53 protein-coding genes (2 of these 53 cut by a window edge) are annotated in these 54,540 nt (G+C 70.4%); 21 read left to right on the forward strand and 32 right to left on the reverse strand.

Going from position 1 to position 54,540, the window contains the following annotated elements; genetic code table 11:
- A protein-coding gene (locus tag MRBLWH11_RS08280) for a gamma-aminobutyraldehyde dehydrogenase (RefSeq protein WP_116633948.1) crosses the window boundary here: on the forward strand, positions 1-931 show its 3' portion. It extends 521 nt beyond the left edge of the window; the window shows 931 of its 1,452 coding nt (coding positions 522-1,452); its start codon lies beyond the left edge, outside the window; it ends in the stop codon at positions 929-931.
- A gap of 49 nt (positions 932-980) precedes the next feature.
- Here the strand turns inward: MRBLWH11_RS08280 and MRBLWH11_RS08285 are convergent, their stop codons facing one another.
- Together MRBLWH11_RS08285 and MRBLWH11_RS08290 are read right to left on the reverse strand one after the other, a co-directional pair.
- Positions 981-1,814, reverse strand: coding sequence for a M23 family metallopeptidase (locus MRBLWH11_RS08285; RefSeq protein ID WP_341947499.1), 834 nt, complete (start codon positions 1,812-1,814; stop codon positions 981-983).
- A 299-nt stretch (positions 1,815-2,113) separates the two neighbouring features.
- Positions 2,114-2,641, reverse strand: coding sequence for a GNAT family N-acetyltransferase (locus MRBLWH11_RS08290; RefSeq protein WP_341947500.1), 528 nt, complete (start codon positions 2,639-2,641; stop codon positions 2,114-2,116).
- Positions 2,642-2,794: 153 nt separating this feature from the next.
- Here MRBLWH11_RS08290 and MRBLWH11_RS08295 point away from each other — a divergent pair, with 153 nt between their 5' ends.
- Positions 2,795-4,276 (forward strand): DUF222 domain-containing protein, encoded by a 1,482-nt coding sequence (locus tag MRBLWH11_RS08295; protein WP_341947501.1) that lies wholly within the window; start codon positions 2,795-2,797, stop codon positions 4,274-4,276.
- A gap of 11 nt (positions 4,277-4,287) precedes the next feature.
- Here MRBLWH11_RS08295 and MRBLWH11_RS08300 read toward each other — a convergent pair whose 3' ends face one another.
- Positions 4,288-4,902, reverse strand: a complete 615-nt coding sequence (locus tag MRBLWH11_RS08300) for a hypothetical protein (RefSeq protein ID WP_341947502.1) — start codon at positions 4,900-4,902, stop codon at positions 4,288-4,290.
- 90 nt (positions 4,903-4,992) lie between these two features.
- Between MRBLWH11_RS08300 and MRBLWH11_RS08305 the strand changes: the two genes are divergently transcribed.
- From MRBLWH11_RS08305 to MRBLWH11_RS08315, 3 genes are read left to right on the forward strand one after another with little or no spacing between them, the layout of a single operon-like run.
- Positions 4,993-6,129 carry an ROK family protein gene (locus MRBLWH11_RS08305; RefSeq protein WP_341947503.1) on the forward strand — a complete coding sequence of 379 codons (1,137 nt, stop codon included), beginning with the start codon at positions 4,993-4,995 and terminating at the stop codon, positions 6,127-6,129.
- Between the two features lie 21 nt (positions 6,130-6,150).
- Entirely contained in the window at positions 6,151-7,080 is a 930-nt protein-coding gene (locus tag MRBLWH11_RS08310) for a polysaccharide deacetylase family protein (RefSeq protein WP_341947504.1), read from the forward strand.
- Positions 7,077-8,414, forward strand: a complete 1,338-nt coding sequence (locus MRBLWH11_RS08315) for an MFS transporter (protein ID WP_341947505.1) — start codon at positions 7,077-7,079, stop codon at positions 8,412-8,414. The genes MRBLWH11_RS08310 and MRBLWH11_RS08315 overlap by 4 nt, the downstream gene beginning before the upstream one ends.
- Before the next feature lie 56 nt (positions 8,415-8,470).
- Here MRBLWH11_RS08315 and galE read toward each other — a convergent pair whose 3' ends face one another.
- Genes galE through galT form a run of 3 tightly spaced genes read right to left on the reverse strand, consistent with a single transcriptional unit; the run spans position 8,471 to position 11,959 of the window.
- On the reverse strand, positions 8,471-9,451 hold the full coding sequence (galE, locus tag MRBLWH11_RS08320) for a UDP-glucose 4-epimerase GalE (RefSeq protein ID WP_116633956.1): 981 nt from the start codon (positions 9,449-9,451) through the stop codon (positions 8,471-8,473).
- A 49-nt stretch (positions 9,452-9,500) separates the two neighbouring features.
- Positions 9,501-10,745 (reverse strand): galactokinase, encoded by a 1,245-nt coding sequence (galK, locus tag MRBLWH11_RS08325; RefSeq protein WP_341947506.1) that lies wholly within the window; start codon positions 10,743-10,745, stop codon positions 9,501-9,503.
- A complete protein-coding gene (galT, locus tag MRBLWH11_RS08330; protein WP_341947507.1) occupies positions 10,742-11,959 on the reverse strand; it encodes a galactose-1-phosphate uridylyltransferase in 1,218 nt (405 codons plus the stop codon). Before galT ends, galK begins: the two co-directional genes overlap by 4 nt.
- Before the next feature lie 137 nt (positions 11,960-12,096).
- Between galT and MRBLWH11_RS08335 the strand changes: the two genes are divergently transcribed.
- Positions 12,097-13,080, forward strand: a complete 984-nt coding sequence (locus MRBLWH11_RS08335; protein ID WP_341947817.1) for a LacI family DNA-binding transcriptional regulator — start codon at positions 12,097-12,099, stop codon at positions 13,078-13,080.
- A 19-nt stretch (positions 13,081-13,099) separates the two neighbouring features.
- Here the strand turns inward: MRBLWH11_RS08335 and MRBLWH11_RS08340 are convergent, their stop codons facing one another.
- The 9 genes from MRBLWH11_RS08340 to MRBLWH11_RS08380 all read right to left on the reverse strand — a co-directional run bounded on the left by MRBLWH11_RS08340 (position 13,100) and on the right by MRBLWH11_RS08380 (position 21,336).
- Positions 13,100-13,450, reverse strand: a complete 351-nt coding sequence (locus tag MRBLWH11_RS08340; RefSeq protein WP_341947508.1) for a DUF202 domain-containing protein — start codon at positions 13,448-13,450, stop codon at positions 13,100-13,102.
- Complete coding sequence (locus tag MRBLWH11_RS08345) at positions 13,447-13,806, reverse strand: DUF202 domain-containing protein (RefSeq protein ID WP_116633960.1); 360 nt, start codon at positions 13,804-13,806, stop codon at positions 13,447-13,449. The genes MRBLWH11_RS08340 and MRBLWH11_RS08345 overlap by 4 nt, the downstream gene beginning before the upstream one ends.
- On the reverse strand, positions 13,803-14,798 hold the full coding sequence (locus MRBLWH11_RS08350) for a formylglycine-generating enzyme family protein (protein ID WP_341947509.1): 996 nt from the start codon (positions 14,796-14,798) through the stop codon (positions 13,803-13,805). Before MRBLWH11_RS08350 ends, MRBLWH11_RS08345 begins: the two co-directional genes overlap by 4 nt.
- Before the next feature lie 37 nt (positions 14,799-14,835).
- Positions 14,836-15,747: a gfo/Idh/MocA family oxidoreductase gene (locus tag MRBLWH11_RS08355; RefSeq protein WP_341947510.1), complete on the reverse strand. Its 912-nt coding sequence runs from the start codon at positions 15,745-15,747 to the stop codon at positions 14,836-14,838.
- Positions 15,744-16,640 carry a carbohydrate ABC transporter permease gene (locus tag MRBLWH11_RS08360; protein WP_341947511.1) on the reverse strand — a complete coding sequence of 299 codons (897 nt, stop codon included), beginning with the start codon at positions 16,638-16,640 and terminating at the stop codon, positions 15,744-15,746. Before MRBLWH11_RS08360 ends, MRBLWH11_RS08355 begins: the two co-directional genes overlap by 4 nt.
- Complete coding sequence (locus tag MRBLWH11_RS08365; protein ID WP_116635435.1) at positions 16,637-17,563, reverse strand: sugar ABC transporter permease; 927 nt, start codon at positions 17,561-17,563, stop codon at positions 16,637-16,639. The genes MRBLWH11_RS08360 and MRBLWH11_RS08365 overlap by 4 nt, the downstream gene beginning before the upstream one ends.
- A 63-nt stretch (positions 17,564-17,626) precedes the next feature.
- A complete protein-coding gene (locus MRBLWH11_RS08370; RefSeq protein WP_341947512.1) occupies positions 17,627-18,904 on the reverse strand; it encodes an extracellular solute-binding protein in 1,278 nt (425 codons plus the stop codon).
- 27 nt (positions 18,905-18,931) lie between these two features.
- Positions 18,932-20,302: a sulfatase gene (locus MRBLWH11_RS08375; RefSeq protein WP_341947513.1), complete on the reverse strand. Its 1,371-nt coding sequence runs from the start codon at positions 20,300-20,302 to the stop codon at positions 18,932-18,934.
- 2 nt (positions 20,303-20,304) lie between these two features.
- Complete coding sequence (locus MRBLWH11_RS08380; protein WP_341947514.1) at positions 20,305-21,336, reverse strand: hydroxyacid dehydrogenase; 1,032 nt, start codon at positions 21,334-21,336, stop codon at positions 20,305-20,307.
- Between the two features lie 85 nt (positions 21,337-21,421).
- On the opposite strand from MRBLWH11_RS08380, the gene MRBLWH11_RS08385 reads away from it, so the two are divergent.
- Positions 21,422-22,594 (forward strand): ROK family protein, encoded by a 1,173-nt coding sequence (locus MRBLWH11_RS08385; RefSeq protein ID WP_341947515.1) that lies wholly within the window; start codon positions 21,422-21,424, stop codon positions 22,592-22,594.
- A 26-nt stretch (positions 22,595-22,620) separates the two neighbouring features.
- Here the strand turns inward: MRBLWH11_RS08385 and MRBLWH11_RS08390 are convergent, their stop codons facing one another.
- On the reverse strand, positions 22,621-23,160 hold the full coding sequence (locus MRBLWH11_RS08390) for a DUF6036 family nucleotidyltransferase (RefSeq protein WP_341947516.1): 540 nt from the start codon (positions 23,158-23,160) through the stop codon (positions 22,621-22,623).
- Positions 23,157-23,666, reverse strand: a complete 510-nt coding sequence (locus MRBLWH11_RS08395) for a helix-turn-helix domain-containing protein (RefSeq protein WP_341947517.1) — start codon at positions 23,664-23,666, stop codon at positions 23,157-23,159. The genes MRBLWH11_RS08390 and MRBLWH11_RS08395 overlap by 4 nt, the downstream gene beginning before the upstream one ends.
- Positions 23,667-23,859: 193 nt before the next feature.
- Between MRBLWH11_RS08395 and MRBLWH11_RS08400 the strand changes: the two genes are divergently transcribed.
- From MRBLWH11_RS08400 to MRBLWH11_RS08430, 7 genes are all read left to right on the forward strand, one after another.
- A complete protein-coding gene (locus tag MRBLWH11_RS08400) occupies positions 23,860-24,996 on the forward strand; it encodes a cobalamin-independent methionine synthase II family protein (RefSeq protein WP_341947518.1) in 1,137 nt (378 codons plus the stop codon).
- A gap of 98 nt (positions 24,997-25,094) precedes the next feature.
- Positions 25,095-26,258 (forward strand): Gfo/Idh/MocA family oxidoreductase, encoded by a 1,164-nt coding sequence (locus MRBLWH11_RS08405; RefSeq protein ID WP_116635443.1) that lies wholly within the window; start codon positions 25,095-25,097, stop codon positions 26,256-26,258.
- Between the two features lie 4 nt (positions 26,259-26,262).
- Positions 26,263-27,468 (forward strand): dihydrodipicolinate synthase family protein, encoded by a 1,206-nt coding sequence (locus tag MRBLWH11_RS08410; RefSeq protein WP_341947519.1) that lies wholly within the window; start codon positions 26,263-26,265, stop codon positions 27,466-27,468.
- Entirely contained in the window at positions 27,465-28,331 is an 867-nt protein-coding gene (locus MRBLWH11_RS08415; protein ID WP_341947520.1) for a sugar phosphate isomerase/epimerase family protein, read from the forward strand. The genes MRBLWH11_RS08410 and MRBLWH11_RS08415 overlap by 4 nt, the downstream gene beginning before the upstream one ends.
- A gap of 12 nt (positions 28,332-28,343) precedes the next feature.
- The gene (locus MRBLWH11_RS08420) at positions 28,344-29,108 is read left to right on the forward strand and encodes a sugar phosphate isomerase/epimerase (RefSeq protein WP_341947521.1); all 765 of its coding nucleotides are present in this window, start codon (positions 28,344-28,346) and stop codon (positions 29,106-29,108) included.
- Positions 29,109-29,136: 28 nt separating this feature from the next.
- Complete coding sequence (locus tag MRBLWH11_RS08425; RefSeq protein ID WP_341947522.1) at positions 29,137-30,207, forward strand: LacI family DNA-binding transcriptional regulator; 1,071 nt, start codon at positions 29,137-29,139, stop codon at positions 30,205-30,207.
- Positions 30,204-31,307, forward strand: coding sequence for a glycerate kinase (locus MRBLWH11_RS08430; protein ID WP_341947523.1), 1,104 nt, complete (start codon positions 30,204-30,206; stop codon positions 31,305-31,307). The genes MRBLWH11_RS08425 and MRBLWH11_RS08430 overlap by 4 nt, the downstream gene beginning before the upstream one ends.
- On the opposite strand, the gene pgm is transcribed toward MRBLWH11_RS08430, so the two are convergent.
- Complete coding sequence (gene pgm, locus MRBLWH11_RS08435) at positions 31,304-32,953, reverse strand: phosphoglucomutase (alpha-D-glucose-1,6-bisphosphate-dependent) (RefSeq protein ID WP_341947524.1); 1,650 nt, start codon at positions 32,951-32,953, stop codon at positions 31,304-31,306. The two genes, MRBLWH11_RS08430 and pgm, sit on opposite strands and share 4 nt — an antisense overlap.
- Before the next feature lie 85 nt (positions 32,954-33,038).
- Between pgm and MRBLWH11_RS08440 the strand changes: the two genes are divergently transcribed.
- Complete coding sequence (locus MRBLWH11_RS08440; RefSeq protein WP_341947525.1) at positions 33,039-33,911, forward strand: AraC family transcriptional regulator; 873 nt, start codon at positions 33,039-33,041, stop codon at positions 33,909-33,911.
- Here the strand turns inward: MRBLWH11_RS08440 and MRBLWH11_RS08445 are convergent.
- Entirely contained in the window at positions 33,896-34,441 is a 546-nt protein-coding gene (locus tag MRBLWH11_RS08445) for a DUF4287 domain-containing protein (RefSeq protein WP_341947526.1), read from the reverse strand. The two genes, MRBLWH11_RS08440 and MRBLWH11_RS08445, sit on opposite strands and share 16 nt — an antisense overlap.
- Positions 34,442-34,510: 69 nt before the next feature.
- On the opposite strand from MRBLWH11_RS08445, the gene pheA reads away from it, so the two are divergent.
- Positions 34,511-35,461: a prephenate dehydratase gene (pheA, locus tag MRBLWH11_RS08450; protein WP_341947527.1), complete on the forward strand. Its 951-nt coding sequence runs from the start codon at positions 34,511-34,513 to the stop codon at positions 35,459-35,461.
- Between the two features lie 25 nt (positions 35,462-35,486).
- Here pheA and MRBLWH11_RS08455 read toward each other — a convergent pair whose 3' ends face one another.
- The 9 genes from MRBLWH11_RS08455 to MRBLWH11_RS08495 all read right to left on the reverse strand — a co-directional run bounded on the left by MRBLWH11_RS08455 (position 35,487) and on the right by MRBLWH11_RS08495 (position 44,889).
- Positions 35,487-35,696 carry a methyltransferase gene (locus tag MRBLWH11_RS08455; RefSeq protein WP_116635448.1) on the reverse strand — a complete coding sequence of 70 codons (210 nt, stop codon included), beginning with the start codon at positions 35,694-35,696 and terminating at the stop codon, positions 35,487-35,489.
- 110 nt (positions 35,697-35,806) lie between these two features.
- Positions 35,807-37,873: a molybdopterin oxidoreductase family protein gene (locus tag MRBLWH11_RS08460; protein WP_341947528.1), complete on the reverse strand. Its 2,067-nt coding sequence runs from the start codon at positions 37,871-37,873 to the stop codon at positions 35,807-35,809.
- The gene (locus tag MRBLWH11_RS08465) at positions 37,870-39,426 is read right to left on the reverse strand and encodes an FAD-dependent oxidoreductase (protein ID WP_341947529.1); all 1,557 of its coding nucleotides are present in this window, start codon (positions 39,424-39,426) and stop codon (positions 37,870-37,872) included. Before MRBLWH11_RS08465 ends, MRBLWH11_RS08460 begins: the two co-directional genes overlap by 4 nt.
- A gap of 2 nt (positions 39,427-39,428) precedes the next feature.
- Positions 39,429-40,817, reverse strand: a complete 1,389-nt coding sequence (locus MRBLWH11_RS08470; protein WP_116635449.1) for an MFS transporter — start codon at positions 40,815-40,817, stop codon at positions 39,429-39,431.
- A gap of 146 nt (positions 40,818-40,963) precedes the next feature.
- Entirely contained in the window at positions 40,964-41,248 is a 285-nt protein-coding gene (locus MRBLWH11_RS08475) for a DUF6457 domain-containing protein (RefSeq protein ID WP_341947530.1), read from the reverse strand.
- The gene (locus tag MRBLWH11_RS08480) at positions 41,245-41,910 is read right to left on the reverse strand and encodes a molybdenum cofactor guanylyltransferase (RefSeq protein WP_341947531.1); all 666 of its coding nucleotides are present in this window, start codon (positions 41,908-41,910) and stop codon (positions 41,245-41,247) included. Before MRBLWH11_RS08480 ends, MRBLWH11_RS08475 begins: the two co-directional genes overlap by 4 nt.
- The gene (glp, locus tag MRBLWH11_RS08485; RefSeq protein WP_341947532.1) at positions 41,907-43,172 is read right to left on the reverse strand and encodes a gephyrin-like molybdotransferase Glp; all 1,266 of its coding nucleotides are present in this window, start codon (positions 43,170-43,172) and stop codon (positions 41,907-41,909) included. Before glp ends, MRBLWH11_RS08480 begins: the two co-directional genes overlap by 4 nt.
- Positions 43,173-43,296: 124 nt before the next feature.
- A complete protein-coding gene (locus tag MRBLWH11_RS08490; RefSeq protein ID WP_341947533.1) occupies positions 43,297-44,337 on the reverse strand; it encodes an LLM class flavin-dependent oxidoreductase in 1,041 nt (346 codons plus the stop codon).
- A 42-nt stretch (positions 44,338-44,379) separates the two neighbouring features.
- Positions 44,380-44,889, reverse strand: coding sequence for a MarR family transcriptional regulator (locus MRBLWH11_RS08495; RefSeq protein ID WP_116635453.1), 510 nt, complete (start codon positions 44,887-44,889; stop codon positions 44,380-44,382).
- A gap of 78 nt (positions 44,890-44,967) precedes the next feature.
- Here MRBLWH11_RS08495 and MRBLWH11_RS08500 point away from each other — a divergent pair, with 78 nt between their 5' ends.
- Together MRBLWH11_RS08500 and MRBLWH11_RS08505 are read left to right on the forward strand one after the other, a co-directional pair.
- Positions 44,968-46,146: an NAD(P)/FAD-dependent oxidoreductase gene (locus tag MRBLWH11_RS08500; RefSeq protein ID WP_341947534.1), complete on the forward strand. Its 1,179-nt coding sequence runs from the start codon at positions 44,968-44,970 to the stop codon at positions 46,144-46,146.
- Between the two features lie 44 nt (positions 46,147-46,190).
- Complete coding sequence (locus MRBLWH11_RS08505; protein WP_341947535.1) at positions 46,191-47,921, forward strand: cation:proton antiporter; 1,731 nt, start codon at positions 46,191-46,193, stop codon at positions 47,919-47,921.
- A gap of 104 nt (positions 47,922-48,025) precedes the next feature.
- On the opposite strand, the gene MRBLWH11_RS08510 is transcribed toward MRBLWH11_RS08505, so the two are convergent.
- On the reverse strand, positions 48,026-49,450 hold the full coding sequence (locus MRBLWH11_RS08510; RefSeq protein WP_207769960.1) for a dicarboxylate/amino acid:cation symporter: 1,425 nt from the start codon (positions 49,448-49,450) through the stop codon (positions 48,026-48,028).
- Positions 49,451-49,601: 151 nt separating this feature from the next.
- Positions 49,602-49,943, reverse strand: a complete 342-nt coding sequence (locus tag MRBLWH11_RS08515) for a hypothetical protein (protein ID WP_341947536.1) — start codon at positions 49,941-49,943, stop codon at positions 49,602-49,604.
- 96 nt (positions 49,944-50,039) lie between these two features.
- Between MRBLWH11_RS08515 and MRBLWH11_RS08520 the strand changes: the two genes are divergently transcribed.
- Positions 50,040-50,420, forward strand: a complete 381-nt coding sequence (locus MRBLWH11_RS08520) for a YbjQ family protein (RefSeq protein WP_341947538.1) — start codon at positions 50,040-50,042, stop codon at positions 50,418-50,420.
- Positions 50,421-50,477: 57 nt separating this feature from the next.
- Here MRBLWH11_RS08520 and MRBLWH11_RS08525 read toward each other — a convergent pair whose 3' ends face one another.
- Together MRBLWH11_RS08525 and MRBLWH11_RS08530 are read right to left on the reverse strand one after the other, a co-directional pair.
- Positions 50,478-50,714: a helix-turn-helix domain-containing protein gene (locus MRBLWH11_RS08525; protein WP_116635458.1), complete on the reverse strand. Its 237-nt coding sequence runs from the start codon at positions 50,712-50,714 to the stop codon at positions 50,478-50,480.
- Entirely contained in the window at positions 50,711-51,343 is a 633-nt protein-coding gene (locus MRBLWH11_RS08530) for a hypothetical protein (RefSeq protein ID WP_341947539.1), read from the reverse strand. Before MRBLWH11_RS08530 ends, MRBLWH11_RS08525 begins: the two co-directional genes overlap by 4 nt.
- A gap of 266 nt (positions 51,344-51,609) precedes the next feature.
- Here MRBLWH11_RS08530 and MRBLWH11_RS08535 point away from each other — a divergent pair, with 266 nt between their 5' ends.
- Entirely contained in the window at positions 51,610-54,138 is a 2,529-nt protein-coding gene (locus MRBLWH11_RS08535) for an ATP-dependent Clp protease ATP-binding subunit (protein ID WP_341947540.1), read from the forward strand.
- 217 nt (positions 54,139-54,355) lie between these two features.
- Positions 54,356-54,540 carry the beginning of an amino-acid N-acetyltransferase gene (locus MRBLWH11_RS08540; RefSeq protein ID WP_116635461.1) on the forward strand. The gene runs 316 nt beyond the window's last position, so 185 of the gene's 501 nt are visible here — the first part of the coding sequence; its start codon is at positions 54,356-54,358; its stop codon lies beyond the right edge, outside the window.

The following is a 54,540-nucleotide window of genomic DNA, read 5'->3' on the forward strand; positions in this document are numbered from 1 at the left end:
CGCCGGCAACACGGTCGTGCTCAAGCCCGCCGAGTCGACCCCGCTCACGACGCTGCTGCTGGCAGAGATCGTCGCGCTGCACACACCCGCCGGCGTCCTCAACGTCGTGCTGGGCGACCGCGACACGGGCGTGGCACTGGTGGAGCATCCGACTCCGCAGATGGTCGCGATCACGGGGTCGGTGCGCGCGGGCATGGCGGTGGCACGATCGGCCGCGAACGACGTCAAGCGCGTCCACCTCGAGCTCGGCGGCAAGGCTCCCGCGATCGTGTTCCCGGACGCGTCGATCGAGAAGGCCGCTGCGGGGATCGTGAATGCGGCGTTCTTCAACGCCGGTCAGGACTGTACGGCGGCCACCAGGGTGCTCGTGCACTCGTCGATCCATGACGAGCTCGTGGCGGCGCTCGTCGAGCGGACCCGGACGGATGCGCGGACGGGCGGGCCGCGCGAAGAGGGCGTGCTGTACGGGCCGTTGAGCAGCGCCGCGCAGCTCGCGCAGGTGTCGGGGTTCGTCGAGCGGCTTCCCGCGCACGCGACGATCGAGACCGGAGGCCGTCGTCAGGGCGATCACGGGTACTTCTTCGAGGCGACGATCGTGTCGGGGCTGCGGCAGGACGACGAGGCCGTGCAGGGCGAGATCTTCGGTCCCGTGCTCACGGTGCAGGCCTTCGAATCGGAGGAGGAGGCGCTGGAGATGGCGAACGACGTGCCTTACGCGCTGGCCTCCTCGGTGTGGACGACCGATCACGCGCGGGCGATGCGGTTCTCGCGCGACCTCGACTTCGGCTGCGTGTGGATCAACACCCACATCCCGTTCGTGTCGGACATGCCGCACGGCGGATTCAAGCACTCCGGGTACGGCAAGGATCTCTCGCAGTACGGTTTCGACGACTACACGCGCATCAAGCACGTGATGACGGCGCTGGACTGATGCCCTGCGCGGGGTCGGCTGAACGCTGGTCCCCGCGCGGGTGTCCGGGTTACGTCACGTTCTCCGTGAGCCAGGGCAGGGGGTCGACGGGGGTGGCGTTGAGGTGCACCTCGAAGTGCAGGCACGAGCCGAACACGTAGCCGGTCGATCCGACGTCGCCGATGTACTGGCCCGCCTCGACGCAGTCACCGACCTCGACCGCGCGACTCCCGTACGTCATGTGCGAGTAGACGGTGCTCACGGCCTTCCCGTCGACGATGCTCTCGATCTGGATCGTCACGCCGTAGCCCTCGAAGCTCTCGGTCGACCGGGAGACGCAGCCCTTCATGGCCGCATTGATCGGCGTGCCGAGCGGAGCGGCGAAGTCCTGGCCGAGATGGGATCGCCCGGGTCGTGAGGCGCCGAAGCCATCGGTGAACGAGTACGTCCCATCGGCCATCGGCATCACGACGCGGTCGGCGAGCGGGATCTCCATCGCACTGCTGAGCGGCATGCCGGCGGCGACCGCGGCAGCGACGGCACGGGAGCGCGTCTCCTTGATCTCCTCGGGCGTCGTCGCGGCGAAAGCCCCGCGCGGAGCGATCTCCGCGCGGATCTCGTCCGTCGCCGTGTACGACTGGGAGTCGGCGTCTGCGGTGGTGGAGACGGCGGCTGCGGCGCTGGCTGCGGCGGTGTGATCGCTCAGCGGGTTGAGCCCGGGAAATGCTGCTCCGGTCATCATCACGCCGATGGCGAGCGTGGCGCCGAGCGCCTTGACCTTCGCCCAGTGGCGCTTCGTCCGGCGGGACTGCACCCGGGAGATCGGTGCGACCGGCCGCGTCGTCTTCGAGGTCGGACGGGGTGCGATCGTCGGGGGCAGCTGGGGTGACAGCGGCACCGACATCGGTGCATCGGGTGCAGACGCAGGCTCGTTCGCTCGGCGGGGGCTCTGTGCACTCGCGGATGCGGCGCGCCGAAGATCACGGCGCAGCAGCGGGCGCTGCGTGTCGGAGATGTCGGTGGCTGGTTCCGAGGCACCCTGAGCGGGCTCGGTTGGCAGGGAGTTCGTGACGGGTCCTTCCGGAGGCGGATGTACTCGGCGGTCGATCCCCCGGATGCCACCGTTACCGATTCGTAATTTATGCGCTGTGTCGCGCTGGGTCAAATCGAGCGCGAGCCGGGGCGCCGTGCGGTGAGCGGGCGTCAGCCGACGAGCACCTTGACCCGCCGGTGCTCCTTCAGCGTGAGATTCGGCCGCTCGTCCACCTTCGTGGCACCGTCGAGCTCCCATCCGTGGCGCTCATAGAAGGCGTCGGCGCGGTCGTTGCCGTCGAGCACCCACAGGTAGGCGCGGGTGTGGCCGGCATCCGTGATCCGCTTCGCTGCGCTCGTGAGGAGCGCGTGGCCGACTCCGGTCGACCACGCATCGGGGTCTGCGTAGATGCCGTAGATCTCGCCGTCGGCCGCTCCGTCTTCGTCGCGCCCCGAGCCGAACGACGCCCAGCCGAGGATCCGGTCGTCGCGGACGGCGACCAGGATGCCGAGGCCCGTGGGCAGCGGTTCGGCGATGAACCTCCGCCAATTGGCGGCGCGATCCGGGATCGAGAGGGAGTCCAGGACCTCCTGATCCATGAGTCCGCGGTATGAGGCCTGCCAGGATCGCACGTGGATCCGGGCGACCTCGTCGGCGTCGTCGGCACGGCCGTCGCGGACTTCGAGGGGTGGTGTCATCGGGCCAGCCTAGTGAGGCCGCGGGAGTGTGGGCGAGCCGTCTTGGTGGGTGCTCTGTGGAGGAGGACTGGCTGTCGCGCGAGTATTGGAATATTGCCCTGAACTGGGATATTTGGGATCTTGAATGTCGGTGGCCCTCGGTTGAATGGGGGTATGAACAGCACCGCGGAGATCTTCGATCGGGTCGTCCCCGACGTCCGCGGAGTGCTGCGTGCGGATGCCGTTCGTGTGCTGTCGGATGCCGAGAAGATGGAGCTGCTTCGCGTGGCGGGTGACGTGCAGCGGGCCGTCGATGCGCTGGTCGTGGAGACCGTCGCATCGACCGATGTCGATTTCGCCCGGTCGTTCGGGTGCGCGTCGATGAATGAGCTTCTGCAGCGGGCCCTGCGCACGGACGCGGCAGGGGCCGGGCGGGTGGTGCGGGCGGCGAAGGCCGTGCACCGCGAGACCGAGTTCACGTCGGGGGCGCCGCTTCCGGCGCTGTGGCCGCAGATGCGGGAAGCACTGCTCGACGGAGTCGTCGGGGTCGCGGGACTGTTGGCGGCCACGGTGCCGGTGGAGCAGGCGGGGCGGCGCATCGGTCCCGAAGACCGGTTGCGGGCGGATGCCGAACTCGCGGCGTTCGCACGCGGGTTCGCTGCGGATGCGGATGCGGATGCGGATGCTGAAGCGGACGCGGCGCCGCCGGCGACGCCGGAGGATCTGCGGCTTCTCGCGAAGGTGATCGCGACCTACCTCGACCCCGACGGCGCCGAACCCGCGGAGGACATCGCCCGGCGCGGGCGCGGTGTGCTCCTCGGCCGGGCGAAGAACGGCCTCATCCCGCTCCGTGGCGACCTCCTCCCCGAAGTGGCCGGGCAGCTGCAACGCATCTGGGACGCCTACCTCAACCCCAAGGTCGACGGCCCACCCCTTCCGGGTGTGAGCTTCCGGCCCACCGAAGACCTCGACGCCGACACGATCGGCGCCGACACGATCGAGACGTCAGAGGACCCGCACGCCGAGGGTGACACTCTGCCCGGTGGCGACTCCACCGGGATGGTCGACACCCGCACTCGGGCGCAGAAGCAGCACGATGCTCTCGCCGCCGCGCTCGGGATCGCTGCCCGCCACGAAGAGATGCCCCGCCTCGGAGGTGCCGCCCCGACCGTCGTCGTGTCGGTCACCGCCCGGGACTATGCGACCGGCCGCGGATGGGCGCACATCGACGGGACAGACACCCCCACGAGCATGGCCGCCGCCCGGCACGCGGCGTGTGGAGGGAACATCCAACGGGTGCTGTTCGATCCCGAAGGGCGCATCATCGGCATCGGGACCACGGAACGGATCTTCACCGTCCATCAACGCCGCGCGATCACTCTCCGCGACAAGGAATGCCTCATACCGGGATGCCACGTTCCGGCATCCTGGTGCGAGATCCATCACGTCACCGAACACGCCAGGGGCGGACCCACACACACCGACAACGGCGTCACCCTCTGCTGGCACCACCACCGCACCCTCGACACGAGTGGGTGGGAGATCCGCGTGCAGAACGGCATCCCGCAGGTGCGGGGCCCGGCGTGGTGGGACCCCGCACGGCGCTGGCGTATGCCCAGTCACCTGCTCCAGGGCATCCACGGGCGCGCCGGCTGACCGACTGTGCGTCACCTGTCGAGCAGGGTGATCCACGGATGTCCGGGATGCGCGGTGGTCAACGCCGATCGAAGCCAGTGAATCGCGTCAGGACCGAGCAGGGGAACGGACGACGCGAAGTCCCGTTGGTCCTGCGGTCGCAGACCGGGCGCTTTATGGAGGAGCTGAATCTCTGGACGAAGGTAGCGAATCCCGTCGCGCTCCCAGAGGATCTCGTCCGATGGCAGATTCACCCGCGCATCTCGCTTGTACGTCCAGAATCCCTCGGAGGTGTCCATGAGAATCACGTCGTACTCCCAGGGATCCGCTCCGCTCTTTCGCAGCCACAGATTGCTGCAGGTGTCGGGGATCCCGGCATCGACCTCGGTCAATGGAGTGAGAGAGCCACGGTCTGCCGCCCACACATCCCACCCGGAGCGGAGATGGCGGAGGAGGTCGGAGACGTCGGCGCGGGGGATGCTGGGATCTATGTCGCCGTGTGGGCGGGACGAACCGACGAAGGCTTCGATCGCCCATCCTCCGGCGATCCACCAGGGCGGGGAGTAACCGCGGAACAGGTCGACCACGTCGTCCGGCGTTCGCGCGCGCCACGGACCGTACAGACGCACCAGCTCGTCATGATCCACGATTCCACCGTAGATCCCGAGCCTCGAATCTCCCATCGACGGGTGCAACCCGATGTGGCATAGTGGGCGGGACGCCGACCCAGGGATGACATGTCGAGACCACTCGCGGGACCGCAGAGCCTGCTTCGCACACTCAACGGCCGCGCGATCCTCGAGGCACTGGCGCGCAGCGGCCCGCAGACCCGCGCCGAGCTGATGGCCACCACCGGACTCTCCCGCACGGCCGTGACCCAGGTGCTCCGCATGCTCGACGGAGCCGGCGCCGTCGCCGCTGCCGGCGTCGACCGTGACACCCGCGGACCCGCGGCCGGCCGCGTCGGACTGCACCCGCGCCTCGGTTTCGCCGCCGCCGTGCACGTCGACCATCATGCCGCCCACGTCGTCCTCGTCGACGCGACCGGAGCCGTGCGAGCCGAGCAGCATGCCGCCTTCCTCAGCGGCGACCGCGTCGGGCGCATCGTCGAACTCATCGAGCGATGCCGCAGCGCCCTCAAGGGGCCCGTGCATCTCGCGGTCGTCGGGGTCCCGGGTATCGTCACCCCCGAAGGAGGGATCCGCGACGACCTCGGACCCGACGGCGGAGCCTTCCGCAGCGCCCTCTCCGAGACGCTCGGCTGCCCGGTCCGCGTCGAGAACGACGTGAACCTCGCGGCTCTCGCAGAGCTCACCGCCGGGTCGGGCGGCGAACTCGCCAGCTTCGCGCTGCTCCACCTCGACGACGGCCTCGGCGCAGGCATCGTGCTCGACGGAGTTCTGCACCGCGGATTCTCCGGGGTCGCCGGAGAGGTCGCGTACCTCCCGCAGACCCCGCTGCCCATCGGCGCACCGATCGTGAACGACGCCGTCGTCGGAGATCTCGCGCTGGGCCTCGGCCTCGACGTCGACGCCACGCTCCTCCAGCACCTCGAAGCCGCAGCCGGTGGTGACGAGGTCGCGCAGAAGCTCGTCGCCGAGATCGGCCGGCGTATCGTGCTCGTCGCCGGCACCGTCGGACTCGTCCTCGACCCCGAGGCCTTCATCCTCGGCGGCGACGCGGTGCATCCGATGCTCGTCGACGCCGTCGCACGCACCGCCGCCGAGTACGCGGCCCAGCTGCCGCTGCGCTTCCTCGTCTCCTCGTTCGGCCCGGAGGCGCCGCTCGTCGGCGCCGTCGGCGAGGCGGCATCCGCTCTTCGGGTGGCGCTGTTCACCCGCATCCTCACACCGCCCGCCAAGATCAGCCGCTGACCGTCCCGACAGGATCCGCCGATGACCGCTCCGTCCGACCTCGCCGATCGACTCGGACTCGCCCCGGGCGCGCGCGCGATCATCCTCAACGCCGACGACTTCGGTATGTGCCACGCCGCCAACACCGCGATCGTCGACCTGCTCACCACCGCAAGGATCGACTCGACGACGCTGATGGTGCCGTGCGCGTGGTCGCCGGAGGCGCTGGCCTTCGCGGCATCTCGCACCGACCTCGACATCGGCGTGCACCTCGTGCTGACCAGCGAATGGAGCCGCTACCGCTGGCGTCCGCTCACCGGCGCTGCGACGACCCTCGTCGACGCCGACGGCTTCTTCCCCGCCGACGTCGCCGCCGTGGAGCAGGAGGCTACCGACGAGGAGGTCGCCGCCGAGCTCGCGGCACAGCTCCAGGCCGCCCTCGACGCGGGCGTCGACGTGACCCACCTCGACAACCACATGGGCTCGGTCTACGGGCTCGTCACCGGACGCGACTTCCTCCGACCGGTCTTCGCGCTCGCGGCCCGGCACGGCCTTCCCTTCCGCCTGCCGCGCAGCATGGACGGCGTCGGAGCGGATGCCGCGCTGCAGCAGAAGCTCGACGAGGCGGCAGCCGCGGCCGATGCGGCAGGAGTCGAGATCATCGATCGGCTGTGGAGCCATCCGTTCGGACTCCTCGGCGAGGGCACGAGCGAGGAGGAGACCTACGAGCAGGTGCGCGACGGCTTCGTCGCCCTGCTGCGCGCGGTGCCGGCGGGACTCACGGAGGTCTACCTGCACCCGATGATCGACGACGACGAGCTGCGTGCCGCGGTCGACTACGGGGCCGCGAAACGCGGCTACGAGCACAGGCTCCTCAGCGACCCGGTGGTCCTGCAGGCGATCGAGGACGAAGCGCTCGTCCGGGTGGGCTGGCGCGACCTGCGAGACCTGCAGCGGAGCCGCATCCGATGACGTCGCTGGGCGGACGACTGCGTGAACGGCGGTTGGATGCCGCGCCGACGCGGGCGCAGTCGATCGCGTTCGGGGCCTCCGGGTTCCCCACCCAGCTCATGGCGCAGACCTTCTCGGCCTTCGTCGTCTACTTCTATGTCTCGCAGCTCGCCGTGCCCGCCGGGTGGGTGGCGGTGTCGATGATCGCCCACGGCGTCCTCAACGCGGTGCTGAATCCGGTCGTCGGCGCGCTCTCCGACCGGCTGCGCACCCCGTGGGGTCGTCGCGTCCCCTGGATCGGCCTCGGCATCGTGCCGCTCGTCGTCGCGTTCGCCCTGGTGTGGATGCCGCCCGACCTGCCCGTCGCGGGCCTCATCGTCTGGTTCCTCGTCGTCGTCGCGGTCTACGACATCGCGTTCGTGGTGGTCGTCCTCAACATCTCGGCCCTGTTCCCCGAGATCTTCCGCACCACGGAGGAACGGGCCAGGGGCAATGTCCCGCGGCAGATCTTCGCGATCCTCGGCATGGTGCTGGGAACCGCCGGCGCACCCGCCCTCTACGGTGCGATCGGCTGGCCGGGCATGGCCATGGTGCTGGGCGGCGTCTGCCTCGTGCTGCTCGTCTGGTCGTTCCTCGGCGGCATGATCGAGCGTCGCGCACCCGAGCCGGGCGGCGCGACGGCCGCCGCGGAGATGCGCTGGCGCGAACAGCTGAGCTACACGTTCCGCAATCGCGCGTTCGTCCCCTATGTGCTCGGCTCCCTCTTCGTGCAGACCGCGGTCGCCGTGATCCTCGCCGCGATCCCGTTCTACGTGCGCTACTCGCTCGGTGCGGACGAGGGGGAAGGGAGCATCCTGCTCGGCGCGATCTTCGTGACCGCGATCCCCTCGATCCTGCTGTGGAGTGCGGTCGTGCGCCGCACGAGTCCCCGGACGGCTCTGCTGTGGAGCGTGGCGGTCTTCGGTGTCGCGGTGCTCGGCTACCTCGCTCCGTCGAACGTGCTCGGCGCGGCGCTCGTCGGCGTGGCCGTCGGCATCGGCGTGGGCGGGCTGCTGCAGCTGCTCGAGGTGATGCTCGCGCAGATCATCGACGCGGATGCCGTGCGCACCGGTCACCGGCGCGAGGGCGCCTACTTCGGGGTGAACGGCTTCGTGGTGCGCGGCTCCGTGGTGCTGCAGGCGGTGGTCGCGGCGTGGGTGCTGACGGCATCGGGTTTCGACGCCGCCCTCGAAGATGCCCAGCCGGAGTCCGTCGACGGCGGCATCCGCCTGATGCTCGCGGTGGTGCCGCTCGGGTTCACCGCCCTCGCGTGGCTCTGCTTTTGGCTCTACCCCATCCGCACCCGCGACGTCTGAGACTGCCGGGGTGTCTCGTCACTTCGGTCGCCGCGCTCGCTCGCTCGACGACCGGCCTAAGAACCGGAAAGGCGCCGAGCTTCCCAGCCCGTCCGCACCATCTCGTCCACCGAGTACCGCATCTTCCAGTCGAGGTCGCGCGCCGCGAGCTCTCCGGTGGCGACGATGCGGTCGGGGTCGCCGGGGCGACGCGGGCCGATCTCGGGGGTGAAGTCGATGCCCGTGACGCGGGCGACGGCATCCATGATCTGCTTCACGCTGAGGCCGTCGCCGGAGCCGAGGTTGTAGGCGGCCTCGATCGGCTGTCCGCCCGAGAGGCGCTTCGCCGCCTCGACGTGCGCGGCGGCGATGTCGCCGACGTGCACGTAGTCGCGCACATTGGTGCCGTCTTCGGTGGCGTAGTCGTCGCCGAAGATCTTCGGCGTCTTCCCGGCGATCAGCGCTTCGAAGACGATCGGGAAGAGGTTGTGCGGGCTGACGTCGTAGACCGTCGGGTCGGCGGAGCCGACCACGTTGAAGTAGCGCAGCGAGGTGTGGCGCAGCGGGTGCGCGGAGTCGGCCGTCGCGACGGCCTGGTCGCGCAGCAGCCATTCGCCGATGAGCTTGGACTCGCCGTAGGGGCTGGCCGGCTTCTTCGCGGTGTCCTCTTCGACGAGGGCGACATCGGGCGTGCCGAACACGGCCGCCGACGAGGAGAACACGATGTTCGCGACGCCCGCGGCCTCCATGGCCTCGAGGATCACGCGCGTGCCTTCGACGTTCTGCGCGTACGTGTGCAGCGGGCGCTGCACCGAGACGCCGGCGTACTTGAAGCCGGCGACGTGGATCACGCCGTCCGCGTCGTGATCGCGGAGTGCCTTCTCGACGAGCTCGCGATCGAGGATGCTGCCCTGCACGAACGGCACGCCCTCCGGCACGAACGACGGGACTCCGCTGGACAGGTCGTCGAGCACGACGGGGGTCAGTCCGGCATCCGCGAGGGCGCGGACGACGTGGGCTCCGATGTAGCCGGCGCCGCCGGTGACGATCCAGGACATTGCGTTCCTCTCCTGCCGCAGGCTCGTCGCGGCTCGATCACTCATTCTGTCAGGCGTCGCGGTGCGCGCCGGCGGACGGCGTGACCGTGAACAGCACCGGGGCGGTGAAACCGGATGCCGCGAACGCCGCGGTCACGGCATCCGACACGGACTCCACGGCATCCCGTTCGATCAGCGCGATCGCTGCTCCGCCGAAGCCTCCGCCGGTCATCCGCGCGCCGAGCGCACCCGCGGCCAGCGCCGCGTCGACCGCGGTGTCCAGCTCGGGGACGGAGATCTCGAAGTCGTCGCGCATCGAGACGTGCGAGGCGACGAGCAGGTCGCCGATCGCGCGCGCCCCGTCTTCGCGCAGCACGCGCACAGTGTCGAGCACGCGCTGGTTCTCGGTCACGATGTGGCGCACGCGGCGGAAGGTCACGTCGTCCATCAGCTCCGCGGCGCGCGGGAGATCGTCGACGGACACGTCGCGCAGAGCGGGGACGCCCATGATCTCGGCGCCGAGTTCACACGACGCGCGGCGCTCGCCGTATCCACCGGTGGAGTGCGCGTGCTTGACGCGCGTGTCGATCACGAGGATCGCGAGCCCGGCCTCGGCGACACCGAGCGGCACGAGCTGCGCCTCGAGCGAGCGGCAGTCGAGGAAGATCGCGGCGTCCGGCTCACCGAGCATCGACGCCATTTGGTCCATGATCCCGGTCGGGGCGCCGACCGCCTCGTTCTCGGCGCGACGGCCGACGCGAGCGAGCGCGGTGCGGTCGAGCCCGGCGTCCCAGAGGTCGTTCAGGGCGGATGCCGCGGCCCCCTCGATCGCCGCCGAGGATGAGAGCCCGGCACCGACCGGCACGTCGGAGGCGATCGCGATGTCCATCCCGCGGAACGAGCGTTCGGCGCCGTCGGTCGTGAGCGCCTGGCGCAGAGCCCACGCGACGCCGAGCGGGTACGCCGCCCACTCCGGCACGGCGGGTCGGCGATCTGATCCGGGTCCCTGAGCCGGTCGAAGGGTCGGGAAGATCTCGTCGAGCTCGTCGAGCGCGACCTCGACCGGCTCTGCCGCGAACGTCGACGCGACCCGCACGCGGCCGCGATCGTCGTCACGGAGCCCCACAGCCGCGACCGTGCGGTGCGGGATCGCGAACGGGAGGACGAAGCCGTCGTTGTAGTCGGTGTGCTCGCCGATGAGGTTCACCCGTCCCGGCGCCGACCAGAGCCCGTCGGGCTCGCGGCCGGTCAGCTCGACGAACAGCGTGCGCGCAGCATCCTGCGTCTCGGTCTCGTGGGTCTCGGAGAAGGTCATGCCGACACCTCGCCATCCGTCGACCGGCTCGACGACTCGTCGGTCGCTGCGCGTTCGATCGCCTCGCGGATGCGCGCGGCACCCTGCTCGGGGGTGACCTCGGCGGCCCAGGCCCACATCGCGGCCTCGGACCCGGCGAGGAACTTCAGCTTGTCGGCGGCGCGGCGGGGACTCGTGAGCTGCAGGTGCAGGCGCACGCTTTCGCGCCCGACGTTCACCGGAGCCTGATGCCACGCGGCGATGTACGGCGTCGGGGAGTCATAGAGGGCATCGACACCGCGCAGCAGGCGCAGGTAGAGCGGGGCGAGCTCGTCGCGCTCGGCATCCGTCGTCTCGGCGAAGTCCGGAACGTGACGATGCGGCATCAGGTGGACCTCCAGCGGCCAGCGGGCGGCGAACGGCACGAACGCCGTCCAGTGCTCCCCGCGGAAGACCACGCGCTCGGATGCCTGCTCGAACTCGAGGATGTGCTGGAACAGATCGGGGGCCGTCCGGTCGATCGAGTCGAGCAGGCGCGTGGTGCGCGGCGTCACGTAGGGGTAGGCGTAGATCTGGCCGTGCGGATGCGGGAGCGTCACGCCGATCGCCTCGCCCCGGTTCTCGAACGGGAAGATCTGCTCGATGCCGGGGAGCTTCGAGAGGGCGGCCGTGCGGTCGGCCCAGGCCTCGATCACGGTGCGCGCGCGCGTCACGGTCTGCGTGCCGAACGACCCGGAGTGCTCGGGGCTGAAGCAGACGACCTCGCAGCGGCCGACCGAGGTGCGGGTGCGACCGAGGCCGAGGGCTCCGAGGTCGTCGAGGCCGCGCGCAGGGTTGGTGGCGGCGGGTGCCGTGCCGAGGGCTTCGGCCAGCGCGGGGCCGAAGGCAGGGGAGCGGTTCTCGAACACCGCGACGTCGTAGCGGGACGGCACCTCGGACGGGTTGTCGGGCGTCTGGGGCGCGAGCGGGTCGGCCGAGGCGCTCGGCATCATGACACGGTTCTGTCGGTTCGCGGCCACGGTGATCCAGTCGCCGGTGAGCACGTCGAGGCGCATCGTCGCGGTCTCGGGCCGGGGGTCCAGCGTGCGCGCGTCGACGGCGCGCTCGGCCCCGAGCGTCGTGCCGGGGTCGTCGTAGTAGATGAGGTCGCGACCGTCGGCCAGCGTGGTGGCGCGCTTGACGACGCCGGCGCCGAGGTCTTCCGTGCGCAACTCAGCAAGATTTTCCGTGTTCACGTAAACATGGTACGCACATCGCCGTGATAACGTCAACACGCCTGAGTTGTGAACGGAGGATGCCGGTGACCCACAGCGATGTCGACTCCTTCGCGTCGAAGCCTCGCTCGCGCCGCCCGTCGTCCGGACGCGTCTCGATGGCCATGGTCGCCGCCCGCGCCGGCGTCTCCGGGCAGACCGTCTCGCGCGTGGTCAACGACAGTCCTCGTGTCGACCCGGACACCAGGGCACGTGTCGAGAAGGCCATGGCCGAGCTCGGCTATCGCCCCCATCGCGCCGCGCGAGCCCTGCGCACCGGAAGGTCGCAGACGATCGGGCTCGTGGTCACGACCCTCGCGACGGTCGGCAACTCGCGCATGCTGCAGGCGACGTCCGAGGCGGCGGCGGAACGCGGCTACGCCCTCACGGTCGTGACCGCGGCCGACGGGGTCGGCTCGGCTTTCGAGCGCCTGGCCGAGCAGGAGGTCGACGGCGCGATCGTGCTGAACGAGGCCTCCGCGCAGGTCTCGGCGCACGAGCGCCCCGCGGGACTGCGCCTCGTCGTGGTCGACGCCCCGACCGAGGCGGGATTCGCGACCGTGCACAGCGACCACCACGGCGGAGCGGCGGCCGCGACGGCGCGGCTGCTCGCGCTCGGGCACGAGACCGTGCATCACCTCGCGGGTCCCGCCGACTCCTACGCCGCCGCCGAGCGCGAGCGCGGGTGGCGCGAGACGCTCACGAGTGCGGGCATCTCTGCGCCTGCCGTCGTGCGCGGCGACTGGAGCGCAGACACCGGGTTCGCCGCCGGCGCCGCCCTGGCCGGGGCATCCGCCGTGTTCTGCGCCAACGACCAGATGGCCCTCGGTCTGCTGCGGGCTCTCGCCGAAGCCGGCCGTCGAGTGCCCGAGGACGTCAGTGTGATCGGCTTCGACGACGTGCCGGACGCCGCGAACTACCGACCGCCGCTGACCACGATCCGGCAGGACTTCACCGCTCTCGCCCAGCGCACCGTCGGCGCCCTGGTCGCGGAGATCGAGGGGGAGGGCGCCGAGCGCACGGATGCCGTCGGCGAGGCGGCATCCGTCATCCCGACACGGCTCGTCGAACGCGCCAGCACCGCTCCGCGCGGAGCCGGCTAGACCTGCCCATACCTGCGGCTCACCCGCGGGAGCTCGCGGCGGCGATCACGACAGCCATCCCGGCGGCCCCGACCACGCTCAGCCCCAGCGAGACGGCGAGGATCAGGCCTCCTCCGGGCAGTCGTGCGCGAAGGCCCTGCGCCCGGAGCGCCTCGGACGTGCGCCGGCCTCGTCGTCGCGAGAGCGTCCACAGGACGGTCGAGAGCAGCACGCCGACCACGCCGACGACGACCCAGCGGGCATCGTCGAACACCGCGGGAAGCAGGCGCAGCGTGACGATCGACGTGATTCCGAACGTCAGGCAGGTGCGCCGCCATGCGAGTTCCGAACGCTCGGGCTGCAGGCCGCGATCGAACGGCGGCGCGGTCATCGCAGAACCATCGACAGGAGCACCAGTGCTCCGGCAACCGCGACCACGGCCGCGAGCAGTGCGCTCAGCGCCGAGCCGGGCAGTGCCGTGTCCTCGCGCAGCGCCCGTTCGGTGCGACACCATCCGATCCAGGCCAGAGCGGGGATGACCGTGCCGGCGACGACGAGCACGAGCGACGCGGCGAGCCGCAGACCCGGGTGGAGGTCGAGGCCGAGCAGCTCGAGCGCCACCCCGCCGGCGATCAGCGCGAGGCCGGTGCGCACCCAGGCGAGGAAGGTGCGCTCGTTCGCGAGGGTGAACCTCGCGTCCGCCTCGTGACCGCGTCGATAGACGGATGCCGGGAACCTGTTCCTCATCTGCTCACCGTGCGGAAGCCCGCGTTCCCCATCGAGGAATCCGGCGTGTTGTGCGAACGCGCGGAGTTCCGATACCGGTTGCAGTACGAATCGTGGCACAGGTAGCTCCCTCCGCGCAGGACGCGCTCGGTGCCGTGCGCGGGGCCGGTCGGCGACGACGTCGCGGCATCCGCGTAGGCGCTCGCCGAGTACCAGTCCCGGCACCACTCCCAGACGTTCCCGACCGTCTGGTGCAATCCGTAGCCGTTGGGCGCGAACGCGTCGGCGGGAGCGGTGGTCAGGTGTCCGTCCTCCATCGTGTTCTCGGTGGGGAACCGCCCTTGCCAGATGTTCGCCCGCCAGCCGCCGGCGTCGACGGCCTCGTCGCCCCAGGGGTACCGAGTGCCGTCGATCCCGCCGCGGGCGGCGTACTCCCACTCGGCTTCGCTCGGCAGGCGGCGTCCGCTCCACTCGGCGTAGGCCGCCGCGTCGTTCCAGCTCACGTGCACGACCGGGTGGCGGCCGAGGCCGTCGCCCACGGCATCCGAGAGTCGCCCGCCCGGATGACGCCAGTCGGCACCGCGGACGCCGATCCACCACGGCGCCGTCGCCGCCGGGCCCATGATGTCGCTCGCGCGCGCCGCGACCGCCAGGTGGAAGACCGCGGAGTACCCGAAGGTCTCGGCTTCCGTGCGGTATCCGGTGTCTGCCGCGAAGCGCGCGAAGTCGTCGTTCGTCACGGCGGTGGCGTCGATCGAGAACCCGTCGAGGGTCACGGGATGCCGTGGCTCCTCGCCGTCGCCGCGGTTGGCGTCTCCGTTCGCGTCGCCCATGAGGAATCGTCCGGCCGGGATGATCGCCTGCGGCACGGCGTGCCGTCCGGTGCCGCCGGCGAGGGGCGGAGCACCGAGACGAGAGGCAGGGGCCGCGGCGCCGATCGTGAGCAGAGTGCTCCGGGACGGAGTTCCGCAGGTGCAGGACGGTCCGCAGCCGGCGTCATCCGCCGAGGTCATCTCGCTCCGTCCTCCGTCCTCTGTCCTCATCGCGCTGTCAGCGTTCGTCGGCGTCCGGCGCCCGCTTCGGCAGAGCGAGGGGCAGGCGGGTCGCGAGAGTCTCGGAGCCGGCGGCCACGATCCGAGAGATCGCGACGATCTCGGCGGGGTCGATGTTCGGCTCGCCGCTGCGGCACGATCGCACGACGGAATCGAGGAGGCCGGTCAGCATGTCCTCGTCCGACTCGATCGTGAAACCGACCTCACCGGACGCCGTCCGAGCTCGCCCGCGAGTCCACGGATCCCACTCCGCCGGACCGCTGAGCGTCGCGCTCCGGCCATCCGGCCAGACCAGGCGCACGCCGGTGCCGCGCGGCTCGACGAGCGCGCACCCCGGCCCGAAGAGCGCCACGGCCAGGTCGACGAGGTGCACGCCGTACCAGGAGAGACCCGGATGGCCGGGTTGCACGACCAGGGGGCCGCGGAGCTCGATCGACTCGATCTCCGCCGCCGGAAGCGCGAGGAACTCGGGGGTGAACCGCTTCGGGGAGCCGCTGAGCACCAGGCATCCGGAGTCTGCGGCGAGCTGCAGCATCTCGCTGGCATCCTGCGCGTCGGCCGCGAACCGGGTGTCGACGTACACGGGCTTGCCGGAGGGGGCGATGCGGGCGAACTGCTCCCGCCGCGTGCGCACGTCGGAGGACACCAGCAGCAGGGCGTCGGATGCCTCGGCCACCGCCTCCGGTGAGTCCAGCAGCGGCACGCCGGCGTCGGAGAGAGCACTCGCGTTCTCGTCGTTGCGGTCCCGACTGGGCGGGAAGTCCGCAGAGGTCGGCGCCTGCCAGGCTGCCGTCACCGTCCCGTCGTGCACGCGTCCGGAGCGGCCGTCGCCGAACAGGCGGGTGAACTGGCGCGCGTGCGAGGAGTCGACGCCGATCAGACCGAATCGGATCGGCTGCGGCCCGGTCATCCCTTGATCCCGCTCGCCGTGATGCTCTCGACGATGTGGCGCTGCAGGAAGATGAAGATCAGGAAGCAGGGCACGAAGCTGATCAGCGCCGCCGCCATGATGTTCGAGGTCGAGACCGTCTCGGTGTTGAGCGTCGCGAGACCCACCGTGAGCGTCCGCGCCTCGTCGGACTGGCCGACGACGAGCGGCCAGAGCAGGTCGTTCCAGTGCCAGAGGAACACGAAGATCGCGAGGGTCGCGAGCACCGGCTTGATCAGCGGCAGCACGATCGAGACGAAGGTACGCCACTCGCCGGCTCCGTCGATGCGGGCCGCGTCGAAGAGCTCGTCCGGCATGTCCATCACGAACTGCCGGATCAGGAACACGGCCTGCGCGTTCGCGAGCGTCGGCAGGATCAGGCCCCACAGGGTGTTCACGCCTCCCGCTCCGGCGACGAGGATGAACGTCGGGATCAGCGTCGCCTGCATCGGGACCATGAGGGTCGCGATGATCGACCACAGCAGGGCGTTGCGCCCCGGGAACCGCTTGCGGGCGAGGGCGTACGCGGCCATCGCCGCGGTGAAGAGCACGATGACGACCGAGACGACCGAGTACACGACGGAGTTCCACACCCAGAGAGGGAACTCGCCGACGCGGAAGATCCGGATGATGTTGTCGAAGGTGAGCGCCTCGGGGATCGCATGCGGGATCGTCGGTGCGTCCGCCGGCGACAGCGCGAGGATCACGACCGCGATCAGCGGGGCCACGGTGAAGAGCGAGATCACGATGAGCGCGACCAGGGTCCACGTCTGGCCCGTGTTGCGCCGCCGGCGCGGACGCTTGGTGCCCGGCACGGGCGAGGACGGACGGATGCTGTCCGCGACGGCGGCGGGAGTCATGGCGGTCGGGGTCATGACCGCTCCTTCCTTTCGAAGAATCCCCGCTGGATGAGCGAGAGGACGAGCACGATGACGAACAGCACGATGCCGACCGCCGCCGCGTATCCGAAGTCGAAGAACTTGAAGCCCTGGTCGTACAGGAAGTAGATGAGGCTGTAGCTCGCCCGGGCGGGACCGCCGCCGGTCATCACGTAGATCGTGTCGAACACCTGGAATCCGACGATCGTCTCGATCACGAGGACGAAGAAGAGCACTGGCTTGAGGAGGGGGAGCGTGATGTGCCAGAACGACTTCCACGGTCCCGCTCCGTCGATGGTCGCCGCCTCGTGCACCTCGGCGGGCTGCGCCTTGAGGCCCGCGAGGAAGATGAGCATGGAGTACCCGAAGCCCTTCCAGACGGCGACGAGCGCGAGGCTCGCCAGCACGAGCCACTGGTCGCCGGTGAGGAACGGCACCGGCTCCAGTCCGACCGAGGTGATCACGGTGTTCAGCGGGCCGTCGGAGGCGAAGATCCACTTCCAGACGATGCCGGCGAGCACGAAGGAGCTCAGGTAGGGGACGAAGAGCAGGGCGCGGAACAGCCCGCTCAGTCGCAGCAGCCGGTTCAGCAGCACGGCCCCGGCGAGCGAGACCACGATGATCAGCGGCACGAAGAAGACGACGTAGAGCAGCGTGACCCACAGGCTCTGCCAGAAGTGCGGATCGGCGAACAGCCGCGTGTAGTTGTCGACGCCGAGGAACTCGATGTCGCCGTTGAGCCGGTACCGGGTCAGGCTCATCGCCCCGGCTCCCGCGATCGGGAGGAACTTGAACAGGGCGAAGATCGCGAGGGTGGGCAGGACGAACAGGATGCCGGCCAGCGCCTCGCGGCGGCGAGCGGTGCGGCCCGCAGCGGCACGGGTGCCGGTGGTGCGGCGCGGTGCGGTGGTGACGGACATGATGGCGTCCTCTCGGGTGGGTGTGCGGGGGCCGCAGCCCCCGCACGGTGTCGGCGGGAAGGGTCAGGAGCGGTCGAGGACGGCCTGGGCCTCTTCGGCGGCCTTCTCGAGAGCATCCTTCGCGGAGAGGTCGCCGCGCAGAGCCGACTGGATGTACGGGGCGAGCACGGCCATCACCTGGCGGGCGGCCGGGTTGGGCTCGCCGGGGTTCGCGACCTTCAGAGCCGCTTCGTATGCCGCCCTGTCCGCCTCGGGGCCGGCGATCTCGACGTCTGTCCGGGACGGGAAGTTGCCCGCCGCGGCGTTGAGCTCGGTCTGGAAGTCCTTCGAGGTCAGGAAGGCGAGCACGGACGACGCGGCCGCCCTGTTCTCGCTCTTGTTGATCGACGTGAGGGACAGCAGGCCGGGGTTGCCGTACGTGGCCTGCGTCTCGCCCTCCAGAGGCGGGCCCACCACGACGTTCTCCTCGCCGAGGGCCGCACGCATCTGCGCCAGCTCCGACGGCTGCGTGGTGGGGCGGATGCCGACGGTGCCGGCCGCGAGCGGCGAGCCCTCGATGCCGACCGACTGGGTGGCGGCGTCCGCGGGGAGGCCGCCCTCCTTCTGCAGCTCGACGAGGAACTCGAGCGCCTCGACGCCCTCCTTCGAGTCGAAGGCGATCTCGGTCCCGTCGTCGGAGAACACCGTGCCGCCCGCCTGCCAGAGGAACGGGTAGAAGCTGAGGTTCAGCGTCTGCTCCGGCGTGCCCAGGTAGTCCATCACAGCGATGCCGCTGTCGGCGAGGACGGGGGCCGCCTCGCGGATCTCGTCCCAGGTCGTCGGCAGTTCGAGACCCGCCTCATCGAACACCGTCTTGTTGTAGGCGGTCGTGAAGACGTTCTGGAACAGCGGGACGCCGTACAGCTCGTCCTCGAACGTCGCGGCCTCCAACGTGGCAGGGAAGAACGCGTCGCGCTCGTCTTCGATGGCGTCGTCGACGGGGAGCAGGCCACCCACGTTGAGGTAGGTGGCCGCCTGATCGGGGGTGATCAGGACGATGTCCGGACCGGAGTTCGCGGCGAGCGCGGCAGAGATCTGCTCGTCGCGCTTGTCGAAGGTCTGCAGCTCGATGGTGAGGTCGACGTCGGGGAACTCCTTCTCGTAGTCGGCCTCGGCGGTCTCCCAGAAGTCCTTGCTGGCGGCCTCGTCGCGGATCACCGGGTACATCCAGAGGGTGACCTCGCCCTTCAGGGCTGCGTCGTCGCCGCCGGCGTCGGTGTCGGCAGCGGGGGCGGAGCAGGCGGTGAGGGCGAGTGCGGCGACGGCGGTGACGGCCGCCGCTCGGGCGATGCGGTGCTTCATTGCAGTGATCTCTCTCTCGGGTGGGGGTCAGGTGCGAGCGCCGATCGACGCCGCGGAGTGCGTGCGCGCGATCTGCTCGAGGGTGGTCAGGGCCAGGGCGTGGCGGGGGGAGGCCGGGCGGGACAGCAGAGGATCCTCGGTGTCGCGCATCCAGGTCCACAGGGCGTCGGCGAACGCGGCGACCCGTTCCTTCCAGGCGGGGTCGTCGATGAGGTTGACGAGCTCGTCGGGGTCGGCGGCGAGATCGTAGAACTCCATGACCGCGCTCGTCCCGATGGTCGGTCCCGTCAGATCGACGGGGATGCTGCGGTGCATCCACGACTGGGTCGGGTCCATCGCGCGCGGCGCGTTGGACAGGTTGAGGATCAGCTTCGCATCGGCGGAGCGGACGGAGCGCTTCGGGTCGAAGTAGGTGTGATAGCTCAGCTGCCCGTAAGCGAAGGGGCGGGCGGGCGCATCCTGCTCGACCAGGCTCACCAGGCTCGTCCCGGCGACGTCGGCGGAGGGGGCGGATGCCGTGAGCTCCAGGAGCGTGGGCACGACGTCGACGTGGCTCACGAGCCCGGTGATGCGCCGCGCCGTCCAGGCGGGTCGGCCGGGCACACGCAGGAAGAGCGCGACGCCCACGCCCGCGTCATAGAGCGTGCACTTCGCCCGGGGGAGGGCCAGGCCGTGGTCGGTCGTGAAGACCACGATCGTGTCGTCCGCGAGGCCGAGACGCTCCAGCTCGGAGAGGATCGCGCCGACGCCCTCGTCCATGTGGCGGACGGCGCCCTGCAGCTCGGCGATCTCCTCCTGGGCGTCGGCGGTGTCGCTCAGGTACGACGGGACGGAGACCCCGTTCGTCGAGTCCGGCTCGACGCGATCGCCGAGGAAGCCCATGATCCCGGCGCGGTCGCGGGCGGAGGGGCTGCGGTGGGGCTCGTGGAATCCCACCTGGAGATAGAACGGCCGGTCGGATGCCGAGGCGCGCTGCAGCGCGTCGATGGCGCGCTCGACGACGACATCGCGGTCGCCTCCCGTGCGCACCCGGTCGAAGCCGAGTCGTGCGGCGAGCTCCTCGTCGGGGAGCGCGCGCGATTCGTGATGCACGCCGATCAGCTCGGTGCGGTAGCCGGTGCGGTTGAGCCGATGCGCGATGTGGGTGGTCGGATCGACGAGGTCCCAGCCGAAGGGCTCGTGCGTGAGGCCGAGCACGCCGTGGCGCTGCGGGTACGCGCCGGTGAAGAGCGATGCGCGTGCCGGGCTGCAGTGCGGGGATGTGGCGAACGCCGCATCGAACACCGTCGACTCGGCAGCGAGCGCGTCGAGGTGCGGTGTCGTCACCGTGGTCACGCCGTAGGCCCCGAGGAAGCGGCCGAGGTCGTGGCAGTGCAGGAGCAGGATGCTGCGCGCCATGCTCAGCCCATCCTCTCGAGTGCGTCGGCGGTCACCCGGTGCTGCAGGTCCTCGTCGGCGAGGAAGCGGGCGATCTCGCCGATCACGATCCGTCCTGCACGCGAACGCGACTCCCTGGTCGCTCCGGAGACGTGACCGGTGAGCAGGGCGTTGGGCAGCGAGCGCCAGCGGTCGTCGTCCGGGAGCGGCTCGCTCTCGAACACGTCGAGGGCGGCGTCGAGCCGGCCGGAGGTGACCTCGTCGAACAGCGCGTCCATGTCGACGAGCGACGCGCGCGCCGTGTTGACGAGTGCCGCACCGTCCGGCATCGCCGCGAGCTCGCGGCGTCCGATCATCCCTGCGGTCTCCGCCGTGGCGGGGGCGTGGATCGCGACGACGTCGCTGGACGACAGGAGCTCGTCGAGGGGTGCCGCCAGCGTGCTGAGCGGGTCGTCTTCCCGCAGGTACGGGTCGAAGACCTGGACGTCGGCGCCGAGCGCCGTGCACATCCTGATGTATTCGCGGCCGGTGCGCGACGCGCCGATCACCGCGATGCGGCATCCGCTGATCTCCCTGGCGCGGGTGATGTCACGGGCCGCGGCCCACGGGATGCCGTTGCGCAGGGCATGGTCCATGCGGTGCACACGGCGCAGGAGGGAGAGGGTCAGGGTGAGCGACATCTCGGCCACGGCGGGTGACATCGCGGCGCCCGCCTGCGAGATCGGGATGCCGGAGGCCCAGAACTCGTCGCTCACGATGCCCCGTACCGACGAGGCTGCGTTCACGACGAGCCGCAGCTGCGGCATCCGGGCGAGCATGTCGGCGTCGAGTCGGGGGAAGCCCCAGGCCACGACCGCGATCTCGGCGAGCGAGACGGCATCGGAGCTGCGCGCGTCTTCCGGCTCGACGATGTCGATGCCGGCCGCGTGGAGCGAGAGGTCCTCGTGCGCCCCTGCCGGGAAGAACGCCGCACTCTCGGCGCTCCCGACGCTCAGCAGCAGCCTCGACACGCGGCTCTGCGGGTATGGGTCCGCCCGGACATCATCGTTCGACATGCCAGGAAGTCAATCAGCCGTGATTCGTTTTGTCAATGACAAAAATAATAGAATGAGAGCATCGGCTGAACGATGAGGAGCGGCGATGGTGCACGGGGTCATGGATGTCCGGCTGCTGGCGCGCGTGGGGAGCAAGGCTCTCATCCGCGAGATCAATGAGGCCCTCGTGCTGGATGTGGTCCGTCGCAGCGGCACGACCTCGCGCGCCGAGGTCACGAGCGTCACCGGCCTCAGCCCCGCGACGGTGACGGGGATCACCAGCCAGCTCGTCCGCGATGGACTGCTGATCGAGAGCGAGATGCTGCGGGGGACGGGAGGGCGCCCCGCTCGGCTCATCGAGCTCGGGCGCGATGCGGTGGTCGCGGCGGGCGTCCGTCTCTCGCCGGACGGCGTCGAGGTCGCCCTGGTCGACCTGAGGGGCGACGTCGTCTCGATGCGCACCGCCCCGTTGACCGCGACCGATCCGGAGTCCGCCGCCGACGCGGTCGTCGCGATCGTGGATGCCGTCGCGGCAGAGCATCCGGCATCCGCACTCCGCGGCATCAGCGTCGCGCTGTCCGGGATCGTGGATCGCCCGCGCGGGATCGTCCGCCACAGCGGCGCGCTCGGCTGGCAGGATGTGCCGTTCGCGCGGATGGTCGAGGACCGCAGCTCCGGGCGCGTGGTGATCGACAGCCTGGTGAACAGCTTCACCGCGGGGCTCGTCCTCCTCGACGCGGATCTCGCGGAGCGCGACGTGATCGTCGTCAGCGTGGGGGTGAGCCTCGGGGCATCGATGCTGGTCCACGGGCGCATCCACCGCGGGTTCGGGGGATCGGCCGGCGGATTCGCGCACTCCGCCCTCGGCGATCGGGACGGCGGTCGGCCGTGTCACTGCGGTGGCTCCGGGTGCCTGGAGACCTGGAGCAGTGTGTGGGGCATGCAGCGCGAATCCGAGCGGCGCGGGGGTGCGGCCGATCTCACCGAGAAGGTGGCGCAGGACGTGCTGGCCGAAGGCGGCCGCCAGCTCGGCATCGCGCTCGCCAATGCCGGGAAGATGTTCGGCCCCGAGCGCATCGTGCTGGTGCTCTCGCCCGAGGTGCGGGTCCCGGCCTTCCAGGAGAGCTGCGAGCAGGCGCTCGCCGGCGAGTACGTCTACGGCGACGGCACCGCTCCCGGGCTCGTGACCGTGGCGGCCGACAGCGACGTCTTCGCGCGCGGCGCCGGATACGACATGGTCACCGAGCTCTTCACCACGGATCGCGCCGACCCCCGCTGACGCCGGCTGACGGGCGAGCGCGGGTGTCAGGAGGTGGGCAGGTGCCGCTTGAGGAATCGTCGGATGGTGGATATCTGGATCCGTGTGATCGGCAGCGACTCGGCTCTCTGATCCAGGATGACCGCGTCGAGGAGGTTCGCCTCCAGCAATGCCTGCACGAAGTCGCGATCCTTCTCGCGTGCTGCGACGAGTTTCGAGAGCGCGAGATCATGAGGGTCGAGACAGTGCGCGCGGGCCTCGCCGGCATCGACATGCTCGAACGGAACGACCCGCCCTCGCCAGCCCTCAGGGAGGATCGCGGTCGCGACACTGACCCCTTGGGCGTAGTAGCCGTGCGTTTGGTCGAACATCGACAACTCGCCGATTGCTCCATCGAGACGATCGGCGAGCAGGTCCTGCTCGTCGTTCCAGAAGGCGATGTCCGCTTCGCGAGAGACCATCGCGAGCGGCGGGAGGTCGTGCTCTGCGAACGCTCCGTGGATCGCTTGACTTCCGATCACGAGGATCTCCGGATCGGCGATGCGTGCCGCAGCGCGGAGAAGATGAGCAAGATCCGCGCGTCTCATCGTCTGGCAGCCGAGTCGCGGAAGGCATCCAGCACCTGCTGCCGGTCATGGTCGGACAGGACGCCGGCGAACGGGGAGTTCTGGCGGAGTTCGCGAGCGTGGACGGTGTCGGACGTGAGCGCGCGGAGAACGCCGAACAACGGTCCGTCGAGAAGATCCGCCCACTCCTTGGTCCATCGATTCGGTCGTGCGGTCTCCGCGAGCGTGGTGTGTGCGGCTTCGAGAGTGCGCCGCGGATCTCGCACCAGCTCGCCTGCGACGGCGATTCCCAACCAGAGACTGCGCTCCTGATCTCGCGTCGATCGCACGGAGGCGCTGCGGACGGCGAGGAGGTCGCCTCGGCGCACGCGTCGGTGCGTGCCGATTCTCGTAGCAGGAAGGTCGCCGCGGTCGATCAGATTGACCACATGTTGGCGGGATGCTCCGAGCAGTGCAGCCGCCTCGCCGGTGGTGAGCAGCTCGTCGCCGTCCAACGCGTCTGTGAGCGAATGAAAAGAGTCGCGCATGTCGTCAGACTTCCAGGTAAACACCAAAAACGCAATATATAACCACATATAGCGATTTTGGTGCTTGCTCCCTGGGTCGCAGGTTGCTCGCGCACACCGTATCCGTTTCGGCCCGACCCGTCGGCTCGCCTGTCATGCATGCGTATGCCAGACTTCGACGGAGGCGCGGCGAGCGCGCCGATCGAGGAGTGACATGGCCGACCGCATCCTGACCACGCACGTCGGATCCCTGCCGCGCAGCGCTGCCGTGACCGATCTGGTCTTCGCGCAGGAGCGTGGCGACGCCGTCGATGCGGCGCAGTTCGACGCGGTGATCGGTGCCGCGGTCGAGGAGTGCGTCGGCCGGCAGGCGGCCGCGGGGATCGACCTCGTCTCGGACGGCGAGATGTCGAAGATCTCCTACGCGACCTACATCAAGGACCGCATCACGGGGTTCGACGGGGACAGTCCGCGCACACCGCCGGCCGACCTGGAGGAGTTCCCCGGGTTCCTGCGGCGGCAGGCGAGCAGCGGAGGCACGCCCACGTACCGCCGGCCCTGCTGCGTCGGGCCGATCGCCCCGAAGACGCTCGCGCCGCTGGAGGCCGATCTGCGGCATCTGCAGGCGGCGGTCGACCGGCACCGCCTCACGGGCGCGTTCATGAACGCGGCGTCGCCGGGGGTGATCGCGCTGTTCCAGCCCGATCGGCACTACGGCGATGAAGACGCGTACCTCGAGGCGCTGGCCGAGGCCATGCGTCCGGAGTACGAGGCGATCGTGGCCGCCGGGTTCATCCTCCAGCTGGACAGCCCCGACATCGGGCTCGGCCGTCACATGACCTACAAGGACCGGACGGATGCCGAGTACCTGCGGGTCGTCGAGCGCCACATCGAGGTGCTCGACCACGCGCTGCGCGACGTGCCGGCCGACCGGGTGCGGATGCACGTCTGCTGGGGCAACTACGAGGGGCCGCACCACCGCGACATCGAGATGCGCACCATCCTCCCGGCCCTGATGAAGGCCAAGCCCCAGGGGCTGCTCTTCGAGGCGTCGAATCCCCGCCACCAGCACGACTGGCAGGCGTTCCGTGATCTCGCGCATCTCGTGCCCGACGACCGCGTGCTCATCCCCGGGGTGATCGACTCGACGACGAACTTCATCGAGCACCCCGAGGTGGTCGCCCAGCGCATCGAGCAGTTCGCCGCCCTCGTGGGCCCGGAGCGCGTGATCGCCGGATCCGACTGCGGGTTCTCGACCTTCGCCGGATTCGGCGCCGTCGACCCGGACATCGTCTATGCCAAGCTCGAGACCCTGTCGGCCGGGGCGGCGATCGCGAGCGCGCGGCTGTAGCAACGGGCGGGTTGCGGCATCCGACGGTTCATGCCATGATCTCGGAAAGCGCTTACCCATCTCGGGACGCACCCACTTCCAGAGAACGGACCATCACCATGACGCAGACCCCCACCCGCGAGATCGGGATCATCATGAACGGCGTCTCCGGGCGCATGGGCTACCGGCAGCACCTGGTGCGCTCGATCCTCGCCATCCGCGAAGAAGGCGGCATCGAGCTGCCCGACGGCTCCCGCATCACGGTGAAGCCGATCCTCGTGGGACGCAGCGAGGCCAAGCTCGCCGAGCTCGCCGCGAAGCACGGCATCGAGGACTGGACGACCGACCTCGACGCCGCCCTCGCCGACCCGCAGTGGGAGATCTACGCCGACTTCCTCGTGACCAAGGCGCGTGCCACGGCGATCCGCAAGGCCATCGCCGCCGGCAAGGCGATCTACACCGAGAAGCCGACCGCCGAGTCGCTCGACGAGGCGCTCGAGCTCGCCCGCCTCGCCGAGAGCGCGGGCGTCAAGACGGGTGTCGTGCACGACAAGCTCTACCTCCCCGGTCTGCAGAAGCTCAAGCGCCTGATCGACTCCGGGTTCTTCGGACGCATCCTCTCGGTCCGCGGCGAGTTCGGCTACTGGGTCTTCGAGGGCGACTGGCAGCCCGCCCAGCGCCCGAGCTGGAACTACCGCACCGAAGACGGCGGCGGCATCATCAGCGACATGTTCCCGCACTGGAACTACGTGCTCGAGAACCTGTTCGGCGAGGTGAAGAGCGTCTACGCGCAGGCGGCGGTGCACATCGCCGATCGCTGGGACGAGAAGGGCGAGCACTACACGGCCACCGCCGAGGACGCCGCGTACGGCATCTTCGAGATCGAGGGCGGCATCATCGCCGAGATCAACTCCTCGTGGACCGTGCGCGTGAACCGCGACGAACTCGTCGAGTTCCAGGTCGACGGCACGCACGGATCCGCGGTGGTCGGCCTCTTCGGCGCCAAGATCCAGCCGCGCAACGCCACCCCCAAGCCGGTGTGGAACCCCGACCTGGAGGACACCCGCGACTACGACGCCGACTGGCAGACCGTGCCGACGAACGAGGTGTTCCTGAACGGCTTCCGCCAGCAGTGGGAGGAGTACCTGGTCTCCTTCGTGGAGGGCACCGACTACCCGTTCGACCTGCTCGCGGGCGCACGCGGGGTGCAGTTCGCCGAGGCCGGCCTGACCTCGAGTGCCGAGGGTCGCAAGATCGCGCTGTCGACCCTGAGCCTGGACTGACCCGATGAGCACTCTCCGACTCCTCGCGGCCGACGGCTCGGTGACGGATGCTGAGCTGAACGCGGGCGGCGCCTTCGCGCGTCCGGCATCCGCTCTGCAGAGCCGCGTGGCCTACGCGGCCGCGCACGTCGTGCCGAAGACCCATGCCGACAACACTCCGGGGCAGCCCGCCGACATCGACTGGGATTCGACGCTCGCCTTCCGGCGGAACGTGTACTCGTGGGGGCTCGGCGTCGCCGACGCCATGGACACCGCCCAGCGGAACATGGGTCTGGATGCCGCGGCGACCCGCGAGCTGATCGCGCGCAGCGCCGAGGTCGCCCGGGAAGAGGGCGGCTCCGTCGTGGTCGGCGTCAACACCGACCATCTCGCTGAGACGCACGTCTCGCTCGAGCAGGTCATCGATGCCTACAAGGAGCAGCTGCACTTCACCGAGGAGCAGGGCGCCGGCCCCGTGCTGATGGCCTCGCGTCACCTCGCGCGGATCGCGACGGGTGCCGACGACTACCGGCGCGTGTACCGGTCGGTGCTCGAGTCGGCGACGGTCCCCGTGGTGCTGCACTGGCTCGGCACGGCATTCGACCCGGAGCTGGCGGGATATTTCGGGGCGGAGGACTGGCAGACGGCATCCGAGGTCCTGCTCGAGGTGATCGGCGAGAACCCGGGCAAGGTCGCGGGCGTCAAGATGAGCCTGCTGAATGCGGAGTCCGAGATCGCGGTGCGCGAGCGCCTCCCGGAGGGCGTGCGCATGTTCACCGGCGACGACTTCAACTACGTGAGCCTCATCGGCGGCTCGTCGGTCATCGAAAGTGGGAGCGAAGCGAGCGCGACGGAACGTCCTGCACGCATCTATTCCGACGCTCTGCTCGGCGCGTTCGCGGCGATCACGCCGGTGGCGTCCGCGGCGATCCAGGCGCTCGACGCCGGCGACCACGAGTCGTACCTGCGCATCCTCGGCCCGACGGAGGAGCTCAGTCGGCAGGTCTTCGCCGCACCGACGTTCTACTACAAGACGGGTGTCGCCTTCCTGTCCTGGCTCAACGGCCACCAGCCCGCGTTCCAGATGGTCGGCGGCCTGCACTCGGCGCGGAGCCTGCCGCACCTGAGCCGCATCGTCGAGCTCGCGAACGCCTCCCTCGCCCTCGAGGACCCGGAGCTCGCCCGCGAGCGCTGGCACGGGATGCTGCGACTGGACGGAGTGGACGTATGACCGGCCCCGACCCCCGCCTCTCGATCAACCAGGCCACCATCAAGCACGCCGATCTGGCGACGGCGCTGCGGGTCACCGCGGATGCCGGCATCCAGGCCATCGGCCTCTGGCGCGAACCGGTGAACGAGGTCGGGCTCGACGTCGCCGCCCGGATGCTGGCGGACTCCGGCCTGCGTTTCACGACGCACTGCCGGGGTGGCTTCTTCACCCTCCCGGCCGGCCCGGCCCGCGACGCCGCGCTCGACGACAATCGCCGGGCGATCGAGGAGACCGCGGCGCTCGCCGCCGCCGGCGCCGACGGATCGACCGCTGTGCTCGTGCTCGTCGCCGGCGGACTTCCCGAGGGGTCGCGCGATCTGATCGGCGCGCGCGAACGGGTGCGCGACGCGATCGGCGCACTGGCCCCCGACGCCGAGGCTGCGGGAGTGACGCTGGCGATCGAGCCGCTGCATCCGATGTACGCGTCCGACCGGGCCGTCGTCTCGACGCTCGGACAGGCGCTCGACATCGCCGCCGACTTCGACCCGGAGGTCGCAGCCGTCGCCGTCGACACGTTCCACATCTGGTGGGATCCGCAGGTGCTCGAGCAGATCGCCCGTGCGGGCCGCGAGGGGCGCATCGCGACGTACCAGGTGTGCGACTGGAGGACGCCGCTCGCCGCGGACGTGCTGCTGTCGCGGCACTACACCGGGGAGGGCGTGATCGACTTCGGCTCGCTGACCCGCGCGGTGATCGAGACCGGGTACGACCGCGACATCGAGGTCGAGCTCTTCAACGCCGACATCTGGGCGGATGCGCCGGAGGACGTCGTGCGCCGGACGGCGGAGACCTTCGCCGCGGCGGTCTCCCCGCACCTGCGCTGAGAGGATGAACGCATGACCGTGATCAGGCCGGGACTGTGCTCGGTGACGTTCCGCGGCCTGACTCCGGAGCGGATCATCGCGCTGGCGGCGGATGCCGGGCTCGAGGCGATCGAGTGGGGCGGCGACGTGCACGTGCCTCCGGGCGACATCGCCCGCGCGACGCAGGTGGCGAAGGCGACGACGGATGCCGGGCTGGCGGTCGCCTCGTACGGCTCCTACTTCCGCGCCGGAGCCGACGAGCCTCTCACCCCGGTCCTCGACAGCGCCGAGGCGCTCGGTGCCGATCGCATCCGGATCTGGGCGGGCTCGGTCGGTTCCGGCGAGGCCACGGCGGGCGACCGGGCGGCGGTGGTCGAGCGGCTGCAGGCCGCGGCATCCGAAGCCAGGGCGAGAGGGATCGGTCTCGCCCTCGAGTTCCACTCCGGCACGCTCGCCGACACGGCGCCCGCCACCCTGCGTCTGCTGGACGACGTCGCCGATCCGGGCCTGAGCACCTACTGGCAGCCGACCGTCGACGCATCGGTCGACACCGCGATCGACGAGTATCGGGCGCTCGCCGACCGCACCAGCGCCGTCCATGTCTTCTCCTGGTGGCCGGCGACCGAGCGGCTGCCGCTCCGTGCGCGCGACTCGCTCTGGACCCGGTTCTTCGCCGAGGCGAAGGGTGTCGCGGACCCACCCCGCGACGCGCTGATCGAGTTCGTGCCGGGTGATGATCCGGAGATGCTCCTCGGGGAAGCCGCCGCGCTGCGCGCCTACGTCGGACGACTCGGGTGAGCGCGCTCCTCCCAGTAGGCTCTCGATCATGAGCGCGTCTTCGCCGCCCCCGGGTCCTGCGTCCGCCTCGCGCGCGGGACGGTCCGCTCGAGGAGCCGCGGCGACGCTGCACGACGTCGCCCGAGCGGCGGGTGTCTCTCTCGCCACGGCCTCGCGGGTCCTGAACGGGTCGGAGCGCAAGGTCGCCGAGTCGTTCCGCGCGCGGGTGGAGGCGGCAGCGGCAGACCTCGGCTACACCGCCAACGTCTCGGCGCAGGCCACCGCCCGCGGGACATCGCCCGTGATCGCGCTGCTCGTCGCCGACATCGCCGACCCCTACTTCGGGTTGATCGCCTCCGGCGTCGCCCGCGGCGCGGATGAGCACGGCCTGGTCGTGACGATCGCGATCACCGAGCGCGACGCCGCGCGGGAGGCCAGGATCGTCCGGGCGCTGCGTGGACAACGACCTCAGGGGCTGATCCTCGCGGCATCGCGCACCGAGGAGCCGATGGAAGCGGAGACCGCACGCGAGCTCGGCGAATACACCAGGCTGGGCGGCCGCACGGTCACGTTCGGCCCGGACGGTCTCGGTGAGCGCCGAGTGGAGATCGACAACAGGGCAGGCGCCGAGGCCCTCGGGCGCCGCATGGCGGAGCTCGGATACCGCACGGCCGTCGTGATCGGCGCGGCAGAGGGCGTGCGCACCTCGGATGAGCGCCTCGACGGTTTCCGCGCGGGCTTCGAGGCCGCGGGGGGAACCGTCGAACGCGTGCTGCGCGGCGACTTCCGACGGGAATCCGGGTCCGCCGCGATGAGCGAGGCCCTCGTCGAGGGTGTGCAGAAAGGGACGCTCGTGTTCGGGATCAGCGATGTGGTGGCGATCGGCGCGATGTCCGCGATCCGCGACGCCGGCAGGCAGGTCGGCGCCGACATCGCCGTCTGCGGCTTCGATGACGTGCCGTCCAGCAGCGACGTCACCCCGGCCCTCACGACCGTGCGGGTGCCCCTGACCGAGGTCGGGTACCAGGCCTTCCGCGCGACGGTCGATCCGGACTGGCAGCAGCCGCCGCTGCCGCTCGAGGTCGTCGTGCGCGCGAGCACGCCGGAGGCGACGGCATGACCCGGATCGTGCTGGCTCCGGACAGCTTCAAGGGGACGATCACGGCAGTGGATGCCGCGGTCGCCCTGCAGGCCGGATGGACCGAGGTCGACCCCGGCGCGGAGTTCGTGCACCGTCCGATGGCGGACGGCGGCGAAGGAACGATCGCGGCCTTCGAGGCGGCGGTTCCCGGCTCCCGGCGCATGCCCGTCACGGTCGAGGGGCCCACCGGCGCGGACATCGACACGTCGTGGCTGCTTCTGCCGCCGACCGCCGACGCGGCAGGCGGGACCGCCGTGATCGATCTCGCTTCGACGTCGGGCATCGAGCTGCTCGACACGCTCCGCCCCTGGGATGCCGACACGACCGGCTTCGGGCAGGCGATCGCCGCCGCTCTCGACCACGGCGTCTCGCGGGTCGTCGTCGGCATCGGGTCCAGCGGCTCGACGGACGGCGGGACCGGGATGCTCGCAGCTCTCGGCGCCCGATTCCTCGATGCCGCGGGCGCCCCCGTCGCGCGAGGTGCCCGTGGGCTCGCCGACATCGCCTCGATCGATCTGTCGGGTCTGCGCGCCGCGCCCGACGTGCGCGTGCTCACCGACGTCACGAACCCGCTGACCGGCCCGCGTGGCGCGTCTGCCGTCTTCGGCCCGCAGAAGGGGTTGAACTCCGTCGCCGACATCACTCTCGCCGACCGCGGGCTCGGACAGCTCGCGGCACTCCTCGGGCTCGACGCGGATCTGCCCGGCACGGGCGCGGCCGGCGGCACCGGAGGGGCGCTCGTCGTCTGGGGAGGCGTGCTCGCCCCCGGAGCCGCCGAGGTGGCGGAGCTCATCGGCCTCGCCGATGCGATCGCCGACGCCGACGTGGTCATCACCGGCGAGGGCTCGTACGACGGTCAGTCCGGCGACGGCAAGGTCCCGTCGTTCATCGCCTCGCTCGCCGCGGAGGCCGGTGCCAGGGCGATGCTCGCCGCGGGACGCATCACCGCCGATTCCGACACCAGCCTGTTCACGGCATCCGCTTCGCTCACCCACCTGGCGGGATCCTCGGATGCCGCCCTCGCCGAGCCCGCCCGCTGGCTGCGCGAGGCCGGCGCGGCCCTCGCCCGCAGGAGCTAGCCGCCGAGTGCCGCCGACACGACCGCACGGGCCTCGGCCTGCACCTCGGCGAGGTGCTCGGGGCCGCGCAGGCTCTCGGCGTACAGCTTGTAGACGTCTTCCGTGCCCGACGGGCGCGCCGCGAACCAGGCGTGCTCGGTCTGCACCTTGAGACCGCCGATCGCCGCACCGTTGCCCGGCGCGTGCGACAGCTTCGCCGTGATCTCCTCGCCGGCGAGCGACGTCGCGGTCACGGCATCCGGCGCCAGCTTCGACAGCGTCGCCTTCTGGTCGGGGGTCGCGGGGGCGTCGACGCGCTGATAGGCCGAGGAGCCGAAGGCCTGCTCGAGCTCGGCGTAGCGCTCCGAGGGGGTCTTGCCCGTCACGGCGATGATCTCGGCCGCGAGCAGGCAGAGCAGGATGCCGTCCTTGTCGGTCGACCAGACGGAGCCGTCCTTGCGGAGGAACGACGCCCCCGCGGACTCCTCGCCGCCGAACGCGACGGAGCCGTCGAGCAGACCCGGCACGAACCACTTGAACCCGACGGGCACCTCCAGCAGGCGCCGGCCGAGCGACTCCGCGACGCGGTCGATGATCATCGACGACACGAGGGTCTTGCCGATGGCCGCATCCCGCGGCCACTCGTTCCGGTGCGAGAACAGGTAGTCGATCGCGACCGCGAGGTAATGGTTCGGGTTCATCAGACCCGCATCCGGGGTGACGATGCCGTGCCGGTCGGCGTCGGCGTCGTTACCCGTGAGCACGTCGTAATCGCCCTTCTTGGCGACCAGCGACGCCATCGCCGACGGCGACGACGGATCCATCCGGATCTTCTCGTCCCAGTCGAGCGTCATGAATCGCCAGGTCGGGTCGACCTCGGGGTTGACGACCGTGAGGTCGAGGTCATGGACCTCGGCGATCAGCGCCCAGTACTCGACGGATGCTCCGCCGAGGGGATCGGCGCCGATGCGCACGCCCGCGCGGCGGATCGCGTCGATGTCGATGATCGAGGGGAGGTCGCGCACGTACGCGTCGCGGAAGTCGTAGCCGGTGATCGCGTCCCAGTCGACGTCGGCGAAGCGCTCGCGCTTCACGCCCTCGAGTCCGTTCGCGATCAGCTCGTTGGCACGGTCGGCGATCCAGCCCGTGGCATCCGTGTCGGCGGGGCCGCCGTGCGGCGGGTTGTACTTGAAGCCGCCGTCGCGCGGCGGGTTGTGCGACGGCGTCACCACGATGCCGTCGGCGCGGCCCGCATTGCCCTCGGCCGGTCCGAGGACCCGGTTGTACGTGAGGATCGCGTGGCTGAGCGCCGGAGTCGGAACCCACGCGTCGCGCGAGTCGACGCGCACGTCGACGCCGTTGGCGAGGAGCACCTCGATCGCGCTGCGCTCGGCGGGCAGCGACAGGGCGTGGGTGTCGCGACCGAGGAACAGTGGGCCGGTAATGCCCTGCGAGGCGCGGTAGTCGACGATCGCCTGCGTGGTGGCGAGGATGTGCGTCTCGTTGAAGCTGTTCGACAGCGAAGAGCCGCGGTGGCCGCTGGTGCCGAAGACGACCCGTTCGGCGGCGACCTCCGGGTTCGGCACGCGGTCGTAGTAGGCGGCGATCAGCTCGTCGACGTCGATCAGGTCAGTGTCCTCCGCGGGGAGGCCGGCACGGCTCGTCATCCCCACAGTCTGCCCTCTGGGCGGCCGGAGTGCATCCCCGTTGACACGCCTGGTCGCGATACGGGCGTCACGTTACTGTGGCCTCGTGATCTACGAGGAGCGGGCGATTCCCGCAGGACTGGAGCAGGCGGTCTCGCGCCTCTGGTTCCTCGAGGCGCCGCGGGAGCGTCGCTACGAGAAGATCCTGCCGCTCCCGTTCGTCCACTTCATCGTCAACCTCTCCGACCCCTATGCGCTGTACGACCGCGACGGTCGGGGGACCGTGGTCTCCGCCGCATTCCTCTCCGGCATCCAGACGGAGTATCTCGTGATCGAATCGCCGCCGATCATCCGGCACGTGGGGGTCGAGCTGCGGCCCGAGGGGCTGAGCATCCTGACGCGCACGCCGGGTGCGCAGGTCGCGCGGCGTGTGCAGGATGCGACCGCCGTCGTGCCGGGCAGCGACCGGCTGGTCGCGGCGCTGCGCGGCGAGGCGTCTGCGGAGGCCGCGCTGAACGTGCTCCAGGACTTCCTCGTGGAGCGAGCGGTCGACTGGAGCCCCGACGAGGTGGTGCGGCACGCGCTCGCCTCGCTGCGCGAGGAGCCGGAGCGCCTCATCGGCGATCTCGCGCGTGCCGCCGGCGTCTCGCACCGCACGCTCATCTCCCGATTCCGCAGCGTCACCGGCCTGACGCCCAAGGAGTACGCGCAGGTCGACCGGTTCCATCGCTTCCTCGGAGCGGCGATCGCGGACGCCGCTGCCGAAGAGGCTGCGCCGGGGCCCGTCGCCGCTCCCGACTGGACGGCGCTCGCCGGGGCGTCGGCGTACTACGACCAGCCTCACGTCATCCGCGCCTTCCGCCGGTTCTGCGGATGGACGCCCACCGAGTACCACCGGCGGATCGCCGAGTTCGGACCGGATGCCGCCTACTTCGTGCCGCTCGACGAGATCCCCGATGCGGCTCAGGCGCGATCGTAGGCGTCGTGCAGCCAGCCGGTCAGCTCGGCATCCACCTCGTCGACCGAGGTCAGGTCCACCCGGTGCGTGCACATCCCGGTGGCTGCGCGCAGGCGACCGGTCGGAGCGGCTCCGCGCAGGTTGAGGCCGACGCTGATCCGCGTGGCGCTGGGCGCCTCGATCAGCGCGAACTGCTTGCTTCGGCGCAGCGAGACCCCGGTCTTCTTGGGCGACACCTCGACGTCATCTCCGAAGGCGGATGCCGCGGCGACGAGGCGCTCGTACACCGGACGCAGCGCGGCCTTCCGACCCTCGTACTGCGCGTCGACGAGGCCGTCCGCCGAGACATCGGCCCCCTGTGACCGGTGCAGCTTCACGATGAGGTTGGCGAAGCCGTGCGTCACCCCGTGCTCGGTCTTCAGGAACGCGACGGCCGTCGCATGCCGGTCGATCGCTGCGGCGTCGAGCTCGGCGAACCAGTCGGGGAGCTCCCGTCCGGTGCGCGCGGGGAGATTGTCGATCATCGTCTGCGTCGCAGCATCCACGTCCATGTCCGAAGACTAGGCGGCTTCGCCCGGTGCGCGATTGTACGGAATTGACCTCCGCACGCGAGGGATAAGGTGAGACGCGTGACTGAACGCCGCACCTACAGCTACCTCGGCCCCGCCGGAACCTTCACGGAGGCGGCACTCGACCAGGTCGCCGAGGCGCGAGGGCAGGACTGGCGCCCCGTGCACAACGTCGGCGAAGCGCTCGACGACGTGCTCGAGGGGCGCAGCGACGCCGCGATGATCGCGATCGAGAACTCGATCGAGGGCGGCGTCTCCACCACGCAGGACGCTCTCGCGACGCTGCCGGGTCTGCGGATCATCGGCGAGTACCTCGTGCGCGTGAACTTCGTGCTCGTCGCCCCGCGCGGCACCACGCTCGACCAGGTCGAGGTCATCGCGGCGCACCCGGTCGCCTACGCGCAGTGCCACGGCTGGCTCGGCGCGCACGTGCCGTCGCACTCGCACGTGCCGGCGGCCAGCAACGTGGCGTCCGCGATCGGCGTGCTCGACGGCACGCTTCCGGCGCAGGCCGCCATCGCGGCGCCCGGCATCGTGAAGCACTACGACGTCGACGTGCTGGCCGAGGGCATCGGCGACAACGCGCAGGCCGTGACGCGCTTCGTGCTCGTCACCCGCACCACGACGCCGCCCGAGCCGACCGGTGCCGACAAGACCTCGCTCATCGTCGAGCTCCCGCATGACCACCCCGGATCGCTCCTCGAGATGCTCGAGCAGTTCTCGACGCGCGGCATCAACCTGTCGCTGATCGAGTCGCGGCCGATCGGCGACGAACTCGGCCGCTACCGGTTCGTGATCGACGCCGACGGCCACATCGAGCATGAGCGGATGGCGGACGCCCTGCTCGGCATCCGCCGATTCAGCCCGCGCGTCGTCTTCCTCGGCTCCTACCCCCGCGCGGATCGGCAGATCGTGCAGTACCCCGATCGCTACGCCGACGATGTGTTCGTCGAAGCGCGCGACTGGCTGCGAGGCATCCTCTCGGGCGAGCCCGAGGCCTGACCCTCGGGCCCGGGCGGGCGACGGGTCAGTGCTCCTGGAAGCGCGGCCAGTCGCTGCCCGGCGCCATGTGGGAGTGCAGGGCGCCCTTGGCGGATGCGAGGCTCGGGTACGTGCCCGTCGCGGCATCCGATCCCGTCATCGTGACGACGTAGCCGTCTTCGTCGTGGCGGATGCTGCCGACCACTCCGTTCGATCCGTAGGCGACCCAGAGGGCGAGGGTCTTGGTGCTGCTCATCGTCGGAACTCCTTCCACTGCCATGACACGGCCGGTGACCGTGCTCGTGACGCTACGCCTCGCGCACGCCGAGCACCAGGCCTTGACAGGGCGCTTCGGGGCACTCCGAGTCACTCCGGGGAGATGCTCACCAGGGCGCGCTTGAACTCGGGCATGGCCGAATGGGGGTCGACGCGGTCGTCGGTCAGCAGGTTCGCGCTGCCGGCATCCGGGTAGTGGAAGGGCAGGAACACGGTGTCCGGACGGATGTCGCGCGTCAGCTCGGCACGCGCGGTGACGCTGCCGCGGTGGTTCGCGATGCGGAGGCCGTCGCCCTCGCCGATGCCGTGCTGCCGGGCCGTGGCGGGATGCAGCTGCGCGATGAGCGCCGGGCGCTTGGCGGTGAGCTCGGTGACGCGGCGGGTCTGCGTGCCGCTCTGATACTGCTCGAGCAGTCGCCCCGTGACGAGGTTGAGTCGGCCTCCGTCCGCCGCCTCGTGCTCGCGGGCCCGCACCGCGACCAGTCGCGCGCGGCCGTCGGGGTGGGCGAAGCGGTCGGCGAAGAGACGCGGTGTGCCGAGGCTGCCGACCGGGAAGGGCCAGTGCGCCTCGACCCCGAGGTCGAGCAGGGCATGGCTGAGGCCGGAGTAGTCCGCGGGGCCGCCGGCGGAGGCGCGGGCGAGCTCGTCGAAGACCTCGGACGGTTCGAGACTCCACTCGCCGGGAGCGTCGAGGCGCCGGGCGAGCTCGGCCATGATCCACAGCTCGCTGCGCGCGCCCGCCGGCGCTGCGATGGCCCGCCGGCGCCGGAGCACGCGCCCCTCGAGGTTGGTCATGGTGCCCTCCTCCTCGGCCCACTGCAGCACCGGGAGGACGATGTCGGCCATCCGCGCCGTCTCGGAGAGGAAGAAGTCCGACACCACGAGCAGGTCGAGGCGCCCCAGAGACGCACGGACCGTCGCGACGTTCGGCGAGGAGACCACGACGTTCGAGCCGTGCACGAGCAGCGCCTTCACTCCGCCGGGGAGGCCCGCGCCCTGCAGCAGCTCCACGGCCGGAACGCCCGGCCCGGGGATGTCATCGGGATCCACACCCCACACGGCGGCGACGTGCGCGCGGGCTGCGGGGTCGGTGATCTTGCGGTATCCCGGCAGCTGGTCGGCCTTCTGGCCGTGCTCGCGGCCGCCCTGCCCGTTGCCCTGCCCGGTGAGAGTGCCGTACCCGGAGCCCGGGGTGCCGGGGAGCCCGAGCAGCAGGGCGAGGTTGATCGCGGCGGTCGCGGTGTCGGTGCCGTCGACGTGCTGCTCGACGCCGCGGCCGGTGAGGATGTAGGCGGAGCCTGAGCGGGCGAGCGCGCGGGCGATCTCGCGGATGCGCGACGCCGGCACACCCGTGATCGTCTCCGCCCGTTCCGGCCACCACGACGACACGGACTGCTGCAGCTGCTCGAGCCCGGAGGTCCGCTGCGCCACGTATCCCGCGTCGTACAGCCGCTCCGCGATGACCACGTGGATGAGGGCCAGCAGAAGGGGCAGGTCGGTGCCGGGCACGGGCTGGAGATGGATGCCGCCGCCGTCGGCGCAGAGGCGGGCCGTCGAGCTGCGTCGGGGATCGACGACGATGAGACCGCCGCGCGCCCTGGCGCCCTGCAGGTGCGAGACGAAGGGCGGCATCGTGTCGCCCACGTTCGACCCGAGCATCAGGATCGTCTCGGCCGTGTCGAGATCGGTCAGCGGGAACGGGAGACCCCGATCGATGCCGAACGAGCGGTTCGCGGCCGCGGCGGCCGACGACATGCAGAAGCGTCCGTTGTAGTCGATCCGTGACGTGCCGAGCGCGATGCGCGCGAACTTGCCCAGCTGATAGGCCTTCTCGTTCGTGAGGCCGCCCCCGCCGAACACCCCGATCGCGTCGCGTCCGTGCTCCGCCGCGATGCCCTGCAGTCGTGCGGCGAGCAGGTCGAGGACGGCATCCCAGTCCGCGGGATGCAGTTCGCCGTCGTCCCCGCGCATCAGCGGGGTCGTCAGCCGGCCGGCGTCGCCGAGAAGCTCGGCCGATGTCCAGCCCTTCTTGCAGAGGCCTCCGCGATTGGTGGGGAAGTCGCGTCCGGCGACGCTGACCGGGAGGGGGCCGTCGGGCGCCGGGGTGAGAGTCATCGCGCACTGCAGCGCGCAGTAGGGGCAGTGGGTGTCGGTCATGCCGTCGCCGCCGCGTGCGCGTGGACGAGTTCGGCGATGCGGGCACGGCATCCGCCGCATCCGGTGCCGGCACGCGTGCAGCCTCCGACCTCGGCCACCGTGCCGCAGCCGTCGTCGATCGCGTCCTCGACCTGTCCGACCGTCACGTCGTTGCAGATGCAGAGGGTGGCGTCGCGGCCGCTCGCCGTCTCGACCTCGTCGGCGTCGTCGAGGCGGAGCAGCAGCGAGCGATCGGCGGGCAGCTCGCCACCGCGCAGGTACAGCACGCTCAGCTCGGCCGCGGTGCGCGGCATCCCCACGGAGACGAATCCGGTCAGGACCCCGCTGCGGGTCGCCATCTTCACGTAGGTGCCGTGCTCCGGGTCGGCCCACACCGCGATGCCCGGGGCGTCCTCGCCGGCCGGGACGGGCGCGAACGGATCGGCCGAGACGTCGCCGGCCGAGACGAGATCGACGAGCTTGCCCTTGAGCACCACGACACCGGGCTGATCCTCGCGGAACGGAGCGTGATCCTCTGCGGTGTCGAGACCGGTGTCGAGAGCGGCGTCGAGCTCGGCGGTGATGCGGGCGGCCAGCCAGGAGGCCTGGCGCCAGCCCGGTCCGACGAGGCCGTTCGGACCGCCGGGCACGCGCTTCTCGTGCAGGTGGAGCTCCGGATCGGCGATGTGGGCGCAGTCGCCGATCGCGTGGATGCGCTGGTCTGTCCACGACCGCAGGTCGCTGTCGACCAGCACGCCGTTCCCGACGCGGAGCCCGGCGTCCTCGGCGAGCTCTGTCCGCGCCCGTACGCCGCACGAGAGCACGAGCAGGTCGCCCTCGATGTGCTTGGCGTCGGAGCTGACGAGTGCGCGGAAGCGGCGCTCCCCGTTCTCGTCCTCGCGGACGATCACGCCCTCGGCGCGGGTGTGCGGCACCAGCGCGACGCCCGCGGATGCCAGGGCGGAGGACAGGACCGAGGCCGAGCCGCGATCGAGCTGCCGCGGCATCGGGATCGGTCCGAAGTGCGCCACGGCCGGTGTCGCGCCCGCATCCGCGAGGAGCATGGCCAGCTCGATGCCGAGCACGCCGGCGCCGAGGACGACCACGCGCCCGCCGCGTTCCACGACCTCGCGCACCTGGGCGGCGTCCGACAGGTCGCGCAGCACGCACACGCCCGTCGTCAGGCGTGCGTCGAGGCCGCTGTCGTCCGGGCCCACGGTGTGCAGCCCGTCCAGCGTCGGGATGATCGGCCGGGCGCCCGTGGCGAGCACGAGCCGGTCGTAGGAGACGGCGGACCCGTCGCCGAGGACGACCCGCTGCGCGTCACGATCGATGCGCTCGGCGCGGGCGCCGAGCCGCAGATCGATCCCCGGCAGGCCGGCCGCCGTGGTGAGCGTGAGCTCGGATGCCGCGACCTCCCCGACGGCGTACTCGCCGATCAGCACGCGGTTGTACGGATCTGCCGTCTCGGCGCCGACCACCGTGACCGTCGCACGGCCGGCGGAGACGAGCGGCAGGAGCTCCTCCGCGAACCGGATTCCGACGGGACCTGCGCCGACGACGACGATCCGCACGATCAGATCCGGTGTCCGGCGAGCGAGGCGCGCGGGATCGCGTAGACGAGGACGGTGATCACGAGCAGCACGACGTAGGCGCCGACGAAGCCCGCGAAGGCCGGAGCGTAGGAGCCGCTCGCGTTCTTCGCGGCGGCCAGCACCTGCGGGATGACGAACCCGCCGTATGCGCCGATCGCCGAGATCAGCCCGAGTGCCGCGGCGGCCTTGCGCTGCGTGCTCACCGTCAGAGGGTCGCCCGCGGTGGCGGCGCCCCGGGCGGCGAACACGTTCGGGATCATCCGGTAGGTCGCGCCGTTGCCGAGGCCGGCGGCGACGAACAGCAGCAGGAAGCATCCGAGGAAGAGCGCGAAGCTGTTCATCTCGAGCGTGAGCAGCAGCGAGAGAGCGCCGGCGATCATCAGGCCGAATGCGGCGATCGTCATGCGCGCCCCGCCGAAGCGGTCGGCGAGCTTGCCGCCGTAGGGGCGGGCAAGCGATCCGACCAGCGCGCCGAGGAACGCGAGCGAGAGCGAGGCGGTGCCGACCTGGAACGACGAGTACTCCGGGAAGGTGTCGGCGATCAGCTTGGGGAACACGCTGGAGAACCCGATGAAGGATCCGAACGTGCCGATGTAGAGCAGGGCCAGCACCCACAGGTGCGGTTCGCGCAGGGCCGCGGCGGCACCCGCGAAGTCGGCCTTCGCGGAGGACAGGTTGTCCATGTAGCGCCAGGCTCCCCAGGCGGCGAGGAGGATGAGCGGGATCCACATCCATCCGGCGAACGACAGGTTGAAGGTCAGGGCGGCGGTGAGCGACACGACGATCGGCACGGCGAGCTGGGCGACCGCGGTGCCGAGGTTGCCGCCGGCGGCGTTCAGGCCGAGCGCCCATCCCTTCTCCTTCTGCGGGAAGAAGTAGGTGATGTTCGACATCGAGCTCGCGAAGTTGCCGCCGCCGAACCCGGCGAGGGCTGCGACGAGCAGCAGGATGCCGAACGGCGTCTCGGGATTCTGCACCACGACGCCGAGGAGGCCGGCTGGGATCAGCAGCAGCAGGGCGGAGACGATGGTCCAGTTGCGGCCCCCGAACCGTGCGACGAGGAACGTGTACGGGAAACGCAGGGTGGCGCCGACAAGGCTCGGCAGCGAGATGAGCCAGAACGACTCCGTGGTGGTGAGCGTGAAGCCGGCGTTCGGCAGCAGCACGACCACGATGCTCCACAGCTGCCAGACGATGAAGCCGAGGAACTCGGCGAAGATCGACCAGCCGAGGTTGCGGCGGGCGATCGCGCGGCCCTCCGCGGCCCAGAAGACGGCGTCCTCCGGGTTCCAGCCGTCGATCCAGCGACCGTCGCGGCGGGTGAGGGTGGTGGCCGAATCGACCCTGGTGTTTCCGAGCGTCTGAGACATCGCGGCTCCTGGAGTTCGAGAGGAAGAATGCTCCGAACCTAGGGGTCACGTATTTCCCGACTGCTCTTCGGCGATTTCCGGATGATTACTTTTGCATCACACGGGCGAGGAGGCCGATGAGAGGTCTTCGCGATCGGCGGGGTCGTTCAGGCGTGATCGTCCGCGGTGCGCCAGCCGGCGGCGAGCTCGCTGATCGCGGCTGCGGCGGCAGCGGCGTCGGTCGGGCTTCCTCCGGCACGGCCGGCCGCCAGTCCGGCGAGGAACGCGCTCAGCGGCGCGGCGGGGCGGGCGACGCCGTGCGCGACGTCGCGAGCCAGGTCGAGGATGAGCGCCGCGTCGACGTCGGAGCGATCCAGACCCAGGCGGGTGCACACCGCCGCGGTCCAGTCCTCCAGGGCGTCGACGGGGAGATGCCGCGGCTGGTCTGTCATGTCGCCTCCTGATCCGTGCGTCCTCGTACCTGAGCGGCCTGAGCGGCCTGAGCGGCCTGAGCGGCCTGAGCGGCCTGAGCGGCTCGCGCTCTCGCACGCTCCAGATCGTCCCATGTGTCGACGTCCGCCGCCAGGTCGCCGGCGTTCACCAGGTCCAGGCGCAGCCCCGAGACGAGGGAGCGGATCGAGGCGTCGCGGCCGCCGTCGGGAAGCGCCTCGACAGCACGGCGCAGCGTGGCGGTGCGGTACCGCCCGATCAGCCACTGCACGCCGTCGGCATCCGCGAGACAGCTCCCGTCGGCGTCACCCGTCGGATGCGCGCGGAGCAGCGCGACCGCCTCCACGGCGCGCGGGGTGTCGGCGGCGAGGACGCAGACCTCCTCCCGGTCGACATGCGCGAGGCCGGCGGCGATCGCGGCCACCGGGCCGCCGAACGCGGGCGTCTCCCGGGTCCAGACGACCTCTGCGCGCACGGATGCCGGCGGTCCGACCACGATGAGGGGATCGCACCACGACACCGCGCGCAGCGCATGATCGAGCAGGGTCTCGCCGTCCACGACGAGCTGCGGCTTGTCGGCTCCGCCCAGACGGGAGGCGCGCCCGCCGGCGAGGATGATCGCGGCGACGCCGCCGGTGGCGTGCGGAAGGGCGGGAGCGGTCATGAGAGCAGCACGACGTCGACCAGGTCGCCGGCGCTCACGGTCGCGACATCCTCCGGAACCACCACGTAGGCCTCCGCCTGCGCCAGTCCGGCCGCCAGGTGCGAGCCGGATCCGCCCGCGGTCGCCGGCCGCACCGTCCATCCCGTCGGATCCCGGTCGATGCGCGCAGGAACGAACTGTCGACGCCCCTGCTTCGTGCGCCATCCGGCCGCGACGGGCAGCCGCATCGTGGGCCGCTGCAGCTCCGCCCGGCCCTGCAGCGCCAGCAGGGCAGGGCGCACGAACGCCTCGAACGACATCGCGACGCTCACCGGGTTTCCGGGAAGGCCGAACACGAGCGCATCGCCGACCCGTCCGAACGCCTGCGGCTCGCCCGGCTGCATGGCCACGGAGACGAAGGCGATCCGGTCGCTCAGCACGCTGCGGACGACCTCGTACGCCCCGGCGCTGACCCCGCCGGACGTCACGACGAGGTCGGCGCCGAGGTCGTCGACGGCATGCGCGAAGGCCGCGTCGAACGCCGTATCGTCGTCGGTCACCGTCGTCACCGAGACGAGGTCGGCGCCGGCCTCCCGGCACGAGGCCGCGAGCAGGACCGAGTTGGACTCGGGGATCTGCCCGCGGGCGAAGACGCCGCCGGGCGGGGCGAGCTCGCTGCCGGTGGAGATGACGGCGACGCGCGGACGCCGCCGCACGTCGACCCGATCCACACCGGATGCCGCGAAGGCGGTCGCCTGCAGGGCGCCCACGACGATGCCGGCAGGAGCGACCTCGTCGCCGGCTCGCACGTCTTCACCGCGTCGCCGGATGTGCGCGCCCTCGCTCCGCGGCGCGCCGGTCACGATCGCGGTGATCGGCGACTGCGCGAATCCGCCGTGGGTGTCCTCCACGGGGATCACCACGGTCGCCGCCGAGGGAACGGGAGCGCCGGTCATGATCCTGGCGACCTCACCCGCAGCGAGGGGCGGATCGACGGGCGAGCCCGCCGGGATGTCGGCGACGATGCGCACCGTCACCGGGTGCTCGGCGTCTGCGGCGGCGACGTCCTCGTGACGGGCGGCGTAGCCGTCCATGGCCGAGTTGTCGAACAGCGGCACGTCGACGCGGGCGAGCACGGGGGAGGCGAGCGTGCGTCCCACGGCGTCGTCGAGCGACACGGTCACGGCGGGCAGAAGGGCGACGGCCGACAGGACGACCTCGAGGTGCTCCTCCACGGTGCGGCGCATCGCGCGCGCGCCGGACGGGGGAGAGGCGGCGCGCATGGACTCAGCGTACGCCCGGGTCGCCGCCCGTCCCGGCGGTTCGTGCGCCATGTTTCGGCACATTTCCCGCGCAGGGAGAGCGGCGTGGGATCAGGGCGCGGCGGCGATCAGGGCGCGGCGGCGATCAGAGTGCGGCGGCGATCAGCTCGAGCGTCTGCGCACGCCCGGGAGAGGTGGTCCGCGGCTCCGACTCGTACGAAGCCGCGACGGGCGACAGCATGACCTCGTCGACGCCGTAGGTCTCGGCGAACGCGCGGACCTCGGCGGCGACCGACGCGCCCGTCCCGACGAACCAGCGCGAGCGCGCCGCCTGGATGACCTGGTCGGTGACGGCATCCGTCTCGGCGGCGACGGCCTCCTCGACGGTCTCCAGCGCGACCAGCGGCTGGTTCAGGCGCAGGCGCGCCATCATGCGCAGCTGCGGCAGCGCGCGCGCCTCCGCCTCTTCGGCGGTCGGTGCGGCGACGACGTTGACCGTGAGGAACGTGCGCGGGGCCGGGTGCTCCTCGCTGGGCTGGTAGCCGGTGCGGTAGAGATCGAGCGCACGCTCGAGACCCTGACCCGAGAAGTGGTTCGCGAACACGTAGGGCAGGCCCTGGGCGGCCGCGAGCTGGGCGGAGTAGTCGCTCGACCCGAGGAGCCAGACCTCGGGTGCACCGGTCGCGGCGGGCGTCGCACGGACCGTGTACTCGCCGCCGGAGGTGAACCGCACGGTCGCCCCCTCGCCGGAGACGAGCGCCGCGATGTCCTGCACATGACGCGGGAACTGCTCGACGTCGCTCGTGGTGCCGGAACCGCGGAGCAGCTGGGTGATCACAGGGTCGCTGCCCGGAGCACGCCCGAGACCGAGGTCGATGCGTCCGGGGGCGATGGCCTCGAGAGCCGCGAACTGCTCGGCGACAATCAGCGGAGCGTGGTTCGGGAGCATGACGCCGCCGGATCCGAGGCGCAGCTGCGAAGTGCGGGTCGCAGCCGCCGCGATCAGCACCGGGGGCGTCGTGGAGGCGACCGCCGGCATGTTGTGATGCTCGGCGAACCAGTAGCGGCGGTAGCCGAGCCGGTCGGCGGTCTCCGCCAGCGAGAGCGAGGAGGCGATGGCCTCGGCGCTGGTCTGGCCGGTGCGCACCGGGACGAGGTCGAGGACGGAGAGAGCGATTTCAGACATCCTCAGGGCAAACCACGAGACGCCACCGCGCATTCCCCGGATTCAGGTCCGCGGTGCGCGAGAGGACGGTCCGCGCGTCTCATCGCGGAGGGTCTCGATCTCCTCGCGGTTGATGGTCGCCGCGCGATCGAGCAGCTCGTTCGCGAACTCGATCTGCTCGTCGGTCAGGGTGTCGAGATAGTCGTTCCAGCGTTCCGCGACCCGCCCATAGATGTGCCCGACCCGTGCCATCACGGTCTCGGGGACCGCGGAGACGATCACGCGGCGGCGATCGGTCTCGTCGCGGGTGCGGGTGACGAAGCCCGCCCGCTCGAGACGGTCGATCATGGCGGTGACCGCGCCTCCGGCGGTCAGGCCCGAGCGCGCGGCGAGTTCCCCGGGGGTCGCCGGGCCCTCGCTCAGCAGCAGGCCCACCGCCTGGAGGTCGGTGCCGTTGAGGCCGCCCGAGCGCGCCACGGCCTCCTGGAACAGCACCGACCTGGCCATGAACTCGCGCATCACCTCGCCCTGACGAGCGATCGCGGCATCGCGCGTTGACGCTTTCTCCGGCATCCGCTAATCTCTCTATATTCGAGAGACTCTCTTTTAGAGTCTCTCTCATCTGCTCTCAGACTATCGAAGGAACCACGCATGCCCAAGGCGCTCATCATCGGGGGCGGCGTCGCCGGACCCGCCACGGCTCTCTTCCTCCACCGTGCCGGATGGGAGGTGGAGCTCTTCGAGGCGCGGAGCGCGCCGGCACCGTACGGCGGGCTCTTCCTCAATGTGGCCACCAACGGCCTCGCGGTGCTCGACGAGCTCGGGCTGCGCGACCGGCTCGTGACGGACGGGCACCTCAGCCCGCACATGGTGATGCTCAGCGGGCGGGGAGCGCGACTCGGCGTGGTCCCGAACGGGCCCGCCGGCGATCCGGAGCGCGGCAGCGTCGTCGTGCGACGCGCCTGGCTGCACGAGGTGCTGCGCGAGGCGGTGGCGGATGCCGGCATCCCGCTCACCTTCGATGCGCGGCTGGACCGCATCGAGGAGACGCCGGATGCCGTGGTCGCGCACTTCGCCGACGGCCGCAGCGTCCGCGGCGACGTGCTCATCGGCGCCGACGGCGTGGGATCGATCGTGCGGACGGCCATCGATCCGAAGGCGCCGGCCCCCGCTCCGAGCGGGTTGATCAGCGTCGGCGGATTCTCCCGGGTGCCGGGTCTCGCGCCGACACCGGGCGAGCAGTACATGGTGTTCGGGGCGAAGTCCTTCTTCGGCTACCTGGTCCGCGACGACGGAACCGCCTACTGGTTCGCCAACGTGACGGCACCCGCGCTCGGGCGCGCGGAGACCCGCGCGATGACGGACGAGGACTGGTTGACGCGACTGCGCGACCTGCACGCCGACGACCCGTATCCCGTGCCTCAGATCCTTGAGCACGTGGAGGGCGAGATCGGCGCCTATCCGCTCTCCGATCTCACCCACGTCCCGCACTGGCATCGAAGGCGACTGGTCCTCGTGGGAGATGCCGTGCACGCGACCTCGCCCAGTGCAGGACAGGGTGCCTCCCTCGCGCTGGAGGACGCGATCGTGCTCGCCAGGCACCTGCGCGACGCCGCCGACCACGAGCGGGCCTTCGCCGCCTACGAGCGCGACCGGCGGCCACGAGCAGAAGAGGTCGTGAAGTACGCGCGAGCCGTCAACCGGAACAAGCGGGTCACGAAGTCCCGGCTCGGCATCGCCCTCCGCGATGCGATGCTGCCGAGGTTCCTGCGCAGCGCCTCGTCGGACACCCGCAACGATCATCTCTACAACCACGTCGTCCGCTGGTGACCCCCGCGCTCCCTCATCGCGGGATCCCCCGCTAGCGTTGGCACATGGATGCCGAGATCTTCTACGTGATCGTCGGGGCCGTCGCCGTGGCCGCCATCGCGAGATGGCGCGGGTGGCCTGCGCCGCTTCTCGTCACGATCGTCGCGCTCGCCGCGTCATTCCTGCCGTTCGTGCCCGAGGTCGACATCGACGGGCACCTGCTGCTGAACCTCGTGCTGCCGCCGCTGCTGTACTCGGCGGCGTTGGACGTGTCGTTCGTCGGCTTCAAACGCAGCCTGCCGCAGATCCGACGGTTGGGCATCACGCTCGTGCTGCTCACCGCAGTCGCGGTCGGCTTCGTGGCCTGGTGGATCTTCCCGGCGCTGACCCTCCCCGGCGCGCTGCTGCTCGGCGCGATCGTCGCTCCGCCGGATGCCGTCTCGGCGGCGGCGATCGGCCGCAAGCTCGGGCTCCCGCGCCGCATCATGACGGTGCTGTCGGGGGAGAGCCTGATCAATGACGCGACCTCGCTGACGCTGTACCGGGTGTTCGCCGCCATCCTCGCCGGAGCGACGCTGACAGTGTGGGACGGCATCTGGCAGTTCCTGCTCGCGGTCGTGGTCGGCGTCGTGGTCGGCCTCGTCTTCGGCGTCGTGCTGCACCAGCTGCGCATGCGGATCAGCGACCCCGTCGTGATCGGCACCTTCGGGCTGCTGGCGCCGTTCGGCGCGTACGCGATCGCGGAGCACCTGCTCGGATCCGGCGTGCTCGCGGTCGTCGCGATGGGACTCTACGTCGGCTTCAACGCTCCGCGCACCGACTACACCACCCGGCAGCAGGAGAAGCCGCTGTGGCTCTCGGCCGACCTGCTGCTGGAGAGCTTCGTGTTCGCCTACATCGGACTGCAGTTCCCGCGCGTGCTCCGCGATCTCGGCAGCGAGTCGGTCGGGCACATCCTGCTGCTCTCCGGTGCGGTGCTGCTGGTCGTGCTCGTGGTGCGCCCGCTCTACGTCTACCCGACGAGCGCCTGGTCGAACTTCCAGGACCGCCGACGCCTCGCCCGCATGGATCGCGGCATCGCCTCGGGGGAGTTCGACAAGCGCCGTGAGCAGTCCCGCCGCTGGGGGCAGTACAGCGCCGAGGAGCTGCGGTCGCAGATCGTGCGTGAGCGGATGGCGGGACTCCAGCTCACGTGGAAGGACAACGCGGTCATCTCGTGGGCTGGGATGCGCGGCGTCGTGACGCTCGCGACCGCGCTCGCCGCCGCCGATCTCGCGGCCCTCGACTCGGACGCCTCGCACGCGATCGTGGTCGTGGCGTTCATCGTGACGGTCGCGACGCTGCTGCTGCAGGGGCTGACGCTGCCGATGCTCATCCGCAGGCTCGGCATCGCGAGCGACATCGACGCCGTCGAGGACGAGAAGGCCCTGGCCGACGTGAAGGAGAAGAGCCGTGCCGCCGGCAAGGCGTTCCTCGCCGAGAAGCGCCTCGAGTGGGAGGCGACGCACGGGGAGGTCGACATGCCCCTCTTCGACGCCTTCACGAAGCGGATGACCCGGGTCGAGAAGGACACCGACGAGGCGCAGCGCGTCGGGGATTCCGCGAACCAGCCCTCGTACGAGGATCTGGTCGCGCTGTCGCGGGGATGGCTGCAGGTGCGGCGCGACATCCTGCTGGCGGAGCGCGACGCCGGCAACCTCGACGAGGAGGTGATGCGCGAGCTGCTGACCGCGATGGATGCCGAGGAGCTCGCGCTCGACACCCGCGGCGCTACGCGTGAGCAGGGCCGCGCCTAGATCGCCGGTTTCGGCATCCGTCGCGTCCGCCCCTGAAACGTCAGCCCGCGTACGCGGAAGCGCCCCGCCCCACGAGGGGACGGGGCGCTTCCGCGAAGCAGGGGTCAGCGCGCGCCGACCGGCTCCTTGTCGCTGGCGGCATCCGTCTCCGGTGCGTCGTCGGCGTCGCTGTCGTCGGCGAAGGGAAGGCCCTCGCGCGGCGCGTTGTAGAGCTCCTCGTCGAGGATGCCCTCGCGCTTGGCGACGATCGTCGGCACGAGCGCCTGACCGGCGACGTTGACCGCGGTGCGGCCCATGTCGAGGATCGGGTCGATCGCGAGCAGCAGGCCGACGCCCTCGAGCGGGAGGCCCAGGGTCGACAGCGTGAGCGTGAGCATGACGGTCGCGCCGGTCGTGCCCGCGGTGGCCGCGGAGCCGACGACCGAGACGATCACGATCAGCAGGTACTGCACGAAGTTCAGCTCGATGCCGAAGAACTGCGCGACGAAGATCGCGGCGATGGCCGGGTAGATCGCGGCGCAGCCGTCCATCTTGGTGGTCGCACCGAACGGCACGGCGAACGAGGCGTACGAGCGGGGGACACCGAGGTTCCGCTCGGTCACGCGCTCGGTCAGCGGCAGCGTGCCGATCGACGAGCGGCTGACGAAGGCGAGCTGCACGGCAGGCCAGACGCCCGAGAAGTACTGCTTGATGGACAGGCCGTGCGTCTTCACCAGGATCGGATAGACGACGAAGAGCACGAGCGCGAGGCCGATGTAGATCGCTGCGGCGAACCACGCGAGCGAGGCCAGCTTCTCCCAGCCGTACTCGACGACGGCGGCGCCGATGAGGCCGAACGTGCCGAGCGGGGCGATGCGGATGATCCACCACAGCACGCGCTGGATGACCTTGAGCAGCGACTCGGTGAACGCGAGGAACGGCTCGGCCTTCTTGCCGGCCTTGAGGGCGGCGATGCCCACGGCAGCGGCCACGACGATGACCTGCAGGATGTTGAAGCTGATGCTGGAGGTGGCGCTGCCGGTCTCGAGGTCGACCTGCGTGCTGGCACCGAGTCCGAGGAAGTTCTGCGGGATGAGGCCGAGGAGGAAGTTCCACCACGTGCCGACCGTGTACGGCTCGCCGGGCGTGAGGCCGTCGCCCGCCTTCGAGCCCGGCTGGATGACGAGGCCGAGGACGATGCCGATGGTCACGGCGATGAACGCGGTGATCGCGAACCACAGCAGCGTCTGGCCGGCGAGGCGCGCGGCGTTCTGCACGCGTCGCAGGTTCGAGATGCTCGCGACGATGGCCGTGAAGATCAGCGGGACGACGGCGGCGCGCAGCAGCGTCACGTACGAGCTGCCGATCGTGTCGAGGGTCGCGGACAGGCCGTTGGGGCTCTCCGAGGTCGCGCCGAGCTGGCGGGCGATCAGGCCGGCGGCGATGCCGAGGACGAGGGCGGCAAGGATCTGGAAGCCGAACGAGGTCAGCAGCTTCCGGACCGGACCGCGGGTGTCAGGCGCCTTCTGGGCGCGTGCGGTAGTGCTCATGGTGTGTGGGGAACTCCAGGAAATCGCGGCGGGCCGAATGCACGCCATAACGCTCAACGCTAGGAGCGCCCCGTCATTCCCCGGCCCGATATGACGAAGGATGACGGATGCCGTGGGCACCCGTCATCCTCTGCGCTGCAGACCGCCGGGATCAGTCGGCGATGCACTCCTGGACGTTGTCCGAGATGATCTGGGTGGTGAGAGCCTTGTCGGCCTCGTTCTTCTGCTTGTCCTCGCCGTTCGCGAGGAAGGTGAGGGTCTCGTTGCTCAGGTCGGAGTCGACGAGGTACTCCGCCAGGCACTCGGCGGCGTCGGCGTCGATCTGGTCGCCCATGCCCTGGCTGTCGAAGAACTCGGCGAGTCCCTTCGCGACATCGGCTTCGGACGGGCGGCTCGGTCCGCCGCACGCGGCGAGCGAGAACGCGAGCGCGGCGATGGGCAGGGCGAGGAGGAGGCGGCTGGGGGTGCGCAGGTTCCGGTCGTTGATCTTCATGGGGGCAACGCTACTGCTTCACAGCCGATTCATAGAGCGGCTTGCATGGGCACAATTGCCCGTGCCAGGAGCGGATGCTTCTGCCACGATGTCCTCATGTTCATCGTGACCACGAACGACGTTCCCGGATACCGCATCACCCAGGTGCTCGGCGAGGTCATGGGCCTCACGGTCCGCTCGACCGACTTCGGGCAGAGCTTCACCGCCGGATTCCGTTCGCTGGGCGGCGGCGAGATCCCCGAGTACACGCAGGTCATGTACGAGAGCCGCCAGGTGGTGATGGGCCGGATGTGGGCCGAGGCCCAGCAGCGCGGCGCGAACGCGATCGTCGCGATGCGCTTCGACACCGGGTCCATCGGCAACTTCAGCGAGGTGTGCGGCTACGGGACGGCTGTGGTGGTCGAGCCGCTCGGGCAGCCGGCGCCACCGGCATCCGCCGCTCCGACGTCGCCGCAAACTCCGCCGCCCGCCGTCTGAATCGCCCGACGACGAATCCATGAGGAAGTGCGACCGGAACGGCATCCGGGCCGCGCGTCAGCGCGGCGCCAGCACCAGCAGCTCGCCGACCTCGCACCCGAGCGCATCGCAGATCGCGCGCAGGGTCGAGTAGCGGATCGCGCGGGCGCGGTCGTTCTTCAGCACCGACAGGTTGACGATGCTGACGCCGACCAGCCCGCTCAGCTCGGTGAGGGTCATGCCGCGTTCGGCGAGCAGCTCGTCGAGTCGGCAGTGGATGCCGGGGAACTCCTCGTCGTTCTCGGCGGGGCTCACACCAGGCCCTCCGTCTCGCGCTGCAGCCGATCGCCGACCGAGAACGCGGTGCCGATCACCGCGAGGATGAAGGCGCCGAGGATGAAAGTGAACGGCTCGACGCTCATCACCGCCGTATCGAAGGCATTGTCCGTGACCGCGCTGACGGTTGCGTTGGCGAGCATGTTGTCGAAGAACCGCACGGCCGCGAAGCCGAAGAGACCGGTGATCCCGGCGGTCATCACGAGGGCGGTGTTCCGGCGGCTGAACACCGTGCCGCCGAGGATGCTGCGGGCGAGCAGCAGCAGGCATCCGATCACGACGACGATCGTGAGGATCTGCAGCACCTGGCCGATGATGCCGGGCACGACCGCGAACGGCGGCAGGTCCGCGGCGGTGACGGATGCGCGATCGAGGTCGAGGGTGAGGTCCGCCCCGCCGGCACCGAGCGGCACGTCGACGGGCTGGTCGACGAACTCGAGCATCACGGGGACCGCGGTGCCGGAGCCGAGCCCGATGATGCGGATGATCGAGTGGACGGCGATGTATGCCGCGATCGCGGCGCCGGCGATGCAGAAGGCGATGAGGCTCCCCTTGTCCCCCCGGGACAGCTCGCCCTGCTTCGATCCCTGCTTCTCCACGTTCATCATCCCCACTCCTTATCGATAGTCGTTGTTGTCGATAAACGTTAAGTTATCGACTGTCGATACATCCGTCAACCTCGGCGTGCGTTCCCGTGGCAGAAACGGCGGGAGCTCGGCCGTCGCACCCGCCGCACGTGCCACGGGAGTGACGGGGCTATGCCCACGGCGAACACGGGCATACAGCGCCTGAGCGGTGGTTACTCTCGATGTACAAGCGCAGATCGCCGTCTTTGACGTAGCGCTTCGCCCCAGTGCGAATAAGGAGTCACAGCATGTTCGAGAGATTCACGGACCGAGCCCGTCGAGTGGTCGTCCTCGCCCAAGAAGAGGCGAAGATGCTCAACCACAACTACATCGGCACCGAGCACATCCTGCTCGGCCTCATCCACGAGGGCGAGGGCGTCGCCGCCAAGGCGCTCGAAAGTCTCGGCATCTCCCTCGACGCGGTGCGCGAGCAGGTGCAGGACATCATCGGCCAGGGTCAGCAGCAGCCGACCGGCCACATCCCGTTCACGCCCCGCGCCAAGAAGGTGCTCGAGTTGAGCCTCCGCGAGGCCCTGCAGCTCGGCCACAACTACATCGGCACCGAGCACATCCTCCTCGGCCTCATCCGCGAGGGCGAGGGCGTCGCCGCCCAGGTGCTCGTCAAGCTCGGCGCCGACCTCAACAAGGTGCGCCAGCAGGTCATCCAGCTCCTCTCCGGTGCCCCCGGCCGCGAGCCGGCATCCGTCGGCGCGCAGACCAACGACACCCCGAGCGCGCAGGGCGGATCGCAGGTCCTCGACCAGTTCGGTCGCAATCTGACCCAGGCCGCGCGCGACAACAAGCTCGACCCGGTCATCGGTCGCGAGAAGGAGGCGGAGCGGGTCATGCAGATCCTCTCCCGCCGCTCCAAGAACAACCCCGTCCTGATCGGAGAGCCCGGCGTCGGCAAGACCGCCGTCGTCGAGGGTCTCGCTCAGGCCATCGTCAAGGGCGATGTCCCCGAGACGCTGAAGGACAAGCAGCTCTACTCGCTCGACCTCGGCTCGCTCATCGCCGGCTCCCGCTACCGCGGTGACTTCGAGGAGCGCCTGAAGAAGGTCACCAAGGAGATCCGCACGCGCGGCGACATCATCGTCTTCATCGACGAGATCCACACCCTCGTGGGTGCGGGTGCCGCCGAGGGTGCGATCGACGCGGCCAGCATCCTGAAGCCGCTGCTCGCCCGCGGTGAGCTCCAGACGATCGGTGCGACCACGCTCGACGAGTACCGCAAGCACTTCGAGAAGGATGCCGCGCTCGAGCGCCGCTTCCAGCCGGTGCAGGTGAACGAGCCGACGCTGCCGCACGCGATCAACATCCTCAAGGGGCTGCGCGACCGCTACGAGGCGCACCACAAGGTGCAGATCACCGACGGAGCCATCGTCGCCGCGGCGAACCTCGCCGACCGCTACGTCTCCGACCGGTTCCTGCCGGACAAGGCGATCGACCTGATCGACGAGGCCGGTGCGCGACTGCGGCTCAGCATCCTGTCGAGCCCGCCCGAGCTGCGCGAATTCGACGAGAAGATCGCCAAGGTCCGCGAGCAGAAGGAAGTCGCCTCCGAGGAGCAGGACTTCGAGAAGGCCGCGTCTCTCCGCGATGAGGAGAAGAGCCTCCTCGCCGAGCGACTGCGTCTCGAGAAGCAGTGGCGTGCGGGCGACGTCGCGACCTCCGCGGTCGTCGACGAGGGTCTGATCGCCGAGGTCCTCGCGCAGGCCACCGGCATCCCGGTGTTCAAGCTCACGGAGGAGGAGTCCTCGCGGCTCGTCTTCATGGAGAAGGCCCTGCACCAGCGCGTCATCGGTCAGGAGGAAGCGATCGCCGCCCTCTCCAAGACGATCCGTCGCCAGCGCGCCGGACTCAAGGACCCGAAGCGTCCCTCGGGCTCGTTCATCTTCGCCGGCCCCACGGGCGTCGGAAAGACCGAGCTCGCGAAGGCCCTCGCGGAGTTCCTGTTCGACGACGAGGCCGCGCTGATCTCGCTCGACATGAGCGAGTTCGGCGAGAAGCACACCGTCTCGCGTCTGTTCGGTGCCCCTCCCGGATTCGTCGGATTCGAAGAGGGTGGCCAGCTCACCGAGAAGGTGCGCCGCAAGCCGTTCAGCGTGGTGCTCTTCGACGAGATCGAGAAGGCCCACCCGGACATCTTCAACTCGCTGCTGCAGATCCTGGAAGAGGGTCGTCTCACCGACGGTCAGGGTCGGATCGTGGACTTCAAGAACACGGTCATCATCATGACCACCAACCTCGGTGCGCGCGACATCGCCGGCGGCCCGGTGGGCTTCCAGATCGAGGGCAACGACTCGACCAGCTACGACCGGATGAAGGGCAAGGTGAACGAAGAGCTCAAGCGGCACTTCAAGCCCGAGTTCCTCAACCGTGTCGACGACATCATCGTGTTCCCGCAGCTCTCCAAGAGCGAGCTGGTGCAGATCGTGGATCTGTTCACCAAGCGCCTCGGCGAGCGTCTGCTCGACCGCGACATGACGATCGAGCTGTCGCAGGCGGCGAAGGAGCGTCTCATCGAGATCGGCTTCGACCCGGCTCTCGGCGCCCGTCCGCTGCGTCGCGCGATGCAGCACGAGGTCGAGGACCGTCTGTCCGAGAAGATCCTGCACGGCGAGCTCAACTCCGGCGACCACGTCAAGGTGGATGCCGCGAACGGCGAGTTCCTGTTCGAGCACGGTCCGCGCGGAGAGAAGGTGGCGGTCGGCATCAACACCGGCGGCGCCGGGATCTCCGGCACCCCCGACCTGGCGGTCGCCAGCGGGGAGTGACCCGGCCGAATCGTGGAAGGGGCGGATGCTGCGGCATCCGCCCCTTCTCTGTGCCCGGGGCATCCCCCGCCCCGCCCCAGCGCACGACTTCGGAGGTCAGCGGCGAAACGCCGCGGGGAGGCGGTGGCGTGCGGCGCGGCGCCTCCCCGGATCCGAAGTTGTGCATGGACGGAGTCGTTCACAGAGTGCACAGTCTGCAGGTGTCTAGGCTGGACGGGTGAGCGAGTACATCGTCCGACCGGCGCGCAGCGCCGACATCGTCGGCATCCGGAACCTGCTGCAGCCGCTCGTGGAACAGCGCATCCTGCTCGGGAAGGACCTGGCGGTGCTCTACGGCGCCGTACAGGAGTTCGTCGTCGCCGAGGCGGACGGCGAGCTGATCGGATGCGGCGCGCTGCACGT

The sequence above is a fragment of the Microbacterium sp. LWH11-1.2 genome (assembly GCF_038397745.1).
Taxonomy (GTDB): Bacteria; Actinomycetota; Actinomycetes; order Actinomycetales; family Microbacteriaceae; genus Microbacterium.

What these genes read in the sequence shown, in the direction of transcription:
- MRBLWH11_RS08420 (WP_341947521.1), top strand. Translation starts at nt 28,344, where the DNA reads ATGACCGTGATCAGGCCGGGACTGTGCTCGGTGACGTTCCGCGGCCTG.
- MRBLWH11_RS08490 (WP_341947533.1), bottom strand. Translation starts at nt 44,337, where the DNA reads ATGTCTGAAATCGCTCTCTCCGTCCTCGACCTCGTCCCGGTGCGCACC.
- MRBLWH11_RS08345 (WP_116633960.1), bottom strand. Translation starts at nt 13,806, where the DNA reads ATGAGGAACAGGTTCCCGGCATCCGTCTATCGACGCGGTCACGAGGCG.
- MRBLWH11_RS08520 (WP_341947538.1), top strand. Translation starts at nt 50,040, where the DNA reads ATGTTCATCGTGACCACGAACGACGTTCCCGGATACCGCATCACCCAG.
- MRBLWH11_RS08495 (WP_116635453.1), bottom strand. Translation starts at nt 44,889, where the DNA reads ATGCCGGAGAAAGCGTCAACGCGCGATGCCGCGATCGCTCGTCAGGGC.
- MRBLWH11_RS08285 (WP_341947499.1), bottom strand. Translation starts at nt 1,814, where the DNA reads ATGTCGGTGCCGCTGTCACCCCAGCTGCCCCCGACGATCGCACCCCGT.
- MRBLWH11_RS08535 (WP_341947540.1), top strand. Translation starts at nt 51,610, where the DNA reads ATGTTCGAGAGATTCACGGACCGAGCCCGTCGAGTGGTCGTCCTCGCC.
- MRBLWH11_RS08480 (WP_341947531.1), bottom strand. Translation starts at nt 41,910, where the DNA reads ATGACCGCTCCCGCCCTTCCGCACGCCACCGGCGGCGTCGCCGCGATC.
- MRBLWH11_RS08395 (WP_341947517.1), bottom strand. Translation starts at nt 23,666, where the DNA reads ATGCGCGACTCTTTTCATTCGCTCACAGACGCGTTGGACGGCGACGAG.
- MRBLWH11_RS08505 (WP_341947535.1), top strand. Translation starts at nt 46,191, where the DNA reads ATGGATGCCGAGATCTTCTACGTGATCGTCGGGGCCGTCGCCGTGGCC.
- MRBLWH11_RS08305 (WP_341947503.1), top strand. Translation starts at nt 4,993, where the DNA reads ATGTCGAGACCACTCGCGGGACCGCAGAGCCTGCTTCGCACACTCAAC.
- MRBLWH11_RS08425 (WP_341947522.1), top strand. Translation starts at nt 29,137, where the DNA reads ATGAGCGCGTCTTCGCCGCCCCCGGGTCCTGCGTCCGCCTCGCGCGCG.
- MRBLWH11_RS08350 (WP_341947509.1), bottom strand. Translation starts at nt 14,798, where the DNA reads ATGACCTCGGCGGATGACGCCGGCTGCGGACCGTCCTGCACCTGCGGA.
- MRBLWH11_RS08470 (WP_116635449.1), bottom strand. Translation starts at nt 40,817, where the DNA reads ATGTCTCAGACGCTCGGAAACACCAGGGTCGATTCGGCCACCACCCTC.
- MRBLWH11_RS08455 (WP_116635448.1), bottom strand. Translation starts at nt 35,696, where the DNA reads ATGAGCAGCACCAAGACCCTCGCCCTCTGGGTCGCCTACGGATCGAAC.
- MRBLWH11_RS08390 (WP_341947516.1), bottom strand. Translation starts at nt 23,160, where the DNA reads ATGAGACGCGCGGATCTTGCTCATCTTCTCCGCGCTGCGGCACGCATC.
- MRBLWH11_RS08355 (WP_341947510.1), bottom strand. Translation starts at nt 15,747, where the DNA reads ATGACCGGGCCGCAGCCGATCCGATTCGGTCTGATCGGCGTCGACTCC.
- MRBLWH11_RS08340 (WP_341947508.1), bottom strand. Translation starts at nt 13,450, where the DNA reads ATGACCGCGCCGCCGTTCGATCGCGGCCTGCAGCCCGAGCGTTCGGAA.
- MRBLWH11_RS08290 (WP_341947500.1), bottom strand. Translation starts at nt 2,641, where the DNA reads ATGACACCACCCCTCGAAGTCCGCGACGGCCGTGCCGACGACGCCGAC.
- MRBLWH11_RS08365 (WP_116635435.1), bottom strand. Translation starts at nt 17,563, where the DNA reads ATGTCCGTCACCACCGCACCGCGCCGCACCACCGGCACCCGTGCCGCT.
- MRBLWH11_RS08405 (WP_116635443.1), top strand. Translation starts at nt 25,095, where the DNA reads ATGACGCAGACCCCCACCCGCGAGATCGGGATCATCATGAACGGCGTC.
- MRBLWH11_RS08415 (WP_341947520.1), top strand. Translation starts at nt 27,465, where the DNA reads ATGACCGGCCCCGACCCCCGCCTCTCGATCAACCAGGCCACCATCAAG.
- pgm (WP_341947524.1), bottom strand. Translation starts at nt 32,953, where the DNA reads ATGACGAGCCGTGCCGGCCTCCCCGCGGAGGACACTGACCTGATCGAC.
- glp (WP_341947532.1), bottom strand. Translation starts at nt 43,172, where the DNA reads ATGCGCGCCGCCTCTCCCCCGTCCGGCGCGCGCGCGATGCGCCGCACC.
- MRBLWH11_RS08445 (WP_341947526.1), bottom strand. Translation starts at nt 34,441, where the DNA reads ATGGACGTGGATGCTGCGACGCAGACGATGATCGACAATCTCCCCGCG.
- MRBLWH11_RS08500 (WP_341947534.1), top strand. Translation starts at nt 44,968, where the DNA reads ATGCCCAAGGCGCTCATCATCGGGGGCGGCGTCGCCGGACCCGCCACG.
- MRBLWH11_RS08375 (WP_341947513.1), bottom strand. Translation starts at nt 20,302, where the DNA reads ATGGCGCGCAGCATCCTGCTCCTGCACTGCCACGACCTCGGCCGCTTC.
- MRBLWH11_RS08410 (WP_341947519.1), top strand. Translation starts at nt 26,263, where the DNA reads ATGAGCACTCTCCGACTCCTCGCGGCCGACGGCTCGGTGACGGATGCT.
- galE (WP_116633956.1), bottom strand. Translation starts at nt 9,451, where the DNA reads ATGTCCTGGATCGTCACCGGCGGCGCCGGCTACATCGGAGCCCACGTC.
- MRBLWH11_RS08400 (WP_341947518.1), top strand. Translation starts at nt 23,860, where the DNA reads ATGGCCGACCGCATCCTGACCACGCACGTCGGATCCCTGCCGCGCAGC.
- MRBLWH11_RS08315 (WP_341947505.1), top strand. Translation starts at nt 7,077, where the DNA reads ATGACGTCGCTGGGCGGACGACTGCGTGAACGGCGGTTGGATGCCGCG.
- MRBLWH11_RS08530 (WP_341947539.1), bottom strand. Translation starts at nt 51,343, where the DNA reads ATGATGAACGTGGAGAAGCAGGGATCGAAGCAGGGCGAGCTGTCCCGG.
- MRBLWH11_RS08295 (WP_341947501.1), top strand. Translation starts at nt 2,795, where the DNA reads ATGAACAGCACCGCGGAGATCTTCGATCGGGTCGTCCCCGACGTCCGC.
- MRBLWH11_RS08430 (WP_341947523.1), top strand. Translation starts at nt 30,204, where the DNA reads ATGACCCGGATCGTGCTGGCTCCGGACAGCTTCAAGGGGACGATCACG.
- MRBLWH11_RS08360 (WP_341947511.1), bottom strand. Translation starts at nt 16,640, where the DNA reads ATGACCCCGACCGCCATGACTCCCGCCGCCGTCGCGGACAGCATCCGT.
- MRBLWH11_RS08510 (WP_207769960.1), bottom strand. Translation starts at nt 49,450, where the DNA reads ATGAGCACTACCGCACGCGCCCAGAAGGCGCCTGACACCCGCGGTCCG.
- MRBLWH11_RS08515 (WP_341947536.1), bottom strand. Translation starts at nt 49,943, where the DNA reads ATGAAGATCAACGACCGGAACCTGCGCACCCCCAGCCGCCTCCTCCTC.
- MRBLWH11_RS08380 (WP_341947514.1), bottom strand. Translation starts at nt 21,336, where the DNA reads ATGTCGAACGATGATGTCCGGGCGGACCCATACCCGCAGAGCCGCGTG.
- MRBLWH11_RS08460 (WP_341947528.1), bottom strand. Translation starts at nt 37,873, where the DNA reads ATGACCGACACCCACTGCCCCTACTGCGCGCTGCAGTGCGCGATGACT.
- MRBLWH11_RS08370 (WP_341947512.1), bottom strand. Translation starts at nt 18,904, where the DNA reads ATGAAGCACCGCATCGCCCGAGCGGCGGCCGTCACCGCCGTCGCCGCA.
- MRBLWH11_RS08475 (WP_341947530.1), bottom strand. Translation starts at nt 41,248, where the DNA reads ATGACAGACCAGCCGCGGCATCTCCCCGTCGACGCCCTGGAGGACTGG.
- MRBLWH11_RS08335 (WP_341947817.1), top strand. Translation starts at nt 12,097, where the DNA reads ATGGCCATGGTCGCCGCCCGCGCCGGCGTCTCCGGGCAGACCGTCTCG.
- MRBLWH11_RS08385 (WP_341947515.1), top strand. Translation starts at nt 21,422, where the DNA reads ATGGTGCACGGGGTCATGGATGTCCGGCTGCTGGCGCGCGTGGGGAGC.
- MRBLWH11_RS08310 (WP_341947504.1), top strand. Translation starts at nt 6,151, where the DNA reads ATGACCGCTCCGTCCGACCTCGCCGATCGACTCGGACTCGCCCCGGGC.
- galK (WP_341947506.1), bottom strand. Translation starts at nt 10,745, where the DNA reads ATGACCTTCTCCGAGACCCACGAGACCGAGACGCAGGATGCTGCGCGC.